At 63.8% G+C, this 54,359-nt stretch carries 59 protein-coding genes and 2 tRNA genes (2 of these 61 running past the window's edge); 36 read left to right on the top strand and 25 right to left on the bottom strand.

The genetic code is table 11. From position 1 onward, the window contains the following. Positions 1-929, bottom strand: partial view of a hypothetical protein gene (locus tag C1A15_RS00540; RefSeq protein ID WP_146001774.1) — the 5' portion only. Its footprint begins 502 nt before the window's first position; 929 of the gene's 1,431 nt are visible here — the first part of the coding sequence; its start codon is at positions 927-929; its stop codon lies off the left edge, out of view. Between the two features lie 342 nt (positions 930-1,271). Here C1A15_RS00540 and C1A15_RS00535 point away from each other — a divergent pair, with 342 nt between their 5' ends. Continuing rightward, the gene (locus C1A15_RS00535; RefSeq protein WP_245864851.1) at positions 1,272-2,141 is read left to right on the top strand and encodes an arsenic efflux protein; all 870 of its coding nucleotides are present in this window, start codon (positions 1,272-1,274) and stop codon (positions 2,139-2,141) included. Between the two features lie 81 nt (positions 2,142-2,222). Further along, entirely contained in the window at positions 2,223-2,828 is a 606-nt protein-coding gene (locus C1A15_RS00530) for an HD domain-containing protein (protein ID WP_101720766.1), read from the top strand. 102 nt (positions 2,829-2,930) lie between these two features. On the opposite strand, the gene C1A15_RS00525 is transcribed toward C1A15_RS00530, so the two are convergent. After that, positions 2,931-4,679, bottom strand: coding sequence for an FAD-binding protein (locus C1A15_RS00525; protein WP_101720765.1), 1,749 nt, complete (start codon positions 4,677-4,679; stop codon positions 2,931-2,933). 218 nt (positions 4,680-4,897) lie between these two features. Between C1A15_RS00525 and C1A15_RS00520 the strand changes: the two genes are divergently transcribed. After that, on the top strand, positions 4,898-6,310 hold the full coding sequence (locus tag C1A15_RS00520) for a response regulator transcription factor (RefSeq protein WP_101720764.1): 1,413 nt from the start codon (positions 4,898-4,900) through the stop codon (positions 6,308-6,310). 99 nt (positions 6,311-6,409) lie between these two features. Here C1A15_RS00520 and C1A15_RS00515 read toward each other — a convergent pair whose 3' ends face one another. Next, positions 6,410-7,678: an MFS transporter gene (locus tag C1A15_RS00515; RefSeq protein ID WP_101720763.1), complete on the bottom strand. Its 1,269-nt coding sequence runs from the start codon at positions 7,676-7,678 to the stop codon at positions 6,410-6,412. Between the two features lies 1 nt (position 7,679). Continuing rightward, on the bottom strand, positions 7,680-8,126 hold the full coding sequence (locus C1A15_RS00510; RefSeq protein ID WP_101720762.1) for a universal stress protein: 447 nt from the start codon (positions 8,124-8,126) through the stop codon (positions 7,680-7,682). A 200-nt stretch (positions 8,127-8,326) separates the two neighbouring features. On the opposite strand from C1A15_RS00510, the gene C1A15_RS00505 reads away from it, so the two are divergent. From C1A15_RS00505 to C1A15_RS00495, 3 genes are all read left to right on the top strand, one after another. Next, positions 8,327-8,402 (top strand) — tRNA-Lys (locus tag C1A15_RS00505). A 63-nt stretch (positions 8,403-8,465) separates the two neighbouring features. Then, a tRNA-Gln gene (locus tag C1A15_RS00500) sits at positions 8,466-8,539 on the top strand. 73 nt (positions 8,540-8,612) lie between these two features. Further along, entirely contained in the window at positions 8,613-9,089 is a 477-nt protein-coding gene (locus C1A15_RS00495; RefSeq protein WP_245864850.1) for a hypothetical protein, read from the top strand. 58 nt (positions 9,090-9,147) lie between these two features. On the opposite strand, the gene C1A15_RS00490 is transcribed toward C1A15_RS00495, so the two are convergent. The 12 genes from C1A15_RS00490 to C1A15_RS00435 form a co-directional block, all read right to left on the bottom strand. Beyond that, positions 9,148-10,131 carry an endolysin-like domain-containing protein gene (locus C1A15_RS00490; protein ID WP_101720761.1) on the bottom strand — a complete coding sequence of 328 codons (984 nt, stop codon included), beginning with the start codon at positions 10,129-10,131 and terminating at the stop codon, positions 9,148-9,150. After that, entirely contained in the window at positions 10,131-10,778 is a 648-nt protein-coding gene (locus tag C1A15_RS00485) for a holin (protein ID WP_101720760.1), read from the bottom strand. The genes C1A15_RS00490 and C1A15_RS00485 overlap by 1 nt, the downstream gene beginning before the upstream one ends. 17 nt (positions 10,779-10,795) lie before the next feature. Continuing rightward, positions 10,796-11,608: a phage baseplate protein gene (locus tag C1A15_RS00480; RefSeq protein WP_101720759.1), complete on the bottom strand. Its 813-nt coding sequence runs from the start codon at positions 11,606-11,608 to the stop codon at positions 10,796-10,798. A 14-nt stretch (positions 11,609-11,622) separates the two neighbouring features. Further along, positions 11,623-11,838, bottom strand: coding sequence for a hypothetical protein (locus tag C1A15_RS00475; protein WP_101720758.1), 216 nt, complete (start codon positions 11,836-11,838; stop codon positions 11,623-11,625). A gap of 3 nt (positions 11,839-11,841) precedes the next feature. After that, on the bottom strand, positions 11,842-12,906 hold the full coding sequence (locus tag C1A15_RS00470; protein ID WP_101720757.1) for a hypothetical protein: 1,065 nt from the start codon (positions 12,904-12,906) through the stop codon (positions 11,842-11,844). Continuing rightward, on the bottom strand, positions 12,890-15,337 hold the full coding sequence (locus C1A15_RS00465; protein WP_101720756.1) for a fibronectin type III domain-containing protein: 2,448 nt from the start codon (positions 15,335-15,337) through the stop codon (positions 12,890-12,892). Before C1A15_RS00465 ends, C1A15_RS00470 begins: the two co-directional genes overlap by 17 nt. A gap of 116 nt (positions 15,338-15,453) precedes the next feature. Continuing rightward, positions 15,454-17,673 carry a phage tail protein gene (locus tag C1A15_RS00460; protein WP_101720755.1) on the bottom strand — a complete coding sequence of 740 codons (2,220 nt, stop codon included), beginning with the start codon at positions 17,671-17,673 and terminating at the stop codon, positions 15,454-15,456. A 211-nt stretch (positions 17,674-17,884) separates the two neighbouring features. Beyond that, positions 17,885-18,517 carry a Gp15 family bacteriophage protein gene (locus C1A15_RS00455; protein ID WP_101720754.1) on the bottom strand — a complete coding sequence of 211 codons (633 nt, stop codon included), beginning with the start codon at positions 18,515-18,517 and terminating at the stop codon, positions 17,885-17,887. A gap of 3 nt (positions 18,518-18,520) precedes the next feature. Next, on the bottom strand, positions 18,521-18,895 hold the full coding sequence (locus tag C1A15_RS00450; protein ID WP_101720753.1) for a hypothetical protein: 375 nt from the start codon (positions 18,893-18,895) through the stop codon (positions 18,521-18,523). A gap of 27 nt (positions 18,896-18,922) precedes the next feature. Continuing rightward, positions 18,923-19,420 carry a hypothetical protein gene (locus C1A15_RS00445; protein ID WP_101720752.1) on the bottom strand — a complete coding sequence of 166 codons (498 nt, stop codon included), beginning with the start codon at positions 19,418-19,420 and terminating at the stop codon, positions 18,923-18,925. 13 nt (positions 19,421-19,433) lie between these two features. Beyond that, positions 19,434-19,874 carry a hypothetical protein gene (locus C1A15_RS00440; protein ID WP_101720751.1) on the bottom strand — a complete coding sequence of 147 codons (441 nt, stop codon included), beginning with the start codon at positions 19,872-19,874 and terminating at the stop codon, positions 19,434-19,436. 105 nt (positions 19,875-19,979) lie between these two features. Then, positions 19,980-20,570, bottom strand: a complete 591-nt coding sequence (locus tag C1A15_RS00435) for a hypothetical protein (protein ID WP_146001773.1) — start codon at positions 20,568-20,570, stop codon at positions 19,980-19,982. Between the two features lie 334 nt (positions 20,571-20,904). Here C1A15_RS00435 and C1A15_RS00430 point away from each other — a divergent pair, with 334 nt between their 5' ends. Beyond that, entirely contained in the window at positions 20,905-21,555 is a 651-nt protein-coding gene (locus tag C1A15_RS00430) for a LexA family protein (RefSeq protein WP_101720749.1), read from the top strand. Positions 21,556-21,606: 51 nt separating this feature from the next. Here the strand turns inward: C1A15_RS00430 and C1A15_RS00425 are convergent, their stop codons facing one another. After that, positions 21,607-22,359 (bottom strand): NlpC/P60 family protein, encoded by a 753-nt coding sequence (locus C1A15_RS00425; protein WP_101720748.1) that lies wholly within the window; start codon positions 22,357-22,359, stop codon positions 21,607-21,609. 282 nt (positions 22,360-22,641) lie between these two features. Between C1A15_RS00425 and C1A15_RS00420 the strand changes: the two genes are divergently transcribed. From C1A15_RS00420 to C1A15_RS00400, 5 genes are all read left to right on the top strand, one after another. Continuing rightward, on the top strand, positions 22,642-23,310 hold the full coding sequence (locus tag C1A15_RS00420; RefSeq protein WP_245864848.1) for a 4Fe-4S dicluster domain-containing protein: 669 nt from the start codon (positions 22,642-22,644) through the stop codon (positions 23,308-23,310). A gap of 10 nt (positions 23,311-23,320) precedes the next feature. Further along, complete coding sequence (nrfD, locus tag C1A15_RS00415; RefSeq protein WP_101720747.1) at positions 23,321-24,322, top strand: NrfD/PsrC family molybdoenzyme membrane anchor subunit; 1,002 nt, start codon at positions 23,321-23,323, stop codon at positions 24,320-24,322. Positions 24,323-24,394: 72 nt separating this feature from the next. Then, positions 24,395-25,948, top strand: a complete 1,554-nt coding sequence (locus C1A15_RS00410; protein WP_180952946.1) for a molybdopterin-dependent oxidoreductase — start codon at positions 24,395-24,397, stop codon at positions 25,946-25,948. A gap of 16 nt (positions 25,949-25,964) precedes the next feature. Next, positions 25,965-26,783: a molybdopterin-dependent oxidoreductase gene (locus C1A15_RS00405; protein WP_101720745.1), complete on the top strand. Its 819-nt coding sequence runs from the start codon at positions 25,965-25,967 to the stop codon at positions 26,781-26,783. Further along, entirely contained in the window at positions 26,780-27,067 is a 288-nt protein-coding gene (locus C1A15_RS00400; RefSeq protein ID WP_101720744.1) for a molybdopterin-binding protein, read from the top strand. The genes C1A15_RS00405 and C1A15_RS00400 overlap by 4 nt, the downstream gene beginning before the upstream one ends. A 364-nt stretch (positions 27,068-27,431) precedes the next feature. On the opposite strand, the gene C1A15_RS00395 is transcribed toward C1A15_RS00400, so the two are convergent. Further along, on the bottom strand, positions 27,432-27,611 hold the full coding sequence (locus C1A15_RS00395; RefSeq protein ID WP_245864846.1) for a helix-turn-helix domain-containing protein: 180 nt from the start codon (positions 27,609-27,611) through the stop codon (positions 27,432-27,434). A 227-nt stretch (positions 27,612-27,838) separates the two neighbouring features. Here C1A15_RS00395 and C1A15_RS00390 point away from each other — a divergent pair, with 227 nt between their 5' ends. Then, entirely contained in the window at positions 27,839-28,189 is a 351-nt protein-coding gene (locus C1A15_RS00390; protein ID WP_101720742.1) for a hypothetical protein, read from the top strand. On the opposite strand, the gene C1A15_RS00385 is transcribed toward C1A15_RS00390, so the two are convergent. Together C1A15_RS00385 and C1A15_RS00380 are read right to left on the bottom strand one after the other, a co-directional pair. Then, on the bottom strand, positions 28,156-29,028 hold the full coding sequence (locus C1A15_RS00385; RefSeq protein ID WP_180952945.1) for a MerR family transcriptional regulator: 873 nt from the start codon (positions 29,026-29,028) through the stop codon (positions 28,156-28,158). The two genes, C1A15_RS00390 and C1A15_RS00385, sit on opposite strands and share 34 nt — an antisense overlap. Positions 29,029-29,122: 94 nt before the next feature. Continuing rightward, positions 29,123-30,049, bottom strand: coding sequence for an FAD:protein FMN transferase (locus tag C1A15_RS00380; RefSeq protein WP_101720740.1), 927 nt, complete (start codon positions 30,047-30,049; stop codon positions 29,123-29,125). A 132-nt stretch (positions 30,050-30,181) separates the two neighbouring features. Between C1A15_RS00380 and C1A15_RS00375 the strand changes: the two genes are divergently transcribed. The 19 genes from C1A15_RS00375 to C1A15_RS00285 all read left to right on the top strand — a co-directional run bounded on the left by C1A15_RS00375 (position 30,182) and on the right by C1A15_RS00285 (position 44,662). Beyond that, on the top strand, positions 30,182-31,705 hold the full coding sequence (locus tag C1A15_RS00375) for a helix-turn-helix transcriptional regulator (protein ID WP_101720739.1): 1,524 nt from the start codon (positions 30,182-30,184) through the stop codon (positions 31,703-31,705). 131 nt (positions 31,706-31,836) lie between these two features. Next, positions 31,837-32,880, top strand: coding sequence for a TAT pathway signal sequence (locus C1A15_RS00370; RefSeq protein ID WP_101720738.1), 1,044 nt, complete (start codon positions 31,837-31,839; stop codon positions 32,878-32,880). Positions 32,881-33,046: 166 nt separating this feature from the next. Then, a complete protein-coding gene (locus tag C1A15_RS00365; protein WP_101720737.1) occupies positions 33,047-33,628 on the top strand; it encodes an ECF transporter S component in 582 nt (193 codons plus the stop codon). Positions 33,629-33,915: 287 nt separating this feature from the next. Next, a complete protein-coding gene (gene infA / locus C1A15_RS00360; protein WP_009306918.1) occupies positions 33,916-34,134 on the top strand; it encodes a translation initiation factor IF-1 in 219 nt (72 codons plus the stop codon). A gap of 157 nt (positions 34,135-34,291) precedes the next feature. Next, positions 34,292-34,405, top strand: coding sequence for a 50S ribosomal protein L36 (rpmJ, locus tag C1A15_RS00355; RefSeq protein WP_006363204.1), 114 nt, complete (start codon positions 34,292-34,294; stop codon positions 34,403-34,405). 22 nt (positions 34,406-34,427) lie between these two features. Next, positions 34,428-34,796 (top strand): 30S ribosomal protein S13, encoded by a 369-nt coding sequence (gene rpsM / locus C1A15_RS00350; RefSeq protein WP_101720736.1) that lies wholly within the window; start codon positions 34,428-34,430, stop codon positions 34,794-34,796. 11 nt (positions 34,797-34,807) lie between these two features. After that, positions 34,808-35,206, top strand: a complete 399-nt coding sequence (rpsK, locus tag C1A15_RS00345; RefSeq protein WP_009306916.1) for a 30S ribosomal protein S11 — start codon at positions 34,808-34,810, stop codon at positions 35,204-35,206. Positions 35,207-35,225: 19 nt separating this feature from the next. After that, the gene (gene rpsD, locus C1A15_RS00340; RefSeq protein WP_101720735.1) at positions 35,226-35,852 is read left to right on the top strand and encodes a 30S ribosomal protein S4; all 627 of its coding nucleotides are present in this window, start codon (positions 35,226-35,228) and stop codon (positions 35,850-35,852) included. Between the two features lie 29 nt (positions 35,853-35,881). Next, on the top strand, positions 35,882-36,832 hold the full coding sequence (locus tag C1A15_RS00335; RefSeq protein WP_101720734.1) for a DNA-directed RNA polymerase subunit alpha: 951 nt from the start codon (positions 35,882-35,884) through the stop codon (positions 36,830-36,832). A 12-nt stretch (positions 36,833-36,844) separates the two neighbouring features. Continuing rightward, complete coding sequence (rplQ, locus tag C1A15_RS00330; protein ID WP_101720733.1) at positions 36,845-37,432, top strand: 50S ribosomal protein L17; 588 nt, start codon at positions 36,845-36,847, stop codon at positions 37,430-37,432. Positions 37,433-37,618: 186 nt separating this feature from the next. Then, positions 37,619-37,921, top strand: coding sequence for a hypothetical protein (locus tag C1A15_RS00325; RefSeq protein ID WP_146001772.1), 303 nt, complete (start codon positions 37,619-37,621; stop codon positions 37,919-37,921). A gap of 156 nt (positions 37,922-38,077) precedes the next feature. Next, positions 38,078-38,338 (top strand): BAG1 BAG family molecular chaperone regulator 1, encoded by a 261-nt coding sequence (locus C1A15_RS00320; protein WP_101720731.1) that lies wholly within the window; start codon positions 38,078-38,080, stop codon positions 38,336-38,338. 36 nt (positions 38,339-38,374) lie between these two features. Continuing rightward, entirely contained in the window at positions 38,375-38,740 is a 366-nt protein-coding gene (locus C1A15_RS00315; protein WP_101720730.1) for a hypothetical protein, read from the top strand. Between the two features lie 221 nt (positions 38,741-38,961). Continuing rightward, positions 38,962-40,665 (top strand): MFS transporter, encoded by a 1,704-nt coding sequence (locus tag C1A15_RS00310; RefSeq protein WP_245864844.1) that lies wholly within the window; start codon positions 38,962-38,964, stop codon positions 40,663-40,665. 77 nt (positions 40,666-40,742) lie between these two features. Then, on the top strand, positions 40,743-41,597 hold the full coding sequence (locus C1A15_RS00305; protein ID WP_101720728.1) for an energy-coupling factor transporter transmembrane component T family protein: 855 nt from the start codon (positions 40,743-40,745) through the stop codon (positions 41,595-41,597). A 116-nt stretch (positions 41,598-41,713) separates the two neighbouring features. After that, positions 41,714-42,091, top strand: coding sequence for a toxin (locus tag C1A15_RS00300; RefSeq protein ID WP_101720727.1), 378 nt, complete (start codon positions 41,714-41,716; stop codon positions 42,089-42,091). Beyond that, positions 42,091-43,119, top strand: coding sequence for a type II TA system antitoxin MqsA family protein (locus tag C1A15_RS00295; RefSeq protein WP_245864842.1), 1,029 nt, complete (start codon positions 42,091-42,093; stop codon positions 43,117-43,119). The genes C1A15_RS00300 and C1A15_RS00295 overlap by 1 nt, the downstream gene beginning before the upstream one ends. Beyond that, positions 43,113-43,964, top strand: coding sequence for a MerR family transcriptional regulator (locus C1A15_RS00290; RefSeq protein ID WP_180952944.1), 852 nt, complete (start codon positions 43,113-43,115; stop codon positions 43,962-43,964). The genes C1A15_RS00295 and C1A15_RS00290 overlap by 7 nt, the downstream gene beginning before the upstream one ends. Before the next feature lie 218 nt (positions 43,965-44,182). Then, the gene (locus C1A15_RS00285; protein WP_101720725.1) at positions 44,183-44,662 is read left to right on the top strand and encodes a TrmO family methyltransferase domain-containing protein; all 480 of its coding nucleotides are present in this window, start codon (positions 44,183-44,185) and stop codon (positions 44,660-44,662) included. A 69-nt stretch (positions 44,663-44,731) separates the two neighbouring features. Here the strand turns inward: C1A15_RS00285 and C1A15_RS00280 are convergent, their stop codons facing one another. Further along, positions 44,732-46,468 (bottom strand): FAD-dependent oxidoreductase, encoded by a 1,737-nt coding sequence (locus tag C1A15_RS00280; protein WP_101720724.1) that lies wholly within the window; start codon positions 46,466-46,468, stop codon positions 44,732-44,734. 214 nt (positions 46,469-46,682) lie between these two features. On the opposite strand from C1A15_RS00280, the gene C1A15_RS00275 reads away from it, so the two are divergent. After that, positions 46,683-48,209: a LuxR C-terminal-related transcriptional regulator gene (locus C1A15_RS00275; RefSeq protein ID WP_180952943.1), complete on the top strand. Its 1,527-nt coding sequence runs from the start codon at positions 46,683-46,685 to the stop codon at positions 48,207-48,209. 156 nt (positions 48,210-48,365) lie between these two features. Beyond that, the gene (eno, locus tag C1A15_RS00270) at positions 48,366-49,658 is read left to right on the top strand and encodes a phosphopyruvate hydratase (RefSeq protein ID WP_101720722.1); all 1,293 of its coding nucleotides are present in this window, start codon (positions 48,366-48,368) and stop codon (positions 49,656-49,658) included. Between the two features lie 99 nt (positions 49,659-49,757). Here eno and C1A15_RS00265 read toward each other — a convergent pair whose 3' ends face one another. After that, positions 49,758-50,321: a gamma carbonic anhydrase family protein gene (locus tag C1A15_RS00265; protein ID WP_101720721.1), complete on the bottom strand. Its 564-nt coding sequence runs from the start codon at positions 50,319-50,321 to the stop codon at positions 49,758-49,760. Positions 50,322-50,523: 202 nt separating this feature from the next. On the opposite strand from C1A15_RS00265, the gene C1A15_RS00260 reads away from it, so the two are divergent. Continuing rightward, complete coding sequence (locus C1A15_RS00260) at positions 50,524-51,780, top strand: molybdopterin molybdotransferase MoeA (protein ID WP_101720720.1); 1,257 nt, start codon at positions 50,524-50,526, stop codon at positions 51,778-51,780. Between the two features lie 12 nt (positions 51,781-51,792). Continuing rightward, entirely contained in the window at positions 51,793-52,275 is a 483-nt protein-coding gene (locus C1A15_RS00255) for a MogA/MoaB family molybdenum cofactor biosynthesis protein (RefSeq protein ID WP_101720719.1), read from the top strand. Positions 52,276-52,613: 338 nt separating this feature from the next. Here C1A15_RS00255 and C1A15_RS00250 read toward each other — a convergent pair whose 3' ends face one another. The 3 genes from C1A15_RS00250 to C1A15_RS00240 all read right to left on the bottom strand — a co-directional run. Further along, complete coding sequence (locus C1A15_RS00250) at positions 52,614-53,468, bottom strand: dimethyl sulfoxide reductase anchor subunit family protein (protein ID WP_101720718.1); 855 nt, start codon at positions 53,466-53,468, stop codon at positions 52,614-52,616. Beyond that, complete coding sequence (locus C1A15_RS00245) at positions 53,465-54,088, bottom strand: DMSO/selenate family reductase complex B subunit (RefSeq protein WP_101720717.1); 624 nt, start codon at positions 54,086-54,088, stop codon at positions 53,465-53,467. The genes C1A15_RS00250 and C1A15_RS00245 overlap by 4 nt, the downstream gene beginning before the upstream one ends. Positions 54,089-54,197: 109 nt before the next feature. Next, positions 54,198-54,359, bottom strand: the end of a protein-coding gene (locus C1A15_RS00240) for a 4Fe-4S dicluster domain-containing protein (RefSeq protein ID WP_101720716.1). Its footprint extends 474 nt past the window's final position; only the last 162 of its 636 coding nucleotides appear in the window; its start codon lies off the right edge, out of view — the gene reads right to left on this strand; its stop codon occupies positions 54,198-54,200.

Genomic DNA, 54,359 nt, shown 5'->3' with positions numbered 1-54,359 from the left:
TCTTTGGTGAGGAAGCCGGCTGCAAACACGGCCGAATCGCTGTCGTGTCGCCCGACGGCGTCGGAAGGCACTGCCGCATGCACGAATCCGTTGTCGGCCAAGGCGAATTCGACCGTGCCGTAGGTGTGGATCGCTGCCGACGGCTGATAGGCGTTCCCGCTAGCCGCTTCCACCTGCGATGCTCCGGCGAATGATATTCCGGCATCGGCTTTCACCGCTGTCGTAGTGGCCGACGTCGCGGTCAGCGTGCTGTCGGCGACGTCGAGCGTGCCGCGTTCTTTGCCTGCGTACACCGCTGTGTTATCGGCTGCGACGTGCACGGTGCTGGCGTCGATGACGACAGGGCCCCACGACTGGATGCCCGTGCTGAGGCCGCCCGGTGCCTCCACGTTAACGGTGCTCGATGAGATGCGCAGCGTTGCGTCGTTGAGCTGATACAGCGCGTGGCCCGCCTTGAGCGGGTCGTCGGTTCCGTACGCCATGTTGCATGCAAGATCGGCCCCTTCGATGAACATGTCACCATCGCCGACAAGGCATTCGAATTGGGTCTGCATGGAAAGCGTCGCGCCCTGCACGCTCAGGGTTCCGTCGCATGAAACGCCTCGCATCATGCGGTTCCGCGTTGAGAGTGCGCCGGTTCCGTCTACAAGGCCTACAAGGTCGTCGGTACCGTCGGTCGATTCCATCCCGATGGCCGTGACCCAGCTAAGCTCGTTATCCTCGCTGTACGCTGGAAACGCGAACGTGCTCGTTCCAACAAGCCGCACCGTGAGGTCGCCGTCGGCATACACGCCGTACCGGTACGTGTCATCGTCGGCGGTGATCACGCAGGGCGTGTCGACGAGGGCGTTCTCGAGCGTAAGCGTGTTCGTCGCGGCATCGTAGCGGATGGGGTCTGTTTCGGAGCCGGGGTGTGCGATCATATCCACGCCATTCGCCATGACGGTAGAGGGCGCAGGGCTGGCAAACGCTGGTTGCGCGGTCCAGCAGAGCAGCGCAGCCGCCGCGGCAAGGGCTCCGGCGATCAAGAGAGCCGGAAAAGGCAGGGAGCGCGTGCTGGCGCTGGCGCGTGCGAAGGCGAGCGGGCGGGGTGTCATGGACGGCCTCTTTCTCTATCGAAGCATGCGTGGTTTCCGACGATAGCAAAACTGCGCCTTGGAAAATACGGCGCATCTGGGCTGGCTCTGCACGGTTAGCGTTCCGTGACCATTTCGCGACGATATGGGTGTTGGGCGATGGTTGGGCTACAATACGGCGCTATGGAAGAAATCATGCATATAGCACTCGACGTGCTGGTAGACGCGGTCAAGGACACGCTCTACATCATCCCGTTCCTGTTCGTCACGTACTTGGCCATGGAGTGGCTCGAGCACAAGACGAGCGGGAAGACGGAAGCCGCCATCCAGCGCGCTGGCGCGGCGGGACCGTTCATCGGCGCCATCGTGGGCGTGGTGCCCCAGTGCGGTTTCTCGGCGGCTGCCGCGACGCTGTGGGCCGGGCGCGTCATCACGCTGGGAACGCTGTTCGCCGTGTTTCTGTCCACCTCGGACGAGATGCTGCCCATCTTCATCGCCGAGCAGGTTCCGCTCGACGTCATCCTGAAGATCGTCGGCGCGAAGATCATCATCGGCATGATCATGGGCTTCCTCGTGGACGCCGGCCTGCGCATCGCGCGCCGCATCGATATGCCGCTGCACATCCACGATCTCTGCGAGCAGGAACATTGCCACTGCCACGACGGCGAAGGCGGCATCCTGAGAAGCGCGGTCAAGCATACGCTGCAGGTGACCTTGTTCATCTTCCTCATCACGCTCGCTCTGAACGGCCTGCTTGCCGTGGTGGGCGAGGATGTGCTGGCCGAGTTCCTCAGTGCGAATCCGGCGCTTTCGGTGTTCGGCTCGGCGCTGGTGGGCCTTGTCCCGAACTGTGCGGCCAGCATCGTCATCGCGCAGCTGTACGTGGAGGGCGTGCTGGGCTCGGGTGCCATGCTGGCAGGCCTGCTCGTCTCGGCGGGCGTGGGCCTGCTCGTGCTCGTGCGCACGAACCGGCACGTGAAAGAGAACGTCGCCATCATCGTGGGGCTTTACGCGATGGGCGTCATCTGGGGTTTGCTGGCGAATGCGCTCGGCATCGTGTTTTAAGGTTTTCCGCGTGCTGACTTCGCGCACCCTATGGGGTAGGATAGCGGAAGGCACCGAATAGAAGACGAGAAGGAGAGCATCATGGCGACACTCGAGGCCGGCCTGACGCGCGATGAAGCGTTCGCGCTGCTGCAGGAGCACAACAAAGACCCGTTCCATATCGAGCACGGCGAGACGGTCGAGCAGACCATGCGCTACTTCGCGCGCGAATTCGACCCCGAAAACGAGGAATTCTGGGGCATCGTCGGGCTGCTGCACGATCTCGACTGGGAAGAGCACGACGACGAGCCCGAGCTGCACACCATCTATGCGGCCCCGTTGATCGAAGCCGCCGGCGGTTCGCCCGAGCTGATCCGCGCCATCCAGAGCCACACGTCCGACTTCAACCCGGAGTTGCCGAAACCCGAGTTGCAGATGGAGAAGATCCTGTTCGCCGCCGAAGAGCTGACGGGCCTCATCGGAGCGGCGGTGGTGATGCGTCCCTCGAAGAGCGTCATGGACTTCGAGGTGAAATCGCTCAAGAAGAAGTTCAAAGACAAGCGCTTCGCCGCCGGGGTGAATCGCGACGTCATCCGCTCGGGCGCCGAGATGCTGGGTTGGGAGCTGGACGAGCTGTTCGCTCGCACCATCGAGGCCATGCAGTCTTTCGCCCCCGACAAGGACACCTTCGTCCCTGCCGAAGGATAACCCGCGGTTCGACTCCATCACGAGCGAAGCCCCTGCCGCATGCGGCAGGGGCTTCGCTGCGCGAGGGGCTCGTTGAGGGAGGGAGACGCGAGCCCCGAAGCATTACGCCAGGTCGCCGGCTATGTGGCGGACGGCGTGGCGGGCGAACGTGATGGTGCGGCCGCAGGCGCAGCCCACGATGTACTCGGGATAGTTGTTGCCGAAGATGCTGCCCGAGCAGTCGCCTGCGGCGTAGAGGCCCTCGATGGGCTTGCTCTGGGCGCCGAGCACCTGCATGTCCTCGTTGATGCGCAGGCCATCCACCGTGGTCAGCAGCGAGCCGCCGTACCAGATGCCGTAGAACGGGGCCGTGCGCAGCTCGGACAGGCGGTAGGCTTCCTTGCCGAAGTCGGCGTCTTCCTGGGCGTCGTAGAAGCCGTTGTACTTCTCCACCTCGGCCAGGAACGCTTCCTTCGCCTCGCCCTGGAAGCCCAGCTTGTCGGCCAGCTCCTCGATGGTGTCGGCCTTCACCATGGTGCCCTTTTCCAGCTGGTCGGCGTAGATCTCGTCGAGCGGGGTGTCGGCTTCCTTCGCCAGCAGCTGCTGGGTTTGACGCGAGCAGCCGATGGTGCTGAAGCGCTTGACGTCTTCTTTGAGGTTCGAGTCGAACACCTGGCAGAACACGCCGCCCTCGTGCTCGGCCGCGGCGAAACAGCAGAAGTCGTAGGGAGTGGACTCGTTCACGAAGCGCTTGCCGTCGCGGGTGACCTTCATGAGCGGTTGCGAGCCGAGGTTGAACTGCTTGTCGGTGCCTGCGAACGTGGCCACCTCGCCGGGGCCGCTGATGATGCCCGCGTTCTCGCCCGGCTTCACGGCGCCGCGGTCGAAGATCATCGGCGCCCCGATGCTGTCCTTCTGCGCGCCCGCCCACATGCCGGCCTTGATGCCCTCGCCCACGTTGTTCGGCGAGCCGTACTGCAGCGTGACGCAGCGGTCGACCATCGGGTTGCACGCGCGCAGCATCTCGGCGTTGCTCGTGTAGCCGCCCGTGGTAAGCAGCACGCCCTTCGCAGCGTCCACCTGGACGTATCCGCCGTCGGCCTCGAAGATGGCTCCCGTCACCTTGCCGGCGTCGTCCTGCACCAGCTTCACCAGCTTGTGGTTGTAGGTGACGTCGTAGCCCTTGTCGTTGATGTAGGACAGCAGCACCTTGTTGCGCTCGAGCGCTTCGCCGGCGGCGTCCTTGCCCGAGTAGTAGTGCTCCATCGGGAACAAGGCGAAGCTCGTGCCGCCGGTCTCGTGGTCGATGTCGTTGTCGAACGCGCACGTCATGCCGGCCTGCGTGAGGATGGGGTCGATCCAGTCGACCACGCTGGCGCTCTCCTTGATCCACACGCGGATGACGCGCTGGTCGCACTGGCCCGAAGCGTAGCGCGAGAACTCGTTGAGCAGGCGGCCTTCGTCCACGTGCGCGCCGGCGGCCTCGGTGTACTTCGTGTTGATCGCGCCGAACCAGTGACGGCTGCGCTGGATGGAGCCGGACTTCTCGCACAGCATGAAGTCGAGTCCCAAGTCGGCGGCCGTGGCGGCTGCGGCCATGCCGCCGTTGCCCGCGCCGATGATCAGCAGGTCGGTCTGCTTCGTCTCCTTGATGTCGTCGGCCGCGATGTCGGGCGCGCTGCCCAGCCAGTCGGTTTGAGCAGATGCGTCGGGCTTGGTTTCGGCGGCATCGGCCTTCGTCGCGTCGCCGGACGTCTCGGCTTTGGCTTGCGGGGCGCATCCGGCCAAGCCGAACGCCGCGAGCGCGCCCGTGGCTGCGGCGCCCGTCAGGAAGCTTCGACGCGAAAGACTCTGTTCTGCGATGTTCTTCATGATTGTTCCCTCCTGAGAAACGATTGGTGAACCCTGGGGCCATCATGCCGCGCCGCGCGGGCGCTGTCCTCACCGCGCAAGGACCAAGTTCGCGCATTCGCCGCGTCCGCTCCTCTCACCCCCGTGGTACCAGAACGGTGGTTTCCCCTTGTCAGGCGAGGGTGAAGTGCGGTAGGCTTGCCTGCATCGGGGAAGCGGGCAACGACCGGGGGAGGCGTATGATCGAGGTACGGAACACCATCAACGCGACGTGGGTTCGCTGTCTCGTCGCGTTGATCGCCGAGCTGTTCGGCACATGGTTGACCAACGCGGCGCTGTACCCGCGCTACATCGGCGTCATGTCCGAGGCGCGCGATGCGTCGTCGCTCGTGGGCGTGATAACGCTCGTCGTGCTGGCGGTATGGGCGCTCAAGAAGCCCTCGTCCATCAACGAAACGACTCTGACGGCGGGATCGTTCGTGCTGTACTCGGCGGGATTCGCGCTCATCGTGTTGGGAATCGCGCAACAATCGGCACCTCTGCTGCTGGCGGGTGCGTGCGTGCGCTCGGTCGGGTCGCGCTGGGTGGTGGTGCTCATGGGCATATCGCTGTGCAAGCTCGACAAACGCTCGTGCATGCTGTGCATCGCGTCGGCCTTGGTGGCAAGCTACCTGCTGCGACTTCCGTACATGGGAGCCGACGCGACGGTGAGCATGGCGACGCTGTTTCTGCTGCCGTTCATCATGTACGCCGCGTGCCGCCCGCTGGCGCTCGATATGCTCGCCGTCATCCGCGAGGCGGTGCCGCCGGCGGAGACGTCCATCACGCAGCCCGCGTCGTTCGTGCCGTTCGCGCACGGGCTGTTCGTGGCCATCTTCATCTTCCGCATCGCGTACGGGTTCGCTCTGACGTTCGGCTCGATCGACGGCAACCCGCAGCAGACGTTCTTCGGCTTGATCCCCATCGCCATCCTCTTGGTCATGGCCCTGATGCCGAAGGTGCCGAAAGCGGATGTGCTGTACCAGGCCGCAGCGCTGTTCGTGGTGGGCGGATTCCTCGCGGTGGTGGTGCTCGTGGGCCGCGCGCCCGGCGACATGGCGTTCGCGAACGGGCTGCTGTACGCGGGCAGCGAGTGCTTCGATGCGCTCATGTGGTTCGTGCTGGCCTCCATCGGCGCGCGCAACAAGGTGAACGCGCTGGCCGTGTTCGCGTGGGGACGCGCGGCCTCGTCGGCGGGCCTGCTGTGCGGTGCGACGGTGGGGCATGTGGTGAACGCCACGCCCGATCCGCTGACGGTGTCGGTGGGCATCGCGGTAGTGCTGTTCCTGTTCGTGGCGATGAACTTCACGGTGCTCAAGCCGTTCGGTTTCCAGGCGACTATCGACGGCGTGCAGTCGGTTGAGCCCGTCGCGGCAACGGCTTCGGTGGGACTGCCGGAGAAGAGCGCCGCCGTGGCCGCGCGGTACCGGCTGACGCCGCGCGAAACCGAGCTGCTCGAGCTGTTGGCGCATGGGCGCAACGGGCCGTTCATCCAGGAGAAACTCGTGTTGTCGCGTAACACGGTGAAGACGCACGTAGCGAACATCTACGGCAAGCTGGGCGTGCACTCGCAGCAGGAGCTCATCGACCTGGTGGAACAGGCGGGAGACTGAGGCGGGCGGGAGACGGGGGCGTGAGACAGAGGGACGGGGTAATTGTCTCATCTGCGATGAGACAATTACCCCGTCCCTCTGTCTCACGCCCCCGTCTCCTTATTCGCGTTCGGCCTCTTCGAGCTTGCGCCGCATGGCGCCCTTCTTGCGGCTGACCACGAGGTAGGCCGCGAGGGCAAAGATGGCAACGAACGACATGGCTTCGAACAGGCCGCGATAGCCCCACAGAGGCTGGACGATGCCCAGCAGCAGCGGGCCCACGCCCACGCCGATGTCGAGCAGGATGTAGAACGTCGAGTTCGCCAGGCTCAGGCGATCATCGGGCGCGATGCGCACGGCCAACGCCAGGCCGCTGGCCTGGACGGTACCCACGCCGAAGCCCAGCAGCGCCGCCGCGATGAGCATGGCCGCAGGGCGGTACACGGTTGCCAGCAACCCCATGCCGACGATGAACGCAATGAACGCGGGGATCATCACCACGCGATCGCCTTTGCGGTCGAACAGCTTGCCGGTGATCGGCCGCGTGACGAACGTCGCGATGGCGTAGACGACGAAGAAGAAGCTCGCAGGCGCTTCGAGCCCGCTTTCGGCGGCGAAGGGGGTGAGGAACGCGAGCAGGCTGGAGTAGCAAAAGAACAGCAGCGCGCACACGGCGCTGATGGGGATGACGCTCGTCTCGAGGTAGTTCTCGATGCGCGGGCGCGGCACGCGGAAGTTGCCGGCTTGCTCGGTGCGTTCGTTGCGGGCGATCTCACTCGCCCTTTCGGCAACCTCCGCATCCGTGGCAGGCGCCTCGGGAACTCGCAGTTGCGCTGCCGCCAGCAAGCAAGCTCCGGCAACGGCGGCCGTCACGACGAACAGCGTCTGGAAACCGGCGTACTGCGTGAGTGCCATGCCTAAAAACGGCCCGATGGCCGCGCCGAGCGTGACGGACAGCATGTAGTAGCCCACGCCTTCGCCCTTGCGGCCGTCGGGCACGAGCGCCGTGACGATGGTGCCGATGGTGGTGGAGCACATGCCGTAGGCGATACCGTGCAGCAAACGCAGGGCGAACAGCAGCCAGAATCCCAGGCCGGCGAGGTACAGCGCCGAGAACCCCACTTCGAAGACGGCGCCGATGACCAGCAGGCGCTTGCGGCCTACGCGATCCATGATGCGCCCGCTCACGAGGCGCGCGATGAGCGCGCCGATGATGAAGATGCTGGCGGCGAGGCCGGCGGTGGCGGCGGGCGCGTCGTAGGTTTTCATGGCGTAGTCGGCCACGACCACCATGAGCCCGTAGTAGTTCACCATGAGCAGGAAGTTCACGGCCGTGCCCAGCGTGAAGTCCTTCGTCCAGAGTTTTTCTCGTTGCTGTGCGGCGGGCATGTTAGTTGGTCGCCCCGGCTTTCGTCGGTGCGGTGGGTGCGTCCTTCGCGATGAGCACGGCGATGGGGGAGCCTTGCACCACGGCGTAGCTGACGCTGCCGAGGAAGCCCTTCACGCCGCCCTGGCCGCGGCTGCCCATGACGATGAGGTCGCAGCCTTCGTCCTGCGCGCACTTCAGCAGAAGGTCGGCCGGCGAGCTGCCCTTCAGCAGGTGGGTGTGGGCCCTGTTCGGCACCTCGTCCGCCAGTTGCTCCATCTCGGCCAGAACCTTCTTCGCCTCGTTGAGCAGCACGGTCTCGGCACCGGTGCCCATCCCGTAAAGCTTCACCACGTGGACGAACACGAGCTCGACGCTTTCGTCTTGCGCGCCGATGGAGCGCGCCAGTTCGAGCGCTTTAGCGGAGGGTGCGGAACCGTCGTAGGCAACCAGGACCTTGGAGCACCACATGAGGCATCACGGCCTTTCTTCGAGGGGACGTGCTGATCCTTCGATTGTAGTACGAATTGTTTCGGATTGGATAACGGCATGGTGGCAAAGGGCCGACGGTCTTGCGGGCGCGAAGATGTGCGGCTGGTGTTCGTCAACATAATCATTGACCCACCCTGCCTGCCCGGCTAAAATGAGTACTCGCGCATTGCTGCGAACGTGGGCCGTTAGCTCAGCTGGTAGAGCAGGGGACTTTTAATCCCAAGGTCGCGGGTTCGACTCCCTCACGGCCCACCATTTTCTTTTTTCGGGCAATGCGAAGTTCTCGGCGCGCCGCATCGCGGGCGTCTCCTTTCAAACTGGGCCATCGTCCAACGGCAGGACTCTGGTTTTTGGTACCAGCTATCCAGGTTCGAATCCTGGTGGCCCAGCCACTTCTCGAACGCGTCCTAGGCGCGCATCATGATCTGACCGACACCGAATTCGAATCGCGCGGAAGGAATCGACATGAATGCATGGATGAGGAAACTTGTAGTGATGGGATGTGCCGGTGTTATGGCCGTGGGGCTTGCCGGCTGCGCATCGGGAGATGGTGGGAATGCGCAAACCGACAGCGGGTCTAATGCTCCTGCGGCTCAAGAAGAGCAGAAGCAGCCGCTTGACCTGTCGGGCGAGTGGAAACAGGTGAACTCCAACGCCGAAGACAGCTACCAGGTTGCAACCATCGGCGATGGATCCATCACGGTCGAATGGGTTGGCGATGGCGGCGACACGAAGTCGCTGTACTGGGCTGGCACGTACGTGGCTCCCACCGAGGCGACCGACAGCTATACGTGGGAATCTCAGAACGATACGGAACAGACGGCGAGCGCCATGATGGCGTCAGGAGACGAAACCAAGACATTCTCTTATGAGAATGGCCAGCTCAGCTATGAATTGACTGCGCTTGGCACAACGATGACCGTGAAGATGGATCGCGCATAGCGCACTCGTTTTGCCTATGGAACTGCCCCGGCGATCGCGGTCGTCGGGGCAGTTTGGTTTACAGGACGACCAGCTGTGCGCGGAACGCGGAGATGACGCCGCCGTTGCCGGCATAATCGTCGCCGTATCCGCTGGTGTCGGAGGTGTCCACCATGTTCGCGAAGAACCCGCAGCCGACGTTCGCCACCGCATACTCGATGCCGAGCCAACCAGTCAGGTCGGGGCGCTGCGTCTCGTAGTAGCAGCGAACCCCCGTTACGGGCGAGCCGTCGCCGGCGCATCCGCGTTCAAGATCGTTCACGTCGTAGCCGCGCACAGCGGGCAGCCAGCCGTTTCGCTGCGTGCGCACCTGGTACCATCCCGGCATGTCGAGGGCGAGGTAGAGGATGGGCGAGCCGTCGCCCGCGTAGTCGTCGCCCGAGCCAGACGTGTCCCGATGGTTCACCATCTCGGGCAGCCATCCCTGCGCTTGCGAGCATACGCGGTAGCGGAGGTCGGGGACGGTCGAGCTGGGTTCCGGCGCGTAAGAGGGGGCTCCGCCGTTTCCGGCGTAGCGCAGAATGCCATCCCAGGGGTAGTTGTAGTAGGGGCGCGTGTTGGACTCCTGTCCGGTTTGATCGCCTTCGCGACCCCCGACGATACCGCCGTTCTCATTGATGCTGAACTGCATGAGCACGTCGGGGACGGCCGTTTTGCACATGGCCGTGTGATTGCGTTCGTTGAGGTAGATGTCGCCCGGTTGCGCGACGTAGCTCATGGGCTCCCAGATGAAGTTGCCTGTCGAGCACATGCAGCTTCGCATATTGCCGGTGTAGGTTGCGCCCCCGCAGTCGACCCCGGCCGCCTCGTAGGCGCTGATGACGGCCGACGAGCAGTCGCGGTCGCCCCCGGCGAAGGAGTAGGCCTTGCCGTCGACGACGAGCGTCTCGCGGATGCCGTTGCCCCAGCGGTTCGATCCTTGGGTATAGCCGTGGCCGGTATCGCCGTCGTGTGTCACGAGGTGCTGCATGATGCGGACGGCCACTTCGTTCGAGGCGGTCATCAGTTGTTCCTCGCGAGGGAGGCGACGTTCGCGCCCTCGTCCACCTCGGGAATGCCGACGACGCTGGTCAGTAGGCTCACGACGGCCATGGTCGCAGCCACGCCGAACATCTGCGGCCAGTCGAGGGCGACGATGCTCACCAGGTCGGCGCCGATGAGCGTGACGAGCGCTTGCGCCGCCGTTTTTACGGCGCGGATGGCGGCGGCGCGGATCCACTGCGCGAGGGCAGGGGCGTCGTTCGAATTCACGGATGCTCCTTCGTGCGCTTGGGCGATTTCGGGTGCGGAATGGTTTGCGACGCTCGCGCGAAGCTGGGGCGCGACTTCGGCGGTGTATGCGCGGTACCGCTGAACGGGTTCGAGGTCTTCGAGCGCGGAGTCGCGGGGCGCGTCGTCGGGGATGGTTCCGTCGAAGTCGATGAGCTCGCCCGATTCGAGGCGCGTTTCCCAATGCCCTTGTTCGGGCACGTCGATCACAACGACGACGTCCTTGCCGCCGTTGGGGTATTCGGCCACCACTTCTTCATGCGATATCGCCTCCGCGTCCACCACGTAGCGGTGGAACACGCGTCGCCAATCGTCGATGAGACGGCCTTTCGAGAGATCGGGGTTGATGAGGGGGTTGTTGTTTTCGTCGAGTATGATCATGGTTCGTCCTTTGCTTGCTACGCGGTGCGTCGCCATGCGTAGAGGGTTTGGTAGGCTGGCATGTTGTTGTGGGCTGCGCCGCCGCCGGCAGCCTTTGTTGTGAATGCATGAGCATGGATCGCCGGAACGTCAGTGTCGTACGGGTTAGCTGTCTTGACCCAGGTGCCACTGTATCCGCTGGTAGTATGCTTGCCATCGCTATGTACGCTGTATCCGCTCGAACTTGCCGTGCTATATGCCGCGTCCTTGTCGAGGCCGAACCAATGATCATGCGCACCGTCTCTGTTGGTTGAGCCGGTATGCGTGTGGCTAGGCATTTGCGCTACGGTGAGCGTGTGGGTGTTCGAGCCGCCCGTCGCGGTGCCGGCGTTGAAGTAGGGGAATCGTCCGGTGATGGCTGTCCAGGTTCCGCCGAACAGCGATGCGGGGCTCGTGGAAACGTAGCTGATATACACGGCTCCGACCGGGTATGCGAGCAGCCCGATCGCTTTCGTCGTCGTGACGCCGGTGCCTCCTCGTGCAACGGAGAGCGTGCCGCTCGTGATGTCGGCGGCCGTATGCTTGTGATTGGCGGGAGCGAAGCCTTCCGCTTCGCGATCCCCTCCGACAACCGCTATGGCCAGCCATTCCGTCTCGCCGACGAGCAGCGCGACACGATTGCCGACTGCTGGATGGCAGCAGCGGATAGCGGGGACGGCTTCTTGTTGGCCATCAGGTCGAACCAACAGCGTGGTGCCGGAGCCGAGTTCCAAGACGGTTCCGAAGCGCATTCTCAAGGGGCGTTGCGACGATTGCCCGGTCATAAGCTGGGCGATTTCGAATGCATCCATCGGTGTGCTCCTTTCTATCGGGTGCTGAACATTGCGATGAGTGCTGTGGCCATCGCGCCGGCGCATGAGGTGACGATTACCCAATACAATCTTTGCAGCTGGGACAGGATCGCATCCATGCGAGCTATGAGCTGGGTTTTCTCGAAGTCTCGATCCTCGAGCTCGTCGACGCGCTTGTCGAGTCGCTTAAAATGCTCCTCATGCGCCGTATGCTTGTCGCAAAGTGCCATGCCTTACCTCCTCGTGCAGCGCTGGAATCGGGTCGTGCATTCCATGCCGGGGCGCAGAGCCATGGTCTGCCGAACCGCGGCAAGATCGTTTCGCCTGATCCCGGCCCGGTCGTACACGAACTCGCATACCTCTCCCATGTTTATGGGAAAATACGCGTGCGCTATTTCGAACGATTCAGCGGCTGCCGTCTTGGTTGCGAGCACCGCTTCGGCTCGGGCAGCAAGCGCTTTTTCGTCGGCGCTGTCGCTCACGCTTTCCTTGTAGACGATGCGCCGTCCGCGTGCGCCGATGGAAAAGGCGCTCTCGGGATCGTCGTTCTCTGCTGTGGCGGTTATCGGCGCGTTGTTTCCGGCGCTCGTGCAGGTGACGGTGACGACGTTCGGCACCGAAAACGTGTCGCACTCGCGCACGATGCCGCTGCGGAACACGCAGGCGTCGTCGTCGCGAAGCGAGAACGACGGCGCGCGATCTGCCGGGTTCGCATACGGGCGCAATAGCACGTTGCCGAATCCATCGCAGGTCGCCGATTCGAACCCGGCGAAGCTCAGCAGCCAGTTGACGGCATCGAGCTTGCTCGCGTCCTCGTCGTCGAACACGGCGGATGCGGTGAGTTTCGCGCCGTGGGAAGCGGTTACCGCGCGCAATCCGGTCGCTTCGATGAGCTTCCTGGCCTCTTCGACCGCATCCGCTCCTGCGGTAAGGACGAGCGGGGAAGAGAGGGCGTCTTCGGCGAGCACCTGCAGCACCCCGTACAGGTCGGCGGTTCCTTCCTCGATGGCTCCGCGATAGGTGCTCGAAGGGGTGGCGACGAGATAGGTGCCATGGGCGATGCTGACGCGCTCGCCGGTGCGGGGATCGAGGCTGTCGGAATACACGCGCAGCAGGTCGCGGCCCAAGCTCGGCTCGTCGATGTAGGTCAGCGATCCGGATGCTTTGATGGCCGTCAGGTCATTGCGCTCAAGGGTACCGCCGGTGATGCCGGCGATCTCCTCGGCTTCTTCCCAGGTGCCCCAGGTGACGCGTACGTACCTGAACGTGTCGATGCGGCCGCTAGAGGACCAATCCATGAGCCCTCACCTTCCTCCCGCTCAGTTCGACGGTGTTGATCAAGGGGTTTGCCGACGATGTCGACAGCTTGCAGGTGAGGTGCGCGGGCTCTACGGCACCATGCGGGTAACGGACAATCTTGACGCCGCGATCCTTCGCCAGCCGCTCGAACGCTGCGGCTACCGAGGGCTCGTCCGCCCAGCCATCCGGCGCAGTGTCGGCGCGCCACCAGACGCTTCCCGAAATTTCGGACGACGTTTGAGTGGCCGACCCGTAGAACACGAGCGGATCCTCGCTCCCTTCGGTATCGATGATTTCGCTGTCGGGTTGGCGGTCGTAGCTCCATGCCACGTCCATCGCCACCTTCGCCACGTCGGCGTACCCGGTACTTGCGTTGAAGTTGACGAAGACGAATCCGCGAGACGGCACGACGACGGAAGCCTCTTTGTTTGAGGTGAGGCCGTTCGCGGTATAGGCGACCACGCGGTAGGTGAGTTGCCGATCGAGCGGCGGGTAGGGGTCGACCGCGCCCGTTCCCGAAACCACCTTGTCGACAATGCAGGTCAGGCGTCCATCGGGGTTTTCTCGGAAGATGCCGAGCGATGCCGTTGCCGGCAGGTCGACGCCGGCGCGATCGCCCGAGAAGCAGGAGATCGACACGCGACCGTACACGGGATCCTGCTCGACGATGAGATCGGGGACGGCGGGCTCGAGGTATGCCGTCTTGAACGTGCGCGTCGACTGTGCGGTCAGCGACGACGTGGACGTAGTGGAAACGGTGATGGTGAACGAGGAGTTATTCGTGGGCAGCATCTCGTCAGAGCTGATGTCGAGGGCGTTCGCCGTTCCCTGGACGGTCTTCGAAAACAGCGTGGCGCCGCCGCTCGACTTCACAACGACCGTTGCTTGCTGCTGTTCTCCCGAGGGATCGTCGTGTCTCCATGACACGCGGACGGGCACGTCGGTAATGACCTGCCCGTCGACGGCAGGGGACAGCACGGTGACTGACGGCACTTGGCACACGCGGAACGTGCGCGTGCTCGACCAGGGGCTGAAATCGGCATGCGCGCCTTTTGTTCGCACGCGCCACGTGACGGTCGCGTTGATGTCCCAGGTGGTGGCAACGTCGAGCGCTTGGTCGCTGGTTGCCGCATACGTGGCCCAAGCGACGCCGCCGTCAACGGATGTGGCGACTTCGGCTTTCGTTTGCGGGCTGCCGTCGATGGGGTTGTGCACCCAGGCGAAGCGTACGGTTTGCTGGGTTTTCGGCACCACGACGCCCGAAGCGGGCTCTTGCAGGGTGGGCGCCGCGGGAGCGATGATGGTGATCACCTTGTTAGACGGCTCCGACCAGGCGCTTGCGAGCGAGCCGCGCGTGTTGCGCACGCGATAGTAGAACGTGCCGCCGCCCGGAGTGTCGTCGAAGGACGTGACCTTGTTGGACGTGATGGTGCGCACGGTTGCCCATTCCGTGCTGTCGGTTCGACGCTGCACTTCAGCTGCCGTTGCCGTGAGCGCGGAATTGTCCATAGTTACGGTGACGATCGCCTCCGTTTTGCGCGCAGCCGTTACCTTGGTCGGCGTTGCGGGCGAGTTGAACGTTGTTCCCGATTGCGCATAGCCGCTGTAGCCGGCGGCGTTGGCGGCGCGAACGCGGTAGGCGTACGAATGGTTTGCGCTGGTGGACGCGTCGACGTACGAGGTCGAAGTGCCCGAGACGCTGGCTATTTCCGACCATGATCCGCTGTCCATGAGGCGCTCGACTTTGATGGTCGCATACAGACCCGACACCGATGTGCCGTGTTTCCAGGAGACGGTGTTCTTCGTGTCGGAATTGCGCGTGTTCGTGCAGGCGGTGCAGCTCGGCGGCGTGGTGTACGTGAATCCGGAAGTCGCGTACGCGCTGGTTCCGGCGGAATTGCTGGAGCGGACGCGGTAGCGGTACACGTGGCCGGCGCTCGTTGTCGTGTCGGCATGGGAGGCGCTGCCGCCGCCGATGCTTGCGATCTGAGTCCAAGCGCCGTTGTCCACCTGCCGCTCGACGAGGATCGAGACGTACGGGTGCGTCGTGTCGGGATGGTTCGTCCAGCTGAGATTCATGCGCGTATCGCTAGCGCGCGTTGCCGTCAGCGCCGTGACCGGCTTGGGGGCGTACACGGGCAGCGCGGGGATGGTGACCCAAAGTTGGGCCTCCGCCGATCCCGCCCATGCGCCGTAGCCGTTAACCGTCGTGCCGCGAACCCAGGAGAAGAACTTGAGAGAGTAGGCCCCCGTCCGACGGGGAAACGGGCCGAACTCACGGGTATAGTCGGCAACGTTATCCGTCCCGTTGAGCACGCCGCTCGCCGAGTCGCTTGCAAGGGCGTAGCCGCCGCCTTCGTAGTAGTACCCGACGTAATTGTAGACGCCATACTGATACGCGGCTTCCCACCCTGATCCGGAGGTAGCCACGCCTCGCACGGAAACCCAGACTTGCGTGTCGTTCGATCGGCTGATCGAGGCTTCAACTCCGGCGTACAGAGCCCGTTGGTCTCCATAGGGTTGGTTCGCGCTTGACCATTGCATGCTTACATCGCCCCCATTCGTATCTGACGGCGGACGCCGTTCCAGAGCGTGGTTGCCGCCTTCGTGGCGGTTGGGTCTCCGGAGAGGTCCACCTTTTCAATCGTGTAGTAGTTGTTCGTGACGGAGCCGAACGTGCCCAAAGCTGTGGCCAGTGCCTCGTTGAGCCCGAAGCCGCTCACCAAGGTGCCGATGGCGCTGCGGGAGAGCTCTGACATGTTGAACCCGACGGGTATGTCGATGGTGGGGAGGTCGGTTTTCGCTGCATCGACCACGTCGTCGGTCAGCGATTTCATGGCATCGACGGCGTCCTGAGCTTTGTCGGCGATGCCGTTTGCGAAGCCTTCGGACACGTATCCGCCGATGCCCTTGAACACCTTCGATGGCGAAGCGATGCCCAGCAGCGACTTCGCCCAGCCGATCGCGTCGTCGATGACGCCTCCGATTGCGTTGATCACGCTCTGGGCGGCACCGGTTATGCCGTCGACGATGCCCTTTATCAGGTTCTCGCCGGCGGACATCATGTCGTCTGCAAAGCCCTTCACCTTGTCGATGCCTTGTCGAATCAGGTTGCTCAGCGCGTTGCGCAAGTTGTCGAGCACTTTGGGAACCGCTTCCACTATCTTCTGGAAGAGCTCTCGCGCTTTCGTTCCCATAGAGTCGAAGAACGTCGACACGTGGTCGATGCCTTTTCGGATGAGCTCGCTGACTTTGGACAGCAACGAGTCGATGATTTTGGGAACCGCGTCGGCAATGGCCATGAACAACGTGACGGCGGCCGCCAGCAGCACGGGAATCAGAGTCGGCAGCGCTTCGCATACCGCATCGATGACCGTGGGAATGGCGTCGATGAGCGCAGGGATGATCTGCGGCAGAGCTTCCACCAGCGCCGTGAATAGCTGAATACCGCCCTCGATGAGCTGAGGCAGGAAGGCGACCAACGCCTCGATGAAGCCGGTGATGAACTCGGGAAGCTTTTCAAGCAGAGGAGGGAGCACTTCGATAAGCGCTTGTCCTAGGGCGAGAAAGAATTGCAGGCCTGCTTCCAGGAGGGCTGGCATGTTTTCGATGAGGGCGGAGCATAATCCTTCGATGAAAGGGGGAAGCTGCTCGATCAAAAGGGGGAGGACTTCGGTTAAGGCGCTGACGAACGTGGTGAACAGCTGAATACCCGCTTCCAGCAGCGTCGGTGCGAGTTCGACGAGCGCTTCCCCAAGCGATACGAGCATATCGGCCAATCCGGCGATAAGCGTCGGCAGCACTTCGGGCAGTACTTCGACGATCCGGCTGAAGGCATCGACGAAGGCGCTGGTAAACGCCGGCATGATTTCCACGACTTGATCGACGAACTTCGGAAGGGTTTCGCTGATCTGCTGTGCGACCACGGGGAGGTTCTCGGTGATGCTCGTCAAGCTGGCGATGGCCTCGTTCGCCATCTCCCCCAGGTTCTTGCCGCTTCCCACTGCCGAGATGCCGAGCGCGAGCAAACCTCCAGCGAGTGCGCCCACCCCCGCGGTGGCGGCGGTGATGCCCTTCGACATCCCCCCTGCTATCGAGCCGATGCCGCTCAATGCGGAGGACAGGGCGCCGCCCGCCTTCTCCGAGATGCCAGAGAAGTGCTCGCTGAATGCGGCGGCCGCATCGGACGCGGCTTTTCCGAGCGAGCCGGTCAGCGTCGACAGTACGGGACCGACCTTCTCGGTAATGCCGGAGAACTTCTTGGCTACGGCGTCGCCGATGCCGGTGAACTTCTCCGCAACGGCGTCCTTGATCGCCCCGAACCGGTCGGCGATGGGAGAGATCAACCCTTTTACGGCATCTCCGAGCCCCGACAATTTCGAGGCAGCGTTCTTGATGGCGTCGAATTGCTCGGATGCGACTTCCGCTGTTTTCCGAAATGCCTCGACGGCGCCGTTCTTGAACGTTTTAGCTGCGTCGGCGATGGCGCTGCCCATGTTCTTGACGCGCTCGACGACGGAACCCACGAGTTCGCCGAGGGCGGATTGGATGGTGCTCTGGGCGGTGAGGGCGCTTTTCACGATACCGGAGATCGCGTCGGCCAAATCGGTCAGCGACTTGGGAACTCCGGCGATGTTTCCGAGTTTGGCAAAAGCCGCTCCCAGGTTTGAGAGCTGCTTGTGCGTTTCCTGCACCAGGGTGTTTACCGCTTTGGTGAACCGTTCGGGGTCGAGCGTGGCTTCGACAGTGACTTCGGTATCAGGCATGGGGCTTCCCCCTGTTCTTCTGGCTGGTTGTTTTCATTGACTGCTCCTTTGGGTTTCAGACGGTTCGTGCGTACGTGAGAAGAACCTCCTTTCTCTTGGTGCGATCCGTAGAATGTCAGGGGTGTCACTTGCGTCCGGTCGGAAAAATCGAGCCCCACGCAAGGGCGCGAGGCTCGATTCGGTATCTGCATTGCGGATGGTGCGACGATGTCTACACGCCCAAAGCCCAGCGGTAGCGGAGGCTGGTGAGGGCCATGGCTTCTTCCTCGGTTCGGGCTGGCAGCATGAGGGCGGTCTTGCGCTTCATCAGCTGCTCGACGGCATCGCGCCCCATTTTCTTCTCGTCGGGAACGGCGCCGCGCACGCTGATGGCGTCCATCGTGCTCGAGGATTCGCTGAGGTTCCGAAACAGCGACCAGAATCGCCACCAGTGCAGGCGCAGCGTTCGGTCGGTCAGGTCGAGACCGTATTCGCGCTGGAAGTCGGCGATGACGCGACCCGCGTCCCAGTCCCAGTCGAAGACGCGCGTGCCGACTCCTGTGCGCCCTTCGGCGAGAGATGGAGGGCGGGGCTCGAAGAGGTTGAAGAATCCGAGCGCCGCCTCGAGGGCGGCTTCCGGATGCTCGACAACCGCTTCGGGCAGTTCGAGGGCCCCTGCGCGCGACGACGCGGTTCCGAAATACAGGAACAGCAAGGTGCGCGCTTTGTCGTCGTCGCTCACCGTGGGGTCGTCGGTCAGCCTCATGACCTGGATGCCCGTTCGATGCGACGCGTTCAAGGGAACGCAGGCCCCGCCAACCGCAACGGTTGACGGTGCCTGCTCCAGAAGGATGTTGGGATCCATAGCCTATGCGTCGGCGTTCTGCCAATCGATGTCGGGCAGATAGGTGCTGAGCGTGGCTTTGAACGAGGTGTCCACGCGGCTCTTCGCTATCTCGGAATACAGGTAGGCGAACAGTTCCAATCCGTCGATGAAATCGAACGGCCGGTTCGCGAACACGTCCTCGAACTGCTCTTTGCCCAGCAAGGCGATCAGGTAGTTGTGCACGTCGGCGGACAAGGCGTTGATGCGACCCTCGGTCATCTTCGCGTAGTCCGTGTGCTGGAGCTTCTCGCTCCAGCGCTCGACCTTGTCCAGCATGGAGGCGTCGCCCATGTTGATGGTGTACTGCTTGCCGCAGATCGTGACGTCTACGGTGTGGCTGGAAAACTCGAATCCCATGTCATCTCCTTCGTCGTGTGGTCGGTGCTATCCCTGCGCGGGCGCGTCGCCGGCGGCGAACGTCTTGGTCGTCGGATTCCACGTGCCTTCGGTCCAGCCGTCGTCGGCCATGCTCAGCGAACCGCCCGTGACCACCGGCTGACCACCGTTGGCGTTGCTCGGGTCCGCGGGGTTGAACATGAAGGCCGCCATGTCGGCCGTCTGCGCGCTTGCCGTGCCCAGCCATGTGTACACGCGGCACACCTCGCAAGCGAGGTCGGACTCGTTGCGGTGTTCCATGACCCACGCCTCGAGGGCGCCGCCCTTCACCGTGTCCTTGGTCCAGTTGATGGAGCACGCACGGCCCTGCACGAACGTGGGGGACACCTTGCGGTCGAGCCACGCGGGCTCGTAGGTCTTGGGGTCGGCGCTCGGCTCCCACGTCAGCAGCTCGGTGGCCTGCGTCCACGTCGGCTCGGCGCTGGTCCCGGTGTTGATGTAGTACTCAAGCTCGTTGCCCCACACGGGTACGGTGTTTTCGCTCATAGTGTTGTTCCTCTCATCGATGCGCTTGGTATTTCAAGGTGAGTTCGGTTTTCCAGTCGGCATGGCCTTCGGTCGAGTCGATGCGACTGGGCAGGGTGTCCGACGAGACTCCCCAAGGCGTGCGTCCGGCTCCCAAGTCGATTTCGGTCCGTTCGACTTCCGACGCGATGCGGGCGAGCAGCGCTCTCGCATCAAGCCGTCCCTGGTCGTCTTCGGCGATCAAGCGCAGCTGCAGGGAGAATCGGTAAACCGCGATGCAGCCGCCGTCGAGGTAGCGTCGTTCGATGGGATCGCCTCCCAGCGTCTGCATGATGATGCAGGGGAGCTGGAGGGCATCCGTCGGCGCGTGCTCGTACGTGCAGCTTTTGATTTCAGGAGCTTGGGCGACGATCGTCTCGAGGGCTTCGAACACGCAGGCGGCCACGTCGACGTGCTCCGTACGGGGGTTCGTCATTGCTTTCACCTCCTTTCGTTAGATCGGGCGGGTCGTTCCGAATGCGATCCGAATCGGGTTCGTGCTCGGTTCGGCGTTCGCAACGGGTTCAGGATGTCGAAGGTGTCACCCGTTTCGATTCGGCGATTTGCGCGGATTGGCTCCGATCTTCTCGCGCATGCGACGCAGCCTCGTCTTTGCGGCGTCGTAGCGAAGTTTGAGCATGCGGCATTCCCATGTTTCCATGGCTTCCAGGTAGCGAGCGTCCTCGGTGCTGCGCTCGGATTGCTGAGACGAGGGAACGTATTTTTTGCTGGGATAAGGCGGCAAGCGCTTCGTCGTGCGCTCGGCTTCGGTTTTCTCGTAGATGGCGCGTTCGCCGGGCTTCATGGCCGCAAGCGCGTCGGCGCACGCTTCCTCGCGGCGGATGATCTGGTCTCTCATCGTGCAGACGCGGCACCAACCGGTGTTCGTGTTGACGCTGGTGCGCCAGGTGGCGCATTTGTCGCACCAGACCAGCTTTGTCGTGGGCGGATCGAGGGGCAGGTTCAACTCGCGAGCTGCTCGCTCAACGGACGCCGCGTCGCGCTCGAGCGCTTGGGCGATGTCGGCAAGGGACTGCTTTCCCGCGGCGTTTCTCAGGTAAGCGCGCTCGGGCTCGCTCCAAGGACGTGGTGCTTTCGGTGTGTTCCGGTGCGGTCCGTAAGGCTGTGTCATGGTGATTCCTTTCGAGCGCAAGAATGTCGAGACGAGGCTCTGCTCCTGGTCAGAGTAGAGCCAGCACTAAAATTACAGTAGGTGTCACTTATTCTGATTCGAAAGGTCAGGTATATGCATGCTAGGGATGGGAATTTGACATGGTATTATGGGAAAAATAAAGTGATGAACTGGTAAAACAAAACGATTGTGTTTCACGTGCATTCATCATCCTTCGCAAACCATATGTTAACTGGTTACTTTTATACTATAATTAAACTTATATATCTTGTAAAGATTAATTATAGTAAACTATAGCTCATTGAGGATTTGTTAAATCTGGGAGATTGAGGTCATGATGGGGGTTGGCGAAGGCATCAGGCGGATCCGTTCGCTGCATGGATTGACGCAGGAAGAGCTGGGGAAGATCGCCGGCGTCTCGTCGATGGCGGTGTCGCAGTGGGAAAACGATCGCGCCGTCCCCCGATTGGGAGCCGTGCAGCGCATTGCCGACCATTTCGGCATCAGCAAGAGCGAGATCCTCGAAAGTGAGGTGGCCGAGCGCGTCGTCGGGTCGGTGCACTACGAAGTGACGTCGCTCACCGCGCCCGTGTACGGTCGCATATCGGCGGGCGATGCGCTTGAGATGCTGCCTGCAGACGATGAGGCCTACGTCATCCCCCCCATTGCGAAGAACCATCCCAACGGGTTCTTCCTCACGGTCTCGGGCGATTCGATGGACAAGATCATGCCCGACGGGTCGCTCGTTTACTTCGACAAGGACGTGGACGTGCGCAGCGGCGACATCGTCGCGGTCACGGTGAACGGCGACGATGCCACGATGAAGCGCATCTTCTTCGCGGGAGACACCATCGTCTTGCATCCCGAAAGCAACAACCCCGCGCATCGCGACCGTTCCATCGATGCAAGCGACCCCGACGCCCCCAACGTCCGTATCCTCGGAAAAGCCGTCTGGCACTACCTCGTCTACGACGACCGGTTGTAGGAGCGCAAAGGGGCCGCAGTCGGAAGATTGCGGCCCCTCGTAGGTCGGATTCTACTTAGCTTGCAGCGCCTTTACCAATTTTGTGAGTTCGTCGAGCTTCGTCTGCATCTTCGGAATCTCTTCATAGGCGCTGAGTCCGTACGTTCGCGCCCAGGTGAGCAGCTGCCATGCGGGGATGTCGCTGCCGCCATGCGTGTCGGTGATCCCGTGGTCCCAGACGTCGTCCTCGGCGTTCATGGCATAGTAGCGACCCCACGACAAGTGCTGGTAAGCCGGGTACGTTTTTCCGTTCGGGTCGGTGATGGGAAAGTTCCAGATTTCAGATGCAGTAGGCATGTCGCCACCTTCTCCTTCGTTGTCCAATACGCGTCGCACCATCCACGTGATGCATCCGTAAGCCTCCATCCAGGTCTGAGCCCTTTTCTCCGAAGGTCCCATGCCTCCTGGATGGCCGATCATCGTGCCGTTGCCGCAATACACTTCGATGTGGCAAAGGTACTGCGAAAAATCCCAAAGGTCGCGATAACTTGCTGTCATGAGGATTAAATCGCCCGCTCGCAGTTCGTTCCACGGGATCTCGCTCGGATAATGCCCGCGTGCGATTTCGAGTCCGGCGCTCGATTGTTCTCCGGTCCAACTGCCGATGTCGATATCCGCTACTTTTCGATACGCCCATCTGACGGCACCCGAGCAATCCGTGCCTCCATAGCGTTCTGGGTCGGAGCGTTGCGGTTCGTCGTTGGTGTAGTACCACGCCCCAGCAACTGAACGCATTGCTGAGACTATGTCACTTCCCGTTGCCATTGCTCACCTCCTCTGCCACATGGCAAGCGAGCATCTCGTCATTTTCGATGACTTCGCTATTGCCTTTCGGAGGATGTTCCACCTCTTCGTTCATCGATGCTCCTTTCCTTCCTCCGGCCGATATTGCATCGCACGCGTCTCGAGGCTTGGACGACGTCGTCCTGCGCGACGATTGCATCATGCCGGAGGTTGTCACTTCTCTCTGCCCCCCCCCTCCTTGACCGTGCCCTTGGGGCACGGGGTAGGCTCTTCTTGTTGGAGATTCGGGAGATAGGAGGAGCTATGGGGGAAGTACGACTCGTGACCCGGCGCACGGCGATCGGAGGCGCGCTCGCGCTGGGCGCGACCGCGATGACGCTGGGCTGCTTGGGCGGCGCTCGCGCGCCCGCGCATGCGCAAGAAGGGGCCGATGCGCCCTCCGCGTCGGAGGAGCCGTCGAAACAAGCGCAATACGGATTCCTGCTCAACGTGAAGAACTGCGTCGATTGCGGCGAGTGCGTGGAGGCGTGCCGGCTGTGGAGCCGCACGCCCGCCAGCGCCCAGGCGCGGCGCACGGTGCGCACGTACGAGATCGCCGGAAAAGAGGTGCATGTGTCCACGTCGTGCATGCATTGCGCGGTGCCTGCGTGCGCGTCGGTGTGCCCGGCGGGCGCCATTTCGAAGGGCGACGGCGGCGTGGTCACCGTGGACAAGGATCGCTGCATCGGCTGCAAGTACTGCCATCAGGCGTGTCCCTACGGCATACCCCAGTACACCGCGTCCGGCATGGACAAATGCGACTGCTGCCTGGAAAGCGGCGTCCCTCTCGGCGAGATGCCCCACTGCGTGCGCGCCTGCAAGGTGGATGCGCTGAGCTACGGGCCTCTCGACGACCTTATGGCGCAGACGAAGGGCAAGGCGCAACGCGTCGACGGCAGCACGGGCCCCTCGTATCTGCTGCTGCGTTCGTGAGGAGGGGGCTATGGAGACAATGCAAACGGTATGGGGATGGCAGCCCGCGCTCTATCTGTTCTTGGGAGGCGTCGGTGCGGGCGCGTTCATCGCGGCAGGCGTTCTCGTGCTCGCGGATCGCGAAGGCTCGCGCAGCGTCGCGGGCGCGTCGATGTGGGCGGCTCTCGGCTGTCTGGGCGTCGGCTTGCTGTTGCTGCTGTCGGAGCTGACGAACCCGCTGCGCGGGCTGTTGCTGTGGCAAAGCTTCAGCAACGGCTCGTCGTGGATGACGTTCGGCGCCTGGGCGGCATTGCTCGCGCTCGTCGCGTTCGCGGCGTCGGCGCTGCTGGTCACCCGCACGACGCAGGCGTTCGTGCTGAAGCGCTGGCCTGCGTTCGCCGCGCGCGAGCATGCGGTGTGCACCGCGCTCGTGTGCGCGGGCATGGCGTTGGCCGCCTGCGTGGCCGTGTACACCGGCATGCTGCTCATGAGCGTGCCCGGCGTGCCGTTCTGGAACACGCTTTTGCTGCCGTGCCTGTTCACGGTGTCGGCGCTCGACACGGGCGTCGCGCTCGTGGAAGTGGTGTCCGTCGTGCTTGCGAAGCGCGAGGAGCTCAAGCCTCGATCGCGCCGCCTGCTCGAAGGCTCGGTGGTGGCGCTCGTGGTGCTGGAGGGCGCGGTGCTGCTGTTGTTCATGCAGGCCATGCTGGCCGGCAACGTGACGAGCGTCTGGTCGCTGGGATCGCCGGCCGCCGCAGCGACGATGTCGGCCCAGATGCTGACGACGGGGTCGCTGGCCCCGGTCTTCTGGGGACTGCTCGTGGCGTGCGGCCTCGTCGTGCCGCTTGCGGCGGCGCTCGTCGGCCTCGTCGTCGGTCGCAAACAGGAGAAGCCGAGCGCAGCCGTCCATGCGATCACGGCCGTGGGAGCGATCGGGGCGCTGGCAGGAGGGTGCGCGCTTCGCTTCCTCGTCCTGCTGGCCGGCGTTCATGCCGATCTCGTAGCGGATTCGGTGATGCGGCTCTTCTCGTGACACGCGGGCGCCGCATGCGCCCGGCACAACCATAGCGCACCGCGACGGTGCATCGAATAAGGAGGAATGGTCATGCGAGTAAGGAAGATCGGCCTGGTGATGGCTTCGATATCATGCGTCGCCCTCGTCGCCGCATGCGCCGGATGCGCGCAGCCGGCGGAGGAATCGACGCCCGACCCCGAGGTGATCACGCAGTATCTGCCCGAGGTCGTCGAGCAGGACGACGGCACGCGCATCCAGCGCACGCCGACGGAGGGCGAGATCACCACGGCGCTCGACACGTCGTACACGTACCACCTGCCCGACGGGGCGTACCCGTTCAACACGTACTATCTGAAAGCCGACGACAAGGGATGCAACTCGTGCCACGACGACTTGGCGCAGACGCTCAATGACATGGAGGCGTTCGACCATGTCGACCTGTCGAATTCGTTCGGCATCCAGACGACCGTGCAGATGTGCAAGGATTGCCACACCTTCGGCTACGGCTACCAGACGAACCAGAACTCGTTCGGCTCGCTCATTCACGGCATCCACGACACCGCTGACAAGGCCGAATGCTGGAACTGCCACGTGGGAACCGGCGCCGGCGACGGCATGGAGCTGTGGGACGAGAAGAAGCACTCCCAGCTGCGCGGCATCACGCCGGTGGCCGACGTGACGGGCGACTTCTCGTTCAACCAAGACAAGACCACGCCGGTGGCCGACCTGTTCGACTTCGGCTGGGATTACTTCGATCTGGATTACCTGCGCACCGACAACACGAAAAACAACGTGCCGCTCGACCAGGAGATGTACGACACCTGGACCATCACAGTAAGCGGCGCCGTCGACCGCGAGGTCACCTACACGCTGCCTGAGCTCATCGAGAAGTATCAAAGCGAAACGAAGCCCATCACGTTCCACTGCACGCTCAACCCGACGGGCGGCCCGCTTATCGGCAATGCCGAGTACACGGGCGTCCCGCTCAGCAAGCTGCTGGAGGAGGCGGGCATGAGCCCCGAGGCGGGCGCGCTCACCTTCATGGCGCCCGATGGGTTCACCGAATCAGTGCAGATGACGAACTTCTCCGAAGCGTACATCTGCTACGAGATCGACGGCGAGAGGCTGCCGTGGAAGCAGGGCTATCCGGTTCAGCTCGTGGTGCCGCATTCCGGCGCGCCCGCCAGCGTGAAGCAGGTTTCCGACATCGTGGTGAACACTGCCGACGAGGCCGCCGAGATCCACGAGTGGAATGGTTGGCCCAAGGAGACGGAGGGCACGGCGTACTACACCCCCGAAGGGTGGCCCTTCACCGATGACAACGGCTACCAGAACAAGCCGAACGTTGCGCTGTTCGATTTCCAGGAAGGCCAGGTCATCGAGACGAACAAGCCCTATACGTTCACCGGCTACGCCGCAGCTTGGGACAAGCGGATCGCGGCGGTGGAGTTCTCGATGGACGGTGGCGTCACGTGGACGCGCTTCGAGACGCCGGGCGTGTCGCGGGACAACTGGGTCATCTGGAACTTCACGTACACGCCCGACGTCGATTCGGCGTACGTGCTGTCCATCCGCTCGGTTACCGATGAGGGCGATGTGACCGAGGAGCCCATCGAAGTCATGTTCAACGCGCAATCGAAGTAGCGGGGGAGGAGCAGGTATGAAAGCAACGGGAAAGAAGCTTGCTGGCTTGATCGCGGGTGGCGCGTTGGCGGTATCCACCGCGCCCGCAGCTCAACTTGCGCTGGCGGACGAGCCGGGCGCGACGGTCGATGGAGGCGGCTCGGCATCGCTCGCCCAGGCGGCGGTGCATTCGATCGCGAACGAAGTCGTGAACGAGACGATCGAGCATGTGCAGGGCACGTTCGCGTGGAACCAGGACGTCGCAACCGACAACGAGACGCTCGCGCGCACGCTGTACGACGGCTCGGCGTACCTGTGCGGAGCGCAGGGCGCGGAGGCGGGGGGTGCCGAGCGGGCGAGTTCGGCGAACATTGACTCCATCCGCGTGACGGGCGACGTGGGCCATGCGTTCACCGCTTCCATCGACGAGTTCTCGCAGAAGGCGCCCATGAAGAAGATCATGGGATGCACGTGCGCCGGCAACCCGGCCGACGGACGCGCAAGCGCGAACGCCGAGGTGGGGGGCTTTCGGCTGGCGGCCCTCATCGACGAGGCCGATCCGGCGGAGGGCGCGAACACCATCACGTTCACCTCGGCCGACGGCTATGAGGTGGCCCTGCCGCTGCGTTACGTCACGCAGCGCTACAGCCTCATCGTCACCACGGTGAACGGCGATCCGGCCGACAGCGCCATCGGGTGCTCGAACCAGCTGTGGCTGGGCTCCACCGCCGCCCGTTCGTTCGCACGCGACGTGGTGGAGATCGCCATCACAAAGGAGGCGGAACCGCCCGCGGCGCCCGGCACGCCGGCGAGTGCGAACACGCCGAACGTCGGTGTGACGAAGGCGGCCTCATGATCGGCACGGTGATGGGCGAGGCGGGGCAGCCCGTTACGGTGGAGGGCTACGCGCAGGATTTCGGATGCCCCGTGGCGGCCGTGCAGTTCTCGTGCGATGACGGGGGCACGTGGACGACGTACGACACGCCCGATGCCGACGATGATCGCAACGTGAACTGGGCGTTCACCTTCACGCCGCCGCGCTCCGGACGCTACGAGCTTCTCGTGCGCGCCGTGAGCGCCGACGGGCGCGCCACGCCGCAGCCCGCGCGCGTCGCGGTGGACGTCGCGCCCGCCCGATAGCGCTCGAACGCGAAAGCGCCCGCGGGATGCCGCGGGCGCTTTCGTGCTTTCCGGCAGTGGAACTTGCCGCATCTGCCACGAGTTCGCTGCCCGGCAGGATGCACGGCGGCGGGTTCGGTGGCGCCACCCGTCGATCTTGGCACGATTTTCCCCTATTGTACAATCGGCGCGTTCCTCGAGCGTGCGCGACGTTCCCGGGAAAGCGAAACACCAGGTCGGGAGACCTCCTCCGTTGTTATCCTCGAAGGAGGGGCGTACATTAGGGGAAAGTCGTGCCACGAGACGGCCGTTCCGCTGCAAAACGAGGTTCGGGAAGAGGAGCCGTGTCGCTCATGGTTGACGGCAGCGTGAAGGGCGGGTAGGGTTACAGCCCTTTGAAGAGCTCCTCGAGCGTGATGCCGAATCCGTCGGCGATCTTCTCTATGGTTGCAAGGGTGACGTTCTTGTCTCCGGATTCGAGATGTCCGACGTAAGAATAGTGGAATCCCAAATAGTCGGCGCATTGCACTTGCGTCCAGCCGCGCTCTTCGCGCAGCTCCTTCATTCGCAGGCCAAGTTTTTTCGCCGAATTCACCATGCATCAAAGCTACGCGAGGGAGTAAAATGTTCTCTGTCCTAACAGTCAGATTTTCCGTAATTGAGATATGGGCGTGTATGAGCCGACTATTCCCTCGTCATCCTTGCGTGCTTGCTCGGTGCGACAATCCGTTCAGGTGCGCATGGCCTTGCCAGGAGGATGGCGACGAACGCTGCGCGGTATGCCGTGAAGCTATGCGCGACGACGCGTGGCGTGCGCTCATGGAGGGGGATCGCTCGTTCGCCGAGTTCGTGCTAGCCGATGATCTGCTGACGCGGCACGGCTTCGCCATCGGCGATTACCAAGGGGACGTGCCGCGCGATCCGGCGCTCGCCTTGGTGCGCGCCCGGACGCGCTTTTTCGTCGACCCGGGGGATTGCGCCATCGAGCCTATCGAGCACGGGCGGTTCTGCCTCAGCATGACGCTCGGCGGCGACTACGACTATACCGTCGAATGCGACGACCTCACGCAGGCGTGGCTGCCGTCCGGGCCGTTTCGCGATCGCGGCCGTCAGTCCAGCAGCACGGGGAGCTCCAGCTTGTAGAGCATCTCGCGGCCCTCGAAGTGGAAGGCCGGCGTCTCGGCGATGATCTCGCCGTAGTAGTCACCCGCGACGCTCAATCCGTGCTCGTCGGCGTAATCCAAAAGCGCGTTCAGGCCGTCGATCTCGCTGTTGTGCTGGGCCTCGTCCGAGTAGCTCTGCTTGTACAGCGTGAGGTAGTCGCCGGCGGGGAAGACGCCGGCGCCGTAGGTGCGCGCCACCTCGTCGTCTTCGACGATGATGAACGATGCGTCCAGCGTGAAGTCGCGCCGCTCCAGGTTCTCCTTCGCAATACGGCAGCCTACGTGGTGGAACAGCGACGGCGGCAGGTTGCGATCGAGCATGTGGCGCTTCGTCAGGCGGAGGTTGAGCTCCCATTCCTGCAAGAACGGCACCACGTTGTAGTCGAGCACCCGGGAGTTCGGGTTGAAGATGTCGAACGTCAGGATGTGCCGTTGCGGCATGTGCTCGAGTATGACGGTGTCGAACAGGGGCTTGTTTTGGTAGCGGCGGTAGTTCGTCAGCAGCTGCGAGGCGTTCTGCCGCGCGATGGACAGCCGCACTATCTCCTCGTCGATGGCAGCGCGGTGCTCTTCCAGCAGCTTGACCAGGCTGGCCGAGTCGTCATCGAGCAGCTCCTTGATCTCGGCCAGCGATATCCCCAGGCTTTGCAGCTGTTGGATCATGTCGATGGTGGAGCATTGATCGTACGAGTAGAAGCGGTACCCCGTCTCCTCGTCGACGCGGTGCGGTTTCAAGAGCCCCATCTCGTGATACAGCCGCAGCGTTTTCTTGGTGATGCAGTTCAATTCGGCGAATTTGCCGGTGGCCAGATCGTTCACGATTTCCCCCTTCTCGCGAACACTTATAGTACCAGATGAGCGCTTGTGCTTTAGGTGGGTGAGACGCGTTGACTCCGTCCCCGCGTCTCACCCATCACCCCAGCAGCTCGAAGGGTACGGCTTCTCCGATGCCGGAGGTTGCCAGCACGCCGCCGTCGGTGGTGACGAGCACGGCTTCGAGCGCGGGGTCGGCTTCGACGAACGCGAGCGCGCGGTCGGCTCCCATGATGATGAGCGCGGTGGTGAACCCGTCGGCATCGAGCGAGGTGCGCGCCACCAGGGTGGCGCTCAGCAGGTCGGTCTGCGCGGGGAAGCCGGTGCGCGGGTCGAGGATGTGGTGGTACAGCGTCCCGTCCCGCTCGAAGGCGCGCTCGTAGACGCCGCTCGTCACCACCGACCCGTCGCGTATGGCCACGGTGGCGAACGAGTCCAGCAGCGGCAGCGCGTTCGAGGGGAGGGGCTTGCGGATGCCCACCCGCCACGGCGTGCCGTCGGGCTTGCCGCCCATCACGGCCACGTTGCCGCCCAGGTTGACCAGCGCGTGCTCCACGCCGCGCTCGCGCAGCAGCGCCAGGATGCCGTCGGCGATGTAGCCCTTCGCGATGCCGCCCAGGTCGACGCAGGCCAGCGGATCGCACAGCGTCACGGTGGCCCCATCCACGGAAACGCCGCGGTAGTCCACGTGCGGCAGCGCCGCGGCCACGTCGTCGGGAGCGGGGATCCTCTGGTGCTTGAAATCCCACAGCTGCGTGACGCTTCCCATGGTCACGTCGAACAGGCCGTCCGCGCGCCGACAGTACGACAGCGCCGTTTCGACGAAGGCCGCCAGCTCGGTGTCGACGTCGGTGGGAAGCCCCTGCGCGTGATTGAGGCGGAACAGCTCGCTTGCGGGGTCGACGCGCGAGAACAGGTACTCGTAGCGGTCGCACCATGCCACTGCCTCGTCGAGGATCGCTTCGTCGTCGGTTGCCGCGCTGATGGTGTTCGTGGTGTTGAATCGAAAGAAATCCCGAGAAACCATGCCGATCCCTTCAAGCTGGCTCGCAATACGTTACCAAACAAGTATACTTTCTTTTGGCGCATATCGGGGAGGCGAGCGCAGAGGCGGCGCGTCGAACGACCGCGCGGCTCGCGAACGGCGGAGGGAAGGCGTATGGCGCGACCCGAACAACGAGGCATCGGCATCATCCAGCGGTTCGACGCGTTCGATACGATCGCCTTTTTCGCGTTCTGCATGAGCGTGCCGCTGTTCCTTCCCGTGCTCGAACTGTGGCACGGCATGACGGCGCCGGTATCTGCTTCGTGGTCGTTCTTGCCGTCGGTTCCGTTCGCCAGCGCAATGTCGTTGGCTGCCATGTTCACGGCCCTCGCGTTTCTCTTCATCTGCCTGCTCAAGACGGCTCATGCGCGCGTGAGCCGCACCATCATGCTGGTGGCGCTCGTCTGTTACGGTGCGGGGTACGTCCTGCTCGACCTGTGGAGTTTCGGCCTGCTCGACGGATCGCTCGTCGAGGCCGGGTGCGGGCTCATGATGGGCTTCGGCGCGGCCATCATGTGCCTGGTGTGGGTGAGCCGGCTGCACGTGCTGGAATTCGGGCGCGCCCTCGTCGTGACGTGGGTGGCCGGCTGCGTCCTGTTCGCAAGCGCAGCCCTGTTGCCGCTGTTGGGAGCCACGCCGTCGCGCATCGCGCTCACCGTTGCGGCGGCGCTGTCCGTCGCGGGATGCGCACGGCTGTTCTTCCGCTCCGAGGGCGAGGACGAGCGATCTGCGCAAATCGGTGTGAACTGGTGGGACGTGTTCGGTCACCTCGACGTGTCCGTGGTGGAGGGAACGGGCGATTTCAAGACGCCGCTCGCCCGCGCGCTGTTCTTCGCGGTGATGCCGTTTGCCATGCTGTTGCTGTTCGTGGCCGACAACAGCCTGGCGCAGGCGATGGATTGGGACGTGGCCCCCCTTGCGCTGGCGGGCGTGCTGGCGATGGCGGTCATGGTGCCGCTCGTGCGCATACAATCCGACCAGGCGCTTATCAACTTCTCGTATCGCTTTTTCCTGCCGCTCGTGGCATTCGCGGTGTTCGCTGCAACGACGTTCGTCGACCCGTCGCTGCAGCGCGGAGTGATGGTGGTGGGCTCGCTGGCGTTCTGTGCCATCTACGCGCTCGTGATGTCGGCGATGCTCGTCACTATGGCGGGACGCATGCGTTCGCTCGCTCTGCCGGCAGCCGGGATCATGATCATCGTCGGTTGCCTGGTCTGCCTGCTGTCGGACACCAGCATGGACACCGGCGTACTGGGCGCCTGCCAATACCAGGTGCTCATCGTCCTGTTCGTAGTGATGGCCGTGGTGCTCATGGTCACGCCCAGCTCGCGGTTGTGGCGCGTGATGCTCGAGGGCATCGACGCCGTGGAGTCGAGCGCCCTCGATGCGCAAGAGGGGTACGCTCGCCGTTGCGCCGAACTGTCGGAAACGCACCATCTCACCGCGCGCGAGGCCGAAATATTGCTGCTGCTGGGCCGCGGGCACACGTCGAGCTTCGTTGCCGACGAGCTGACGGTGGCGGAATCCACGGTGCGCAGCCATCGCAAGAACATCTACCGCAAACTCGAGGTCTCGTCGCGCGAAGAGCTGTTCAAGCTGCTCGATGACGAGGACGGGCGGCGCGACGAGGGCGTTTAGTCCCCCTCCCCCTTTTCGTTTAGAAAGAAAACGCCAGGTAAAAGCTAAGTTCCCTCCTTTTGACGATGGATTCGGCTCGCGAGGGGCCGTATGGTGGCCCCGTTGTTCAGGGATACCAAAGGGAGGATCTTATGGAACTGCAAGTCACTCGTCGTGATTTCTTCAAGGGTAGCATCGTAGTTGCGCTCGGCGCGGCAGGGGCCGGCGTGCTCAGCTCGTGCGCAGGCGGAAACGCCGCGGCGAAAACCGACGGCGTGCCGGCAGCGGCCGACGCGACCGACGCCCCCAAGACGGTCACGCTCCATCGCGGCTACGGCGCTGCGCACGGCGACAAGTGCTTCACGAGCGCGGTCGTCGCCACGGCGGAAGACGGAACCATCCTCGCCGCCAGCTTGGACGATTACCAGTTCATGGCTGCCGATTCGGCAGGCATCACGCCCGTGCCCAACTCCGATGCCGGATTCGCGGCGGGCTACGCCGAGGGTCAGGCCCTTATGTCGAAGACGCAGAACAACGATACGTATTCGGCCATGATGAAAGAAAAGGCGCAGGCCACTACGCCGTGGCTCACGTCGATGAAAGCCATCGAGGACTACTGCGTGGGAAAGAAGCCCTCCGATCTCACGAAGACGAGCCTCGACGCCGTGTCGGGCGCCACGCTCGTCGACACGCCCAACTACCTCAAGCTCGTGTCCGAGGTGGCCCAGAGCAGCGACATCGTCACGACGGGCGAATACACCGGCGACGGCTCCGACCTCAAGTTGGGCCGCGCCGTCGCGGCCGCGCACGGCGACAAGGCGTTCGCCGAGGCCGTCTCGCTCGTGCAGGGCGACGTGCTGGTGGCGGCGAGCATCGACGAGTTCCAGTTCACCGATGCGGCTTCCGAGGGTCTCGTGCCCGTTCCGAACTCCGACGCCGCCTTCGCCGATGGGTACGCCGAGGGCCAGGCGCTCATGTCCAAGTCGGTGAACTCCGATATGTACAGCGCGCACATGAAGGAGAAGGCGCAGGCCACCACGCCGTGGATCGACTCCATGCAGGCAATCGAGGCGTTCATCGCCGGTCAGAAGATCTCCGACGTGAAGGTCAAGGGCCCCGACGCGGTTTCGGGCGCCACGCTCGTCGACACCGCCGGGTACGTCGAGGCCGCCGTTTCGGCAGCCAAGGCGGCGTAGCACCTCAAGCCCCCCCCCCCTCCGCGAAGCGAGCCGGCCGTCATGCGGACTGGCTCGCTTCGCCGTTGCCGCGGGGAGCGTCCTGCGTCTCGGGCGACGGGCGATGCGAGGCATCTCCCGTCGCCCGCTTGCGTATAATGGACAGGAGAGATCAAGGAGGCGGTTCATGGACGGTTTGCCGTACGGATGGCGGGAACGCTCGCCCAAACAAGTTGCCGCCATCGTGCTGCTCATTCTCATGGCGATGGTGCTCAGCTTCGTCGAGCTGCCGGTGGTGCCGGGCGCCGAATGGCTGAAGTACGACCCGTCGGGCATCGTGTCGCTTCTGGCCACCATCCTGTACGGGTCGTGGATCGGCGTTGGCGTGGCCGTGGCTTCGTGGATCCCGCACCTCGTCACCGATCCGCTGGGCGCGTTCATGAACATCATGGCCACCGTGTCGCTCATCCTCGTGGTGGGCACGGTGTACCGTCGCAAACCCTGTCTGCTGCATGCAGTACTGGGGTGCGCCGCAGGGGTGGTGGTGTCCTCGGCGGTTTCCATCTGCCTGAACTTCGTCGTGACGCCGCTGTACATGGGCGCCGCCTACGAGCAGGTGGCCGCGTTGGTGCTGCCGGCGCTGCTGCCGTTCAACGTGTTCAAAGCGCTTGCGAACTCCATCGTGGCCATCGTGTCGTACCGCAAGCTGGCCTCGTTGCTTGAAGATCAGGAAGGTAACCTTTCCGCTTCCGAGCAAAATCGCCCTTGACCCCTCGACGGAATAGCCTAGAATAGGATGACATCGAAGACGCGAGCGCCTCGGAGCGCATCGAACGCGTCAAAGCCGACAAGGCGGCTGCGCTTCGCGCGAATACCTGGCGGTCCCGTTTCTGCGACGCGGACTGCGCGGCATGACCGCACGCCTGGCAAGCAGGTAGCACTCGGACCAGAAGGTTTGTTGGAATTCTGCGTCCTCAAATTCTCGTGTACATAACCGAATACTTTTGGTATCATCTATGGTTGCTGCTTAACGACGATATGCTTGAAGGAGCACTTTTGACCAAAGAAGATGTTATCGAGCTCGAGGGGACCGTCCTCGAAGCGCTGCCAAACGCTATGTTTAGGGTGGAGCTCGAAAATGGGCACAAGATATTGGCCCACATTTCCGGCAAGATGCGTATGCACTACATCAAGATCCTGCCGGGCGACAAAGTGACGGTCGAGCTGTCCGTCTACGATCTGAACCGCGGTCGCATCACCTACCGGTTCAAGTAGCACGGCAAAGGTGTGCAGGTTGTGTCAACCTGTGCAGGATTTGTGTGCAACAGGGGGAATCTTGCGCCTTGCGCAAGCAGCAAGAAGAGGAAAGCTATCACCTGCGGCTGGGTGTGTAATATAGATATGAGAACGCATTAACCGAAAGGAAATGATTATGAAGGTACGTCCTTCGGTCAAGAAAATGTGCGATAAGTGCAAAATCATCCGACGCCATGGCAAGGTGCTCGTTATCTGCGAGAACCCGCGCCATAAGCAGCGTCAGGGCTAGGAAGAAAGAGGAGATATAACCTATGGCACGTCTTGTTGGTGTCGACCTTCCTCGCGACAAGCGCATTGAAGTCGGCTTGACCTACATCTACGGCATTGGTCTGACGACCTCCAAGCAGATCCTCGCTGAGACCGGCGTTGATCCGAGCGTCCGCGTGAAGGACCTCACGGAGGATGACCTCTCGAAGCTGCGCGACTACATCCAGGCGAACATCAAGGTGGAGGGCGACCTGCACCGCGAGGTTTCCCAGAACGTGAAGCGCCTCATGGAGATCGGTTGCTATCGTGGACTTCGTCATCGTCGCGGTCTGCCCGTTCGCGGACAGCGCACGCACACGAATGCGCGCACGCGCAAGGGTCCTCGTAAGCAAATCGGCGGAAAGAAAAAGTGAGGTAGTCTCAAGTGGCAGCTAAGAAAAACGTGCGCACGCGCATTAAGCGCTCCGAGCGTAAGAACATCGCCGTCGGCGCTGCGCATATTAAGTCTACGTTCAACAACACGATCGTGAGCATCACCGATCCTCAGGGCAATGTGATCTCCTGGCAGTCCGCTGGCACGGTTGGTTTCAAGGGTTCGCGCAAGTCCACGCCGTTCGCTGCTCAGATGGCCGCCGAGGCCGCTGCGAAGACGGCTATGGAGCATGGCCTGCGCAAGGTTTCCGTGTTCGTGAAGGGCCCGGGCTCGGGTCGCGAGACGGCTATCCGCTCTCTGCAGGCCGCCGGCCTCGAGATCGCCAGCATCCAGGATTGCACACCCATTCCGCACAACGGTTGCCGTCCGCGCAAGCGTCGTCGCGTGTAACTGAAAGGATCTAAGAATTATGGCTCGTTATACTGGAGCGGACTGCCGTCTGTGCCGTCGTGAAGGGGCGAAGCTTTTCCTTAAGGGCGATCGCTGCTACACGGAGAAGTGCGCGATCGAGCGCCGCAACTACGCGCCCGGCGAGGCCGGCAAGAAGCGCATCAAGGAAAGCGAATATCGCAACCAGCTGCGCGAGAAGCAGAAGACCAAGCGCATCTACGGTGTGCTCGAGAAGCAGTTCCGTCACTACTACGACATGGCGAACCGCCAGAAGGGCGTGACGGGTGAGAACCTGCTGCGCATCCTGGAGAGCCGCCTCGACAACGTCGTGTACCGTCTCGGCTTCGCGAAGTCTCGCGCCGAGGCTCGTCAGCAGGTGCGTCATGGTCACATCACCGTGAACGGCCGTCGCGTCGACATCCCGTCGTTCCGCGTCAAGCCGGGCGACCTCGTGGCCGTCGCGCCGAAGGCCCAGGACCTGCTCGTCATCAAGAGCGCGCTCATCTCGAACGAGCGCGTGCAGGTACCTGCATGGCTCGAGGTCGACATCGAGAAACTTCAGGGTAGTGTACTTGCTCTTCCGCAGCGCGATCAAATCGATCTGGACATTCGCGAGCAGCTCATCGTCGAGCTTTACTCGAAATAATCGCGGCATAGTTAGGAGGCTTATCCCACATGACAGAGTTCATGAGGCCTACGGTAACAACGGAAGAAGTCAACGACACTGTCGCACGTTTCGTGGTCGAGCCGCTCGAGCGCGGTTACGGCTACACGTTGGGCAACTGCATGCGCCGCGTTCTGCTCTCCTCGCTGGATGGTGCGAAAGCCACTGCCATCCAGATCGAGGGCGTGCAGCATGAGTTCACGACGGCTGAGGGCGTCATCGAGGATATCACCGATATCGTCCTGAACGTCAAGGGTCTCGTGTTCTCCGCGCTGAACGACGATATCGAGGAAGCCACGGCACATGTGTCGGCGGAGGGTCCTTGCACGGTGACGGGTGCCGATCTCGACATCCCCACCGAGTTCACGCTGGTCAACCCGGAGCACGTCATCGCCACGGTCGCCGACGGCGGCCAGCTGGACATGACGGTCCGCATCGGGGTGGGCCGCGGCTACGTGTCGGCCGAGCGCAACAAGCGCACGGAGGATCCCATCGGGGTCATCCATGTGGACTCGCTGTTCTCGCCGGTTCGTCGTTGCACGCTCAACGTTACCGACACCCGCGTGGGTCAGCGCACCGACTACGACAAGCTCGTGCTGGAGGTTGAGACCGACGGCAGCATCACGCCGACCGAGGCCGTGTGCCGCGCGTCCAACATCATCAACCAGTACATGGGAGCGTTTTTGAGCCTGTCCGACGTCGTCGACGAGGAAGAGGGCGAGGTTCCGTCCATCTTCGCGCCGGAGGGCCAGGAGTCCAATGCCGAGCTGGACAAGCAGATCGAGGACCTCGACCTGTCCGTTCGCTCGTACAACTGCCTGAAGCGTGCCGGCATCCATTCGGTGCGCCAGCTCGTTGAGTTCTCCGAAAACGACCTGCTGAACATCAGAAACTTTGGTGCGAAGTCCATTGAAGAAGTGAAGGACAAGCTCATTTCCATGGACCTCAATTTGAAGCTATAGGAGATACGAATCATGCGACACAACTACAAGGGCCGCAAGCTGGGCACTGACTTCAGCCACACCAAGGCCATGAAGAAGAGCTTGGTGAACGCCCTGTTCCTGAACGACCGCATCAAGACGGTCGAGTCCCGCGCCAAGGAGATCCGTCCGAACGTCGACAAGATCATCACGTGGGCCAAGAAGGGCGACCTGCACTCCCGCCGTCTCGCCATCGCCGCTCTGGGCGATAAGGATCTCGTGCGCGAGATCTTCGAGAAGGTCGAGCAGGGCATGTTCGCCGACCGTCAGGGTGGTTACACCCGCATCATGAAGCTTGGCAACCGCAAGGGCGACAATGCTCCCATGGTGATCATGGAGCTCGTGACCGAGCCAGTGAAGAAGAAGGAAGAGCCGAAGCCCGCCGCCAAGAAGGCGACGAAGAAGGCTGCTCCGAAGAAGGTCGAGGCTGCCGAGGAGGCTCCCAAGGAGGAGGCCGCCGAGGCCAAGGCCGAGGAAGCTGCCGTCGAGGCTGCCGAGAATGCCGAGGAGGCTGCCGCCGAGAACGCGGAAGCCGCCGAGGCCGAGACGGCCGACGCCAAGGAGGAAGAGGCTGCCAAGTAGCCCTTCTTTTCTTGATGCTTTTCCGAACGGGGACCTGCGGGTCCCCGTTCTGCGTTTCAGGGGCCGCCATCGAGGCGTTGCGGCTCCGTAGTCGCGCGGTTTCCCTTCCGCGCCCCTCCGCGTTCTACCATACGGAAAGAGGCCAGCCATTTCGGTACGCGCCGTATCTCGTTGAAAGAGGATCGTATGGCAGAGCACACTACCGCTCCGGAGCCGGCTGAACAGGCTCCCGTCGAAGATGAAGGCGGCCCCGATATGGCAGCCGAGGTCCTGCGCCATGCGCAGGACATGACGAGCGACATCTTCCGCCACGGCCCCGAGGCCGCCGGCGACGTGAAAACCCATGTGCAAGACATGACCGGCGACGTGCTGCATCACAGCCGCGTGGCCGCCGACGACGTGAAGCGCGAGACGCCCATTCTCATGGGCCACGTGTGGGATCACATCGTCGACTGGTTCAGGGTGGACAAGCCCGATGACAAGCGCTAGGGCGGCGGCGTGCGCCGTCGGACGCTGTCGCGCAGTCGTTTCGCTATCGTAGCGCTGCGGTGGTCGAGCGCAGGAGCCCTCCTCAGTACAATTGAGGGGTGAAGACGTCAAGCAATGCACGGTGCTTCGCGCCGTACGAATCGAAAGGAGCCCGACATGGTTGACACAACCACGAAGGAAGACGTCCGCATCGATCGCGACGATGCCGACGAGTTGAACCGCGAGGCGGCTGAGGACCTCGAGAGGATCGAGTACGAAGTGAAGCGCGAAGCCGAGCAGTACGTGGAAGCCGTCGATGGCGACGGCAACGAGAAAGAGTCCGTCGAGGCGGCGGCGACCGCGTTCGATTTCGACCGCGCCGAAGCTGAGACGGAAGAACTGCTCGTCAAGACGACCGGCGAAGCCGAGGAAGCGTAGCTCGGACGCGATACCATCAATCGAAAGGAGATCATCATGGTCGATCAGGCTTACAAGACGGGCGACGCGTCCGTCGACATGAAGAACGGTGCGAAGGACATGGCGCACGACGTGAAGAACAACGTCAAGGACGCTTACCACGAGGCCAAGGCCGGCATGAACGAGCGCAAGGCCGAGGACGAGGCTGCGAAGCGCGAGCACGAGGTGGCGAAGCGCACGGGTGATCCCGAGGCCGCCATGCGCGCCCAGCAGCATGAGCAGAAGAAGGACGAAAAGGGAGGCGACTTCCTGGATTCCGTTAAGGATTCGCTCGGCAAGGCCGGCGAGGCCATCAAGGAGGCCGCCGTCGACGCGAAGGACAACGTCAAGCAGGGCGTGGAAAACATCCGCGAAGGCCGCTAGACGCTCGCAGCCGGTCGATGCGGCCGGTGACGGCGACCGCGAAGCGCATGCGTTCGCGGTCGCCGTCGGGCGCGCTTGGAAACGAGCGCGTCCGATATCCTCCGAAGCCCGCGGCTCCGTCCGCGGGCTTTTTGCTCCCCTTTGAAAGGCCGTCCTCAATGACTTCGTCTTCACCTTCCTCTTCCGACGCCCGTACGGCTCCAACGCTTGGCAAAGGTTACGTGCTCATAGCGGCCGTGTACCTGTTGGGCCTGTTTATCGGCGCGCTCGATACCGGTATCGTCACGCCCGCGCGCACCGTCATCCAAAGCGATCTCGGCATCACCGATCAGATGGGCGTGTGGATCATCACGATCTACACGCTGGCGTACGCCGCGGCCATTCCGGTCATGGGAAAGCTGGCCGATCGTTCGGGACGCAAGCGCATCTACCTGGTCAGCATCGCGCTGTTCGGTGCAGGATCGTTGTTGTGCGGCCTTGCGCAGGACGTCGGCAGCTTTTGGATGCTGCTGGGCGCGCGGGCCCTGCAGGCGGTGGGCGGAGGCGGCATCGTTCCGGTGGCTACCGCCGAGTTCGGCACCACGTTTCCTCCCGAGAAGCGCGGTTTAGCGTTGGGCCTGGTGGGTGGAGTGTACGGTATCGCCAACATCTTCGGAGCGTCGGCCGGCAGCCTGATTCTCTCGCTGTTCGGGCAATCGAACTGGCAGTTCATCTTCTACGTGAACGTGCCCATCTGCGCGGCCATCGTCGCAGTTGGGGCGTTCGTGCTGCCGAACACGCGAGCCGAGGAGGTGAAGCCCATTGACGGCTTGGGTATCATGGTGCTCGTGGCCATGGTGCTGTCGCTGCTGTACGGCTTGAAGAACCTCGACTTCTTCGATGTCGGCGCCTCCATCGGCTCGATGGACGTGTGGCCGTTCCTGTTGGCTTTCGTCGTGCTGCTGCCCTTGTTCGTGCTGATCGAACGGCGCGCGGCCGATCCGGTGCTGAACCTGTCGTATTTCCGGGATCGCGACATCCTCGTCACGCTCGTGTTGTCGGTGATCACGGGCGTCATTCTCATGGGGATTATCTTCATCCCTCAGTTTGCCGAGAACGTGCTGAAGCTGCCGTCGGGCAGCGGCGGTTACGTGGTGATCATCCTTGCAGCGTTCGCGGGCGTGGGCGCGCCGGTATCGGGCAAGCTCATCGATCGATTCGGCGTGAAGGCGGTGCTCGCCTTCGGACTGCTCGCCTCGGCTGCGGGGGCGTTGTTCCTCGCGCTCGTGGCTACGCGGTTCGCGAATGCGGTGACGCTGGTCGTCAGCCTGATTGCCATCGGCATCGGAATGGGCTTCACCATCGGAACGCCGCTCAACTACATGATGCTGGCGAAGACGAAGGAAAGCGAATCGAACTCGGCGCTGGCGACGCTGTCGCTCGTGCGCTCGGTGGGGACGGCGGTTGCCCCTGCGGTGCTGGTCGCGTTCATCGCGCACGCGGGCATGGCGGTGCCGGACCGTATCATGGGCGTGTTGCCCGATGTGCCGAACGGGCCCTCGATGGCGCAGCTGGCGGACGGGCAGGGCGAAGGGGGAGGGCTGCCGCCCGATCTGCAGCAGCTGATGGAGGATTCGGACGTTACCACGATCGTCGGCAACGTGAAGACGCTGGCGAAGGCCGAGATCGAGCAAGGTGCCGCGGCGTCCGGAATGCCGTCCGAGGCGGTTGATGCTGCCGAGCAGCAGTACCTCGCCGCCATCGACGATCGGGCGGGCACCATCGAGGATACGTTCCAGAGCACGCTCGACGAAGGGTTCCGCGGAGCGTTTCTGCTGGTGGGCGTTTGCTCGCTCGTGGGTTTGGCACTGCTGGCGCTCTACCGGGAGAACCGCGATCCTCGCCAGTGCGAGAAACGGAAGCGCGCGCGGCGCAGCGCGCGATGATGCGCGTCTTTCGTTGAACGCGCGGAATTGTCACCTCATGCGGAGCGTGCGGCGGAGCGTTGTGGCATACTGCCAGCATGCGCATCAACGTCAGCTCTTACATCCCAGGAACCTCGCCGGTGCACGCGTGCGACGCGCGCGTGAAGATCGTGCTGCTCGCGGCGTATTCCGTCACGCTGTTCCTCGTGCGCTCGTGGGCGGGCATCGCGCTGTGCGCGCTGCTGTTCGCAGCGGTGGCAGCAGTGTCGCGCATCCCGGCTCGGCGGTTCTTCGGCCTGCTCGTGCCCGTGTACGTGATCGTGGCGTTCACCGTTCTGTTCAACGGGTTCTCGCTCGACGTGTCGCAAGCCGCGGTCGAGGCGCCGGCGGCGCTTGGTGACGTGTCGGCCGGCATCTTCGCGACGTGGGCTCCCGTGCCGCTGATCGGGTCGTTCGGCCTCGTGCCGGCGGGGCTTGCGCGAGGGTGTTTCTTCGCGCTGCGCATTGTGCTGCTGGTGGTGGGCAGCCTCGTGGTCACCTACACCACCACGTCCACCGATTTGACGAACGCCCTGGGCGACTTCCTGCGTCCGCTCAAGCGCGTCGGCGTTCCCAGCGACGACATCGCCATGGTGTTCTCGTTGGCGCTGCGGTTCATTCCCGTGACGGCCGAGGAGTTCGGCCGCGTGCACGATGCCCAATGGGCGCGCGGTGCGTCGTTTGCCGAGGGCAGCTTGTGGGAGCGGCTGCGCGCCTGGCAGACGGTGCTCATCCCCCTGTTCGTGGGGCTGTTCCGCCGCGCCGACTCGCTGGCCGTGGCCATGGACGCACGCTGCTACGGCGCGCCCGACGTGGAGCGTACCTCGCTTGCGCCGCGTGCGTTCTCGGCGTCGAGCGGCGTGGTGTTGGCCGTAGGGTTGGCGATGTGCGCGGGGATGGCCGTGTGGCTGTAGGGGCTCGTGGGCGTTCTCGATTGCCGAAATCGGTTGTTGAATCGCATCATTTGATGTCATAGAGGCTGATTTGTGTTATACTGATCGCATCAAATGAGGTGATTTGGGGTGTTTGCATGGGGGAGATTGCCGAACGCTGGAAGATAGAAGCGGTGCTGACGCTGGTGAGGCGTACGCAGCTAGAGTGTTTTCGCGTGGTTGGCTCAAGCGAGCCGAGCAGCAAAACGCGTATCTTTATGAAGGCCATAGGCTATCGCGACGTCGATGTGCACCAAGCCGTTCGAGAACTCGAGGTAGTCGACTATTCAAGCGGTCCCTTGAAGGACGATAGGGGCCGCCCTCGAGACTTGTGGGTTTTCGGCAAGTACCTCGAAGAATACGAAGTGTATATCAAGCTTGCTGCGTATCTCATCGGAGGCGATGTGCGAGCTGTGTGCGTTTCTTTCCATGAGGCGGAATGGCCGCTTACCTATCCCTATAAGAAGGCGGGTTGATGATGGAGCCTGTGAAACGGTTGCTATGCGAGGAGTGCTGGGAGGAAGTAGACGCGACGTACGAGATGCGACACCATGTCGAGGATGTTCGAGGCGTGGTGGTCGAAGTCGATATCGAGCACTTGATTTGTCCGAAATGCGGAAACTCCATCGGATGGGCTCCCCTTGTCGACAAGGGGTTCGAAAAACTCTATCGAGCATATCGAGACAAAGCGGGCGTCATGCAGCCCGAGGAGATCGTGGCGCTGCGGAAGAAGTACGGGTTCTCCCAGCGGGTGTTCGCGGCGATTCTCGATATCGGCGTGGCAAGCTTGCAACGCTACGAACGCGGTTGCCTTGCCTCCGATTCCCATGCCCAGCTGCTGGCCAACGCGCGCGATCCGCGGTTCTTGCTGAAGTGCTTGGAGCAAGGTGCGCGCAAGCTCTCCGACGAGGAGCGGGCGAACGCGCGCGACATCGTGCGGAAGCGCGGTATGTCACACATCGACTACGCGGTGATCCGGTTCGATGCGATGGACGGCATTGTGAGAGGGGAAGGGCTCGATACCGGCATGCGCCTGTTCGATCCCGATCGCGTTCGCGAGACCGTGCTCTACCTCGCTGCGCATGCGCGCAGCCTGTATCGGACGAAGCTGAACAAGACTCTGTTCTACCTCGATTTCGCGTCGTATCGCGAAACCGGGGTGGGATTCACCGGCTTGCGGTACGCCAAGGCGCCGTTCGGCCCGGTGCCCCATCAGTTCGAGCTCTTGATGGCGGGGCTGATCGACGGCGAGACGCTCTCTCTGCTCGAGCAGGGCGACGGCCAGGTTGTCGTAGCGGAGCGCGCGGCGAACTTGGCCGCGTTTTCCGCAGCGGACGTGAGCCTGCTCGATGCGGTGTGCCTGTTCGCCAACGGGTTCGCATCCTCCTCCGCGCTGTCCGACCACTCGCACGGCGAGCGCGGATGGCGCGAGACGGAGATCGGCGGCCTTATCTCGTACGAATTCGCCGCCGATCTGCAATGGGAAGGGAGGGGCTTGTGCTGAAGATCGGGGAGTTTTCGCGATACGCGCGGCTGTCCATCCGCATGCTGCGGCACTACGACGCCGAGGGCGTGCTCGTGCCCGCAGCGCAGGATCCCGCGTCGGGATACCGGCTGTACGCCGTCGACCAATTGGCGCAGGCGAACCGCATCAAGGCACTGCGCGATCTGGGGTTTCAGGTGCGTGACATCAAACGTCTGCTGGCGCTGGGCGACGACGCGCTCGCCGACGAGCTGCGCCGCCACCAAGGCGCGCTCGATGCGGAGGCGGCGCGCATGGAAGAGCGACGGGCCGCGTTGCGGGGTCTGCTGAGCGCCGTAGAGGCCGGGGATGCGCGGCAGGCGTTCGAGGTGCAGATGAAGAGCGTGCCGGCCTACGATGTGGTGACGCTGCGCATGGAGCTGCCCGACTACGATGACGAGCGTCTTGCCTGGGAGCGGCTGGGCGCTCTCATGTGCGAGCGCGGCATTGCGCCTTCGGAGCCGTACACGGAGTTCTGCACGTTTCCGGCCGACGGCTCGGAAGACGCGGAGACGTGTGGCGGCGTGATCGTGGAGGTGTCGGTGGCTGCGGACGCGCGTCCGACGTGCGGCGAAGAAGTCGAAGACGACGGCTGCAGCCTGCGCTTCCATCGCAGTGCAGCGTTGCCGCAAGCGGCGAGCGTCATGGTGTACGGTCCCTACGACCGCATCGCCGGGGCGTACGCGTCCTTCGCGCGTTGGTTGGAGGAGCATCCGACGCTGCGCGCAGCGGGCGATATGCGCGAGATCGCCCATCGCGGCTGCTGGAACGCCGACGATCCGTCCGACTATCTTACCGAGTTGCTGATTCCGGTTGAAAGCGCTTGACCCTCACATCGTGTCAGGGAATAGGCTCCTGGTTGTGCTCCGCCGGCTTGCCAGCCGACGGAACCGCCGACGCTGCGACCGTACGTGGCACCCAGCCTTCACGCGATGTCAAGGACTCACGTACCGAAGTACGCTTCACCCTTGCCATCCCGCGAATTCCGGGCACCACGTACGCTCTCGCTGACGTTGCAAACTACCTGCGATGAGAGGAGCTTTCCATGGAGGAGTACGTCATTCGCCCGATCGGGCATGTCGAGGCGCACGAAGACGGCAGCGCCACGTTGAGGATCGACGAGCCGTTCCGCGCCGGACTGCGCGGGCTGGACGGGTTCGGCCACCTCGAAGTGCTGTGGTGGAGCCACCTGGCGGACGCCGACGAGCTGCGCGGCCTGGTGGACGCAGGACGCCCGTACGTCGGGCTCGACTACGACGTGGGCATCTTCGCCACGCGCAGTCCGATGCGCCCCAACCCGGTGTCGCTGACCACCGTCGAAGTGGGCGCGATCGACGTAGAGGTGGGCACCGTGGAAACACCGTACCTCGACGCCGAGGACGGTACGCCGCTGGTCGACCTCAAGCCCTACACGCCCAGCATCGACCGTATCGCGCATCCTCGTGTCCCCGCCTGGTGCGCGGCCTGGCCGAACGACGTCGAAACGTCCGGCCAGTTCGACTGGGGCGCCGTCTTCCGGTTCTAGCGCGCCGAAACGACGCGCAGCCCGGACGCGGAGGGAGAGCGTCCGGGCTGCGACGGGAAGGGGCGAATGCTATTCGGCGCCTGCCAGCTTGCGGCCGGTGACGTAGCCGAACGTGAGGCACGTGCCGCCCAGGTTGTGGCCCGGGAAGTGCGTGGAGTAGCAGTTGCAGTACATGTCGCCCACGGTGGACCCGAGGCAGTACAGGCCCTCGATGACCTCGTTCTCGGCGTTCATCACCTGCATGTCGTCGTTGCAGCGAATGCCGCCGGTGGTGGTGAGGAACCAGGGCGTGCATTTGATACCGTAGAACGGGCCGTTCTTGACCGGCAGTAGCAGCTCTTTGCGCTTGCCGAACTCCTCGTCGACGCCTTTGTCGCAGTAGCCGTTGTAGGCTTCGATGGTCGCGAGCGTCTCGTCTTTCGGCAAGCCCAGCTCCTCGACGAGCTTCTCGATGGTGTCGGCCTTGATCATCTTCACCTCGATGTCGCCCGAGCCGTTCATGTTGATGGTTCCGGGTCCATCGATGGTGGTCTGCCAGTAAGCGCGCACGTCGTCGGGCGTCTCGAACACCTTCGGGCCGTCCACGTAGCGGTGGTTCTGCCATTGCGGTTCGTTCGCATAGTCGTCATCCCAGATGGCGTATGCGTAGTGCCCTTTCTCGTGGGTGAGCGCCAGCGCGCCGTGCGAGATGACGTTGTCCTCGTTGTCGTAGCGGCGGCCGTCCGAGTTCACCATGAGTCCCTGGAACGCGCGTACTTGGCGGGTGATGGATCGCCACTGGAAGCAGAAGATCATGGGCGTGGGCGTCTCGTTCTTGTCCATGGCGGCGCCTGCCCAGTACGCCATCTTGTGGCCGGAGCCGTCCCAGATGCCGCCGAAGTCGGTCTGATGGGCTGCCCAAGGGATGAACTTCTCCAGCATGTCCTTGTCCTGGCCGAAGTCGCCCGTAGCCATGACCACGCCTTTCTTGGCGTTGAAGCGGACGTAGCCACCGTCGTCCTTCGCAACGACGCCCACCACCTTGTCGCCTTCCTTGACGAGCTGCTTCGCCTCGGTCTGGTAGCGGATGTCCACGCCTTCCTTCGCGCAGTACGCCGCCATGTTGTCGCACACGTCCTGCTGCGGATTGTCGTCGGGGCCCTTGCCGTTCGGGCCGTCGAGGAACTCGTGCGTGCCGGGGAACTCGCCGTTGATGTTCTCGGGATCTTCGTACCAGTGCTCCATGACGGGGGTGAGGTCGCTGCCGCCCACGGAACTGGCCGTGGTCATGCGGTCGATGAGCCAGTCCATAGCTTCGCCCGAGCGGTTGAAGTGCAGCATCCACTTGCGGCCGTCTACGCGGTAGGAGTGGTAGCCCATCATGCGCTTGTAGCGCTGGGCGATCTCCTCCACCGAACACTCGTAGCCTTTTTCCTTGGTCAGCTTCGAGTTCGTGGCGTAGATGGAGCCGCCGCGGCCCACCACGTGATCCATGCGCTCGAGCATGACCACGTTCAAGCCGTTCTCGGCGGCGGACAGCGCGCAGCACAGACCCGAGAAGCCTGCGCCCACGACCACGACGTCGGCTTCGACCGTTTCCTTGATGTCGCCGTCGGCGATGGGCTCTGGCGCGGTCTCGAAGTCGTACGTGCTCGCCGCGCCTTTCGCGTTGGCCTTGGACGCGCCGGCTGCGCCTTCTTTCGGCTGAGCCGCGCACCCGACGAGCGCGCCCGCTCCGGATACGGCGGCCGTGGCTGCCGCGCCCGTGACGAAGGCTCCCTTCAGGAAGCTGCGTCGATCCATGCTGGGGATGGCTTCTTTCGTCATGATGATCCCTTCCTCCTCTACGAACGGCGGCTCGCGAAACGAAACGCAGATGCCGCCTGCCCCGTGCCCTCCGCACCGAGCTCTGTCCGCACCGTATCACGGGGCGCTCGGGCGTTTCGTCGCCCGTCGCAGGGAAAACGCCGCATCGTCCGTTTTCACCCCGAGGGGTGAGGCGCGACGAGGTATCCTGAACGCAGGGAGAAAAGGGAGGGTTATGCCGAACGAACACGTGCGCAATCTGTTCAACGCGCCGAGCGAGCGGCGCGGCGTCGTCGCGAGCGTCTGCCAATCGGCGGCAGGTCGCGGGCGCATCGCGCTGGCGAGCGCTTGCTACACGGTTTGGCTGATCGCCTGCTGCCTGGGACCTGCGGTGCGGGTGCCGCTCGGCGACGGAGAGGCTGCGGCCGTGCCAGCCTGGGTGGGTCCGCTGGTGGCCATGGCCGTGGCCAGCACGGTGATCGCCGTCTGGTTCAGGCGCACGCGACGCGTGCCGGACAGCCCGTCGTGGTTGGTTGCGCTCGCTTCGATCATGACGCTGGCAGCGGCGCTCCATCTGGTGTGGGCGCTCGACCGCTCGCTGCCGAGCGCTGCGGACACGGCTCTGTATGCGCTGATGAGCGCGCTGTCAGGTATCGGTGCGGCGCTGTTTCGCGTGGAGATCGACCGTGTGTTCGGATGGATCGGCACGCAGCAAACGCTGTACCAGGGCATGCTGGGAACGCTGGCTGCCCTTGCGTTGACGGCGGTAGGGTTCGCTGGCGACGATGGTGCGTCGGGAGCGCCGCTTGCGCTGTGCGGCATCGCGCTCGTGCTGCCCTTCGCGGCGATGCTGCTGCTGCGGCGCGTCGTGAGCGGCTTCCCGCGCGTGCGCTACTTCCACCATGGCCGCGACGTGCCGCTGCCGTTTCCCACGAAGTTCGTGACGACGTCGGCGGTGCAAGGCGTCGCGGCGGGCGTGCTGTACACGAGCCTGTTCCTGTTCGCCGAGCCCGCGTCCGGGTCGCCGAGCATGGCCGTCGGGCAGCTGGTCGCGGTGGTGCTGCTGTTTTCGACGCTCGTGTTCTTGCGGTTGGATTTCAACCGGTTCATCTACAAGGTGGCGTTCTCGTTCGTGGCAATTGGGTTTCTGCTGGTGGCGGCGCTGCCGAGCGCGCCCCAGGTGGGCATCGCGGTGCTGGCCGCCGGATTTTGCTACCTCGACCTGGTGCTGTGGAGCTTGGGCGCCTGCCTCATGAAGAACATGGGGCTGCCCGCTTCCTGGGTCGCCAGCTGCCCGGGCGCGGCGCTGTTCTTCGGCGTGCTCGTGGGCGGGGCGGTGACGCACGCAGCCCTGGGCGGGCGTCCGCTCGAGGATGCGGCGATGCTCGCCAGCTTCGCCGCATGCTTCCTGTTCGCCTGTGCGCTGTTCCTGTCGAGCGGCAGCAACTTGAAGTACGGCTGGGGCACCGTGCTGCCGGGCGAAGGGGGCCTCGAAGCGGGCGACCTCGCGGGCGTCGTGCGGTTCGTGGCCACGGAGCGCGCGGTGACGCAGCGGGAGACCGAGGTCATGCTGCTGCTGGCGCAGGGCAAGTCGCGCAGCGCCATCTGCGAGGAGCTTACCGTGTCTCCCGATACGGTGAAGACCCACGTGCGGGCCATCTACCGTAAGCTGGACGTGCATTCCCAGCAAGAGCTCATCGACCGCATCGTGGCCGAGCGCGAGCATCTCGTAGACGACGCCGACGAGGTCGCGCTGGGGTAGGACGTTGGACGGTGCCGTCCCGGCGACCGCTTGTCGACAATGGTGGGGAAACGGTCAAAGGGGCGGTGACTCCGCTTCCGACGTGCTATGATTACCTCGAAGTGCATCTTTGCCGTGCCGATGCGGCAAAGCGGAAAAACCTACTAGGAGGCATGCATGAGCGTCATCATCGATGTGTTCGGTCGCGAGGTTCTCGACTCGCGCGGCAACCCGACCGTGGAAGTGGAAGTCGTGCTGGAAGACGGCGCGTTCGGCCGTGCCGCCGTGCCGTCGGGCGCTTCGACGGGCGCGTTCGAGGCTGTCGAGCTGCGCGACTGCGACAAGGGGCGCTACCTCGGCAAGGGCACGCTCGACGCGGTCGCCCACGTGAACGAGGAGATCGCCGAGGCGCTCATCGGCGTCGAAGCCGACGACCAGCGCTTCATCGACGACATCATGCTGCAGGTGGACGGCACCGACAACAAGGGCGCGCTGGGTGCGAACGCCATTCTGGGCGCGTCGCTGGCATGCGCCAAGGCTGCTGCCGAGTCGGCCGAGCTGCCGCTGTACAAGTACATCGGCGGCGTGAACGCGCATCTGCTGCCCACGCCCATGATGAACATCCTCAACGGCGGCGTGCATGCCGACAACAACGTGGACTTCCAGGAGTTCATGATCATGCCGGTGGGCGCCAGCTCGTTCGCCGAGGCGCTGCGCTGGTGCGCCGAGATCTACCACACGCTGAAGAAGGTGCTGCACGACGCGGGCCTCGGCGGCGGCGTGGGCGACGAGGGCGGCTTCGCCCCCAACTTCAAGACGAACGAGGAGCCGCTCGAGTACGTCACGAAGGCGTGCGAGGCGGCCGGCTACAAGCCCGGCGTGGACATCATGTTCGCCATGGACCCGGCTTCCACCGAGTTCTACAACGCCGAGACGGGCATGTACGTGCTGGCGGGCGAGGGTCGCGAGCTGACGAGCGCCCAGATGGTGGACTACTGGGAAGCGCTCGTGGAGAAGTACCCGATCATCTCCCTGGAAGACGGCATGGCCGAGGAGGACTGGGACGGTTGGAAGGCGCTCACCGACCGCATCGGCGACCGCGTGCAGCTCGTGGGCGACGACCTGTTCGTCACGAACTCCAAGCGCCTTGCCAAGGGCATCGAGATGGGTTGCGCGAATGCCATCCTCATCAAGGTGAACCAGATCGGCAGCCTCACCGAGACGCTCGAGGCCATTGAGATGGCGAAGCAGGCCGGCTACGCTTGCGTCATGAGCCACCGCTCCGGCGAGACCGAGGACACCACGATCGCCGACTTGGCCGTGGCCGTGAACACGGGCCAGATCAAGACGGGCGCGCCGTGCCGCTCCGACCGCGTTGCGAAGTACAACCAGCTGCTCCGCATCGAGGAAGAGCTGGACACCGCCGCCCAGTACGCCGGCATGAACGCGTTCTACAACATCAACCGCTAGCGGTTGCGAGGGCTTGACGGCCCTCGGGTTCTGCGAAACGGAAAGGGCTGCCCGCTGCATGAACGCGGGCAGCCCCTTTTTCATGGGGGGGCGACTATGCTACGCGCCGCGGTGCATGTCCATGTCGGGGGAGGGGTGCTCGAGCACGCCTTGTGCCAGCATCTCGCCGCTTTGGCGCACGTAATCGTCGGCCGGGAAGGTGCACATGGACGCGATCTCCTCGTCGGACAGCGCGCGCTTCACGCGGGCCGGCATGCCCATGATGAGGCTGCCCGGCGGGAACTCCTTGCCCTCCGACACGAGGGCGCCGGCGGCGATCAGGCTGTTCGCGCCGATCTTCGCACGGTTCATCACGATGGCGCCCATGCCTACCAGCACGTTCTCGCCCAGCTCGCAGCCGTGCAAGATAGCGCCGTGCCCGACGGTGCAGTGCGGGCCGACGATGGCGGGCACGTCGAAGTCCACATGGACGACGACGTTCTCCTGCAGGTTGGACTCGTCGCCGACGACGACGGGCGCGTCGTCGCCGCGGATCTGCACGCCGGCGAACACGCTGGCGTCGCGGCCGATGGTCACGTCGCCCACGATGCCGGCCGAGGGCGCGATGCGGGCGGTGGGGTGTGCGTTCACACGGTGGTAGAGGGGCGTTTCTTCTGCGGTCATGGAAGTCTCCTTGCGCTTGGGTTCGGCTGCTCGCTTCCATTATCGCCGAGGGGCGTGGGCGCGGCCATCGGCAGATCGTGACGATTGGGTGAAACGCGCGTTCGCCGCGGTGCCCGTGCGGTTGCCGAAGCGGCCAAACTTCCAGCGCGACACTATACTGCAAGCGCTATAATGGGCCGACGAAGGAAAGGGATGTGCAACCATGCCAGAAATGATCTCTCTTGAAGAAGCCCGCGCGCTCGTATTGTCGCACGTGGCTCCCCTGCCGGTGGAAACCGCGCCCGTGCTGGACGCGGTCGGTCGCGTGGCTGCCGCCGATTTGAAAAGCGACATCGACATCTCGCCGTTCGCCCACTCGGCGATGGACGGGTTCGCGGTGCGCGCGGCCGAGCTGGCCGAGGCAACGCCTGAGGCGCCTGTGGAGTTGGACGTCATCGCCGAGATCGCGGCCGGCGACGTGTACGACGGTCCCATCGAGACGGGCCAATGCGTGCGCATCATGACCGGCGCGCCGATGCCCGACGACGCGGACTCCGTGGTGAAGTACGAGATCGTCGACGTGGTGACCGGCGACGGCAAGCCCGGCAGCCGCGTGGCGTTCACCGCGCCCACTGCCGCGCGTTCCAACGTGCGAGAGGCGGGCGAAGAGGCCAAGGCGGGCGAGACGGTGGTGGAGCAGGGCGAGGTCATCGGCTCGGCCGGCGTCGGGTTCCTCGCGGGCTGCGGCATCGTGGAGGTGCCGACGCACCGCCGCCCGCGCGTGGCCGTCATCTCCATCGGCTCCGAGCTGGTGGATCCCACCGAGGTGCCTACGCCGGGCAAGATCCGCAACTCGAACAGCTACGCGCTGGCCGCGTGCGCGCAAGCCGCCGGCGCGGTGCCCACCATCCTGCCCATCGTGGAGGACACGAAGGAAGCGCTTGCGGCGGCCGTGTCGGCGGCGGTGGATGCGTACGACTTCGTGGTGACGAGCGGCGGTGCGTCGAACGGCGATTTCGACTTCATCAAGCCCGTGGTGTCTGAGTTGGGCGATCTGCTGATGACCACGGTGAACATGCGTCCCGGCAAGGCCCAAACCTTCGGCGTCGTGCGCGGCACGCCCGTGTTCGGCCTACCCGGCAATCCGGCGGCGGCCTACGTGGGCTTCGAGATGATCATTCGCCCCGCGCTGCGCAAGATGCAGGGATACGCGCACTTCGAGCGCCCGTCCGTGATGGCGAAGCTGTCGCGCGACGTGAAGAAGAAGGACCCGCGCCGCATCTTCCTGCGCGGCACGCTGTACAAGAACGACGAGGGCGACTACGTGGTGGCTCCGGCGAAGAACCAGAGCTCCGGCCTGTTCGGCGTCATCCAGCGCAGCAACTGCATGGCCATCCTGCCGGAGGGGTCGGATTCACGCACCGCCGGTTCGCTCGTTCAGTGCGTCCTGCTCGACGTGAACGAGGAAGTCAGTCTGTAGAAGGAGCTTTTCATGTCCGAGAACCCTATCACCTTCGCCATCATCACGTGCTCCGATACGCGCGGCATGAAGGAGGACACGGCGGGCGCGGCGCTCGAGGAGCTCATCGCCGAGAACGGTTGGACGTGCGAAAGCCACGTGGTGGTGCCCGACGAGCGGCCGTTCATCGCGTCGGCCATCGTGCGCGCCTGCGACGAGCAGGACGTGGACGTTGTGCTGACCTGCGGCGGCAGCGGACTCTCGCTGCGCGACGTGACGCCCGAGGCCACGATGGACGCGTGCGATCGCAACGTGCCCGGCATCGCCGAGGCCATGCGCGCCCACTCGCTGGCCATCACGCCGTACGCCATGCTGTCCCGCGCGCTGTGCATGCAGCGCGGCCGGCACCTGGTGATCAACCTCCCCGGCAGCGAGAAAGCCGCCCGCGAGAACTGGGACGGCGTCGTGAAGGCCCTCCCGCATGCCGTCAAGATGATGGCCGGCGGCGGGCACTAATGTCCCAAAGGGATGTCCCAAAGGGGGACGGTCCCCATGTGGGACATTTTGGCATCAAAAGGGACAGTCCCTTTTGATGCCCTTTTGAATATGACTGGGAGCATCATGGACAAAATGGCGAGTATTCTCTAGATTTTGGGCGCGAATCACCGGGGCGGCAAGTCGCGGTTCGCGTAGTGCCTGGTAGAAGAGCCGATTCTGCGGCTATTCTTAAAAGAGGATAGAGAAAAGTCGCCTTTTTGGGCACGGGTTGACTAGCAACTTGCCCAGTCGCGCATGTCCCACATGGGTGTCCCAAATGGGGACTGTCCCCCTTTGGGACATGTTGAGCCTCTCGCTCAGAACCCTACGGTCATGTGCAGGTGGTAGAACACGATGCGGGTGACGAAGACGGCGAGCAGCACGAGGGCGCTTGCGGCCGCGCGCAGGGCGAGCGTCGTGCGACGCGATTGGACGCGCTTGAGCGACAGGCCGGCCAGCGCGAGGGCGATGGCGCCCATGGCGAGGTGCGCCACGATGGCGGTGGGATACTGCGGCGTCAGCGTGTTGGCTGAGAATTCGTTGTTCGCAATGCTGCTGAGGCTATCCTGGTGCAGCGCGAGCACGACGGTCCCCGCCACGAGGGCGATGGCGGCCAGCACTACGAGCGCGCATTCGAAGGCACGCGGCCGCGCTTGCGCCAGCTCCAGGAACAGCAGCCCCAGCACCGGCCCGGCCAGCACCGCGGCCAGCACGAGATTCGCCGGCGTGTAGGGCGTGTCCCAGGTGGGAACCGTGTTCACGCCGTACGCCATCGATGTGCACGCGATGAGTGCGATGCCCGCCAGGCAGGCGAGCGCCAGCCACGGTTTCGCCACGGCGTCGGGGAAGCGCTCCTTGAACGCCATCATCCAGTACGAACCCACTAGGAACAGGAACGCCACGGCGCTCAGCACCTCGTTGGACAGCGGCGACCGGCCGACGCCCGAGAACACGTGCAGCGCGTTCGCCGGCGTGCCGAGATGGGTGGCCGACGCGATGAACCCCACGAGCACCACGCTGAACGGAAGGGCGATCATGCGGTCGATGCGCACCGACGCTGCGTGGTCGTGCGACCAGAGCCGCACGAGCGCAAGCGCCAGGAACGCCACGACGCCCGCCGGCGCGAGCGAGGTGAACAACGCGAGCGAGAAGGCGTCGAACCCACTGGTCATAGGTGGATCTCCGTCCGGTTGACGATGCTTCCGCCCCGCTCTTCGGCGCACGCCGCCGCAGGCGACGGCAGGATGAGGAGGTTCGGTTGCGTCGCAGCCTCGTCGGGCAGGGGCAGGATGGAGCGCACCGTGTCGGGATGGCGGCTGGTCAGCTCCGACACGAGCCCGAACTCGAGCGCGCGTAGCGGGCACGCGTCCACGCAGATGGGCTGCTTGCCTTCGGCCACGCGATCGCGGCAGCCGTCGCACTTGCTGCTGCGCTTCAGGTGCGCGTCTATGTGCGGCGCATGGTAGGGGCAGGCCATGGTGCAGTAGCCGCAACCGATGCATTTGGTGGCGTCGGGCCACACCAGCCCCAGCTCGTCTTTGTGCATGGCGCCGGTGGGGCACACGCGGGTGCAGACGGGATTGTTGCAATGGTTGCACGAGACGGACACGTGGTACGCGAAAGCATCTTGGGAAAGCGAACCTTCGGCATCCCGGCGCCACGAGCCGCCTTCGTAATCGATGACCATGCGAAAGGCCATGTCGGAACCATGATCGTGGTAGTCTTTGCATGCCAAGACGCAGGTTCTGCACCCGGTGCAACGCGTATTGTCGTAGAAGAATCCCCGTGGCATGGTGCCGCTTTCGGTCGAGAACGATGCAAGGTGAACGATTTTACCATGGGCGGCCCCCCTCCGGCATTGCGCGCCGAAGGGGGGCCGGGGAGGAGCAGAGCGGAGTGGGCTACGCTACGCCCGTCACTTCCTTTTCGTTGGCGATGGCGCCGGTGGTGTCGCCAGGATCCTTCGCTGCGGGGCAGGGAAGGATGGCGATGGAGGGCGTCGTCTCGTCAGGCGACGGCATCGGCGCGATGCCGGCGACCGTCCCCGCGTGCTTCGAGCGCAG

The organism is Eggerthella timonensis, from assembly GCF_900184265.1.
Classification (GTDB): Bacteria; Actinomycetota; Coriobacteriia; order Coriobacteriales; family Eggerthellaceae; genus Eggerthella; species Eggerthella timonensis.
The sequence above is the reverse complement of the archived record's forward strand: the minus strand, read 5'-3'. Positions and strand labels throughout refer to the sequence as shown.

What these genes read in the sequence shown, in the direction of transcription:
- rplQ (WP_101720733.1), top strand. Translation starts at nt 36,845, where the DNA reads ATGCGACACAACTACAAGGGCCGCAAGCTGGGCACTGACTTCAGCCAC.
- C1A15_RS00320 (WP_101720731.1), top strand. Translation starts at nt 38,078, where the DNA reads ATGGTTGACACAACCACGAAGGAAGACGTCCGCATCGATCGCGACGAT.
- C1A15_RS00305 (WP_101720728.1), top strand. Translation starts at nt 40,743, where the DNA reads ATGCGCATCAACGTCAGCTCTTACATCCCAGGAACCTCGCCGGTGCAC.
- C1A15_RS00435 (WP_146001773.1), bottom strand. Translation starts at nt 20,570, where the DNA reads ATGACACAGCCTTACGGACCGCACCGGAACACACCGAAAGCACCACGT.
- C1A15_RS00430 (WP_101720749.1), top strand. Translation starts at nt 20,905, where the DNA reads ATGATGGGGGTTGGCGAAGGCATCAGGCGGATCCGTTCGCTGCATGGA.
- C1A15_RS00280 (WP_101720724.1), bottom strand. Translation starts at nt 46,468, where the DNA reads ATGACGAAAGAAGCCATCCCCAGCATGGATCGACGCAGCTTCCTGAAG.
- rpsM (WP_101720736.1), top strand. Translation starts at nt 34,428, where the DNA reads ATGGCACGTCTTGTTGGTGTCGACCTTCCTCGCGACAAGCGCATTGAA.
- C1A15_RS00455 (WP_101720754.1), bottom strand. Translation starts at nt 18,517, where the DNA reads ATGGATCCCAACATCCTTCTGGAGCAGGCACCGTCAACCGTTGCGGTT.
- C1A15_RS00490 (WP_101720761.1), bottom strand. Translation starts at nt 10,131, where the DNA reads ATGACCGCCTCGAACGAAGTGGCCGTCCGCATCATGCAGCACCTCGTG.
- C1A15_RS00295 (WP_245864842.1), top strand. Translation starts at nt 42,091, where the DNA reads ATGATGGAGCCTGTGAAACGGTTGCTATGCGAGGAGTGCTGGGAGGAA.
- C1A15_RS00365 (WP_101720737.1), top strand. Translation starts at nt 33,047, where the DNA reads ATGGACGGTTTGCCGTACGGATGGCGGGAACGCTCGCCCAAACAAGTT.
- C1A15_RS00510 (WP_101720762.1), bottom strand. Translation starts at nt 8,126, where the DNA reads ATGTGGTGCTCCAAGGTCCTGGTTGCCTACGACGGTTCCGCACCCTCC.
- C1A15_RS00405 (WP_101720745.1), top strand. Translation starts at nt 25,965, where the DNA reads ATGAAAGCAACGGGAAAGAAGCTTGCTGGCTTGATCGCGGGTGGCGCG.
- C1A15_RS00525 (WP_101720765.1), bottom strand. Translation starts at nt 4,679, where the DNA reads ATGAAGAACATCGCAGAACAGAGTCTTTCGCGTCGAAGCTTCCTGACG.
- nrfD (WP_101720747.1), top strand. Translation starts at nt 23,321, where the DNA reads ATGGAGACAATGCAAACGGTATGGGGATGGCAGCCCGCGCTCTATCTG.
- C1A15_RS00485 (WP_101720760.1), bottom strand. Translation starts at nt 10,778, where the DNA reads ATGATCATACTCGACGAAAACAACAACCCCCTCATCAACCCCGATCTC.
- C1A15_RS00390 (WP_101720742.1), top strand. Translation starts at nt 27,839, where the DNA reads ATGCGCGACGACGCGTGGCGTGCGCTCATGGAGGGGGATCGCTCGTTC.
- C1A15_RS00260 (WP_101720720.1), top strand. Translation starts at nt 50,524, where the DNA reads ATGCCAGAAATGATCTCTCTTGAAGAAGCCCGCGCGCTCGTATTGTCG.
- C1A15_RS00275 (WP_180952943.1), top strand. Translation starts at nt 46,683, where the DNA reads ATGCCGAACGAACACGTGCGCAATCTGTTCAACGCGCCGAGCGAGCGG.
- C1A15_RS00475 (WP_101720758.1), bottom strand. Translation starts at nt 11,838, where the DNA reads ATGGCACTTTGCGACAAGCATACGGCGCATGAGGAGCATTTTAAGCGA.
- C1A15_RS00375 (WP_101720739.1), top strand. Translation starts at nt 30,182, where the DNA reads ATGGCGCGACCCGAACAACGAGGCATCGGCATCATCCAGCGGTTCGAC.
- C1A15_RS00370 (WP_101720738.1), top strand. Translation starts at nt 31,837, where the DNA reads ATGGAACTGCAAGTCACTCGTCGTGATTTCTTCAAGGGTAGCATCGTA.
- C1A15_RS00460 (WP_101720755.1), bottom strand. Translation starts at nt 17,673, where the DNA reads ATGCCTGATACCGAAGTCACTGTCGAAGCCACGCTCGACCCCGAACGG.
- C1A15_RS00420 (WP_245864848.1), top strand. Translation starts at nt 22,642, where the DNA reads ATGGGGGAAGTACGACTCGTGACCCGGCGCACGGCGATCGGAGGCGCG.
- C1A15_RS00425 (WP_101720748.1), bottom strand. Translation starts at nt 22,359, where the DNA reads ATGGCAACGGGAAGTGACATAGTCTCAGCAATGCGTTCAGTTGCTGGG.
- C1A15_RS00255 (WP_101720719.1), top strand. Translation starts at nt 51,793, where the DNA reads ATGTCCGAGAACCCTATCACCTTCGCCATCATCACGTGCTCCGATACG.
- eno (WP_101720722.1), top strand. Translation starts at nt 48,366, where the DNA reads ATGAGCGTCATCATCGATGTGTTCGGTCGCGAGGTTCTCGACTCGCGC.
- rpmJ (WP_006363204.1), top strand. Translation starts at nt 34,292, where the DNA reads ATGAAGGTACGTCCTTCGGTCAAGAAAATGTGCGATAAGTGCAAAATC.
- C1A15_RS00325 (WP_146001772.1), top strand. Translation starts at nt 37,619, where the DNA reads ATGGCAGAGCACACTACCGCTCCGGAGCCGGCTGAACAGGCTCCCGTC.
- C1A15_RS00530 (WP_101720766.1), top strand. Translation starts at nt 2,223, where the DNA reads ATGGCGACACTCGAGGCCGGCCTGACGCGCGATGAAGCGTTCGCGCTG.
- C1A15_RS00450 (WP_101720753.1), bottom strand. Translation starts at nt 18,895, where the DNA reads ATGGGATTCGAGTTTTCCAGCCACACCGTAGACGTCACGATCTGCGGC.
- C1A15_RS00285 (WP_101720725.1), top strand. Translation starts at nt 44,183, where the DNA reads ATGGAGGAGTACGTCATTCGCCCGATCGGGCATGTCGAGGCGCACGAA.
- C1A15_RS00335 (WP_101720734.1), top strand. Translation starts at nt 35,882, where the DNA reads ATGACAGAGTTCATGAGGCCTACGGTAACAACGGAAGAAGTCAACGAC.
- C1A15_RS00535 (WP_245864851.1), top strand. Translation starts at nt 1,272, where the DNA reads ATGCATATAGCACTCGACGTGCTGGTAGACGCGGTCAAGGACACGCTC.
- C1A15_RS00410 (WP_180952946.1), top strand. Translation starts at nt 24,395, where the DNA reads ATGCGAGTAAGGAAGATCGGCCTGGTGATGGCTTCGATATCATGCGTC.
- C1A15_RS00245 (WP_101720717.1), bottom strand. Translation starts at nt 54,088, where the DNA reads ATGCCACGGGGATTCTTCTACGACAATACGCGTTGCACCGGGTGCAGA.
- C1A15_RS00480 (WP_101720759.1), bottom strand. Translation starts at nt 11,608, where the DNA reads ATGGATGCATTCGAAATCGCCCAGCTTATGACCGGGCAATCGTCGCAA.
- rpsD (WP_101720735.1), top strand. Translation starts at nt 35,226, where the DNA reads ATGGCTCGTTATACTGGAGCGGACTGCCGTCTGTGCCGTCGTGAAGGG.
- C1A15_RS00380 (WP_101720740.1), bottom strand. Translation starts at nt 30,049, where the DNA reads ATGGTTTCTCGGGATTTCTTTCGATTCAACACCACGAACACCATCAGC.
- C1A15_RS00400 (WP_101720744.1), top strand. Translation starts at nt 26,780, where the DNA reads ATGATCGGCACGGTGATGGGCGAGGCGGGGCAGCCCGTTACGGTGGAG.
- C1A15_RS00315 (WP_101720730.1), top strand. Translation starts at nt 38,375, where the DNA reads ATGGTCGATCAGGCTTACAAGACGGGCGACGCGTCCGTCGACATGAAG.
- C1A15_RS00520 (WP_101720764.1), top strand. Translation starts at nt 4,898, where the DNA reads ATGATCGAGGTACGGAACACCATCAACGCGACGTGGGTTCGCTGTCTC.
- C1A15_RS00470 (WP_101720757.1), bottom strand. Translation starts at nt 12,906, where the DNA reads ATGGATTGGTCCTCTAGCGGCCGCATCGACACGTTCAGGTACGTACGC.
- C1A15_RS00445 (WP_101720752.1), bottom strand. Translation starts at nt 19,420, where the DNA reads ATGAGCGAAAACACCGTACCCGTGTGGGGCAACGAGCTTGAGTACTAC.
- C1A15_RS00250 (WP_101720718.1), bottom strand. Translation starts at nt 53,468, where the DNA reads ATGACCAGTGGGTTCGACGCCTTCTCGCTCGCGTTGTTCACCTCGCTC.
- C1A15_RS00495 (WP_245864850.1), top strand. Translation starts at nt 8,613, where the DNA reads ATGAATGCATGGATGAGGAAACTTGTAGTGATGGGATGTGCCGGTGTT.
- C1A15_RS00440 (WP_101720751.1), bottom strand. Translation starts at nt 19,874, where the DNA reads ATGACGAACCCCCGTACGGAGCACGTCGACGTGGCCGCCTGCGTGTTC.
- C1A15_RS00300 (WP_101720727.1), top strand. Translation starts at nt 41,714, where the DNA reads ATGGGGGAGATTGCCGAACGCTGGAAGATAGAAGCGGTGCTGACGCTG.
- C1A15_RS00515 (WP_101720763.1), bottom strand. Translation starts at nt 7,678, where the DNA reads ATGCCCGCCGCACAGCAACGAGAAAAACTCTGGACGAAGGACTTCACG.
- C1A15_RS00265 (WP_101720721.1), bottom strand. Translation starts at nt 50,321, where the DNA reads ATGACCGCAGAAGAAACGCCCCTCTACCACCGTGTGAACGCACACCCC.
- C1A15_RS00395 (WP_245864846.1), bottom strand. Translation starts at nt 27,611, where the DNA reads ATGAAGGAGCTGCGCGAAGAGCGCGGCTGGACGCAAGTGCAATGCGCC.